Below are 57,671 nucleotides of genomic sequence, written 5' to 3' on the forward strand. Positions count from 1 at the left end.
CTCACGCCTTACGGTGGAGCGCTGCATCGAACCAACAGTACTGGCGGCACCCGTCTGATGGTGGACACAGGCGGTGTGTCTGATGTGCCTGTGCGCGGTTACGGCACGCCGACGCGCAGCAACGTTTTCGGCAAGGCGGTGATTTCCGATATCGGCAGTTACCAGCGTACGGCGGCCAGTGTCGACCTGGAAAGTTTGCCGAGCAACGTCGAAGCCACTCAATCCGTCACGCAACTGACCCTCACCGAAGGGGCCATTGGTTATCGCTCCCTGGACGTGATTGCCGGTGAGAAGGCCATGGCGGTGCTGCGCTTGCCGGATGGCAGTTCACCGCCCTTCGGCGCGGTGGTGAAAAACACAAAACAGCAAGACACCGGGATCGTGAATGACGGCGGGCAGGTTTACCTGAGCGGCATTCAGGCGGGCGAAGCGATGACCGTGAGTTGGGGAGGAAGCGAGCGATGCACCCTCACGCTGCCCGTCGTTTTGCCGGCCGACGCCTTGAGCGATGCCCTGCAACTGGGCTGCCGCCTGGCCGCCACTGATCAATCTGCACCTGAACCAGCCTCGCTGACCGGGAAGCCTACCGACACGGAGAACACATCCTCATGAAGCTGAACATGCGCCTCTCATTTCAGGCCTTAATGCTGCTGGCCCTTGGCTTGAGCCAGAGCGTCAACGCCGCTGTTGGCCTGGACCGTACCCGCGTGATTTTTGATGGCAGCAAAGATGCCACCAGCGTGAACATCACCAATAACAACACCCAATTGCCGTATTTGGCTCAAGGCTGGATCGAGGATGAAGCGGGCAAAAAAATCACTTCGCCCTTGATCGTGCTGCCACCGGTCCAACGCCTGGAGCCTGGGAAACAGAGCCAGCTGAAAGTGCAGGCGCTGCCGGCGGCCAAGTCGTTACCGCAGGACCGCGAGACGGTCTTCTACTTCAATCTGCGGGAAATTCCGCCGCGCAGCGACAAGGCCAACACCCTGCAAATTGCGCTGCAAACCCGGATCAAGTTGTTCTACCGACCGCAAGCCATCACGCCGAGCCAGCAAGACTTGTCGAACCCTTGGCAGCAAAAGCTGACCCTGACCCTCGCCGGCGAGCGTTATCAGGTGAACAACCCGACGCCTTACTACGTGACCCTGGTGGATGCGCGCAGCACCAAAGACGGCAAAACCGTGCCGGGCTTCGAGCCGCTGATGGTCCCGCCCAAAGGTGCATTGACCCTGGGGCCGACGGCCAAGGAACTCGGCACCACCCCTCACCTGGCCTACGTGAATGACTACGGTGGACGCCCGCTGCTGGCTTTCACCTGCACCGGAAGCGCTTGCACCGTGAGCGCGCAAGTATCGCCTGATAAGTAGCCCCTGCTGCTGGAGAACGTCATGAAGTTGCAGATTGTGAAGGGCTTGGGCGGCCTGTTACTGGCCATTGTCGGGCCAGCGCACGCTGAGGATGTCGAGGGCATGAATGGGCGGTTGAACGTTACCGGGGCGATGCATGAAACCCCGTGCAGCCTGGAGATGACCTCGCTGCATCAAACGATCGACCTGGGCGCGGTGTCGGCCAGCCAGTTGCAACGGCCCGGCGATCAGGCAAAACCGGTGGCGTTTCAATTGCGCTTTACCGACTGCCAGCGCACGGCCGGCAGCATCCGCAGTGAGCGTACGGGGAGACTGACTTGGAGTGCCTTTCAACCGGTGTTGTCGGTGGCTTTTTTCGCGCCCGCCGATGATGAGGATTCACGCCTGGTCAAAGTGCAAGGCGTGACCGGGATGGGCCTGCAATTGACCGATGCACTGGGGCGCGATGTACAGCTGGGTTCAAGGGGCGAACCGTTGTTCTTGCCGCTGGGCAGCAACACCCAGACCTGGCTTGTACAGCCCACACGCACCGCCGCCGCGTTGACCAGTGGGGCCTACCGGGCCGTGGTGGATTTCAGGCTCAACTATGAGTAAGGGCAGAACGATGGCTAAGTTAACCCTGCTTTTTGGTGGCGGCCTGCTGTGGGCTGTCAGCCAAGGTGTGCAGGCCAACAACACCAATTTGACTATCCGTGCGGTAATCATCGCGCCGCCGCCGTGCGTCATCAACAGCGGCACGACCCTTGATGTGCCGTTTGGCAATGACCTGCTGACGTCACGGGTCGACGGGGTGAATTACCGCCGTGGCGTGCCCTATACCGTCACCTGTGATTCGCCTTTCAGCAACGCCTTGACCCTGGAACTCAAGGGCACGGGTGCTGCGTTTGATGACCGCGTGCTCGTGACCCGCAAGCCGGACCTTGGCGTAAAGCTGTTCGTGAACGGTGCCGACTGGCCGCTCAATACTGCCGTGAATTTTACCTATCCAAACTTTCCGGTGGTGCAGGCGGTACCCGTCAAACGCGCGGGCAGCACACTGACGGGAGGGGCCTTTGATGCGACCGCCACCCTGGTGGTCGACTATCAATGAAGAGGAATGATCAATGACCTTTTGGCAGCCACGAGCGTTGCTCGCCTTGTGCTCCATCGGCCTGTGCAGCGGTGCGTCGGCCAACCTGACCTTTAGCGGGACGCTGAACGAGCCGCCGCCCTGCACGATTGACGCGGGAAACACGATTGAAGTGGATTTCGGAGATGTCGGGGTCAAGCGCGTCGACGGTGTGAAGTACCGCAGGGGGGTCGCTTACACCATCAGCTGCGGCCCGGCCACGCTGCCGTGGGAACTGAAGCTGAGCGTAAACGGTACACCAACGCCGTATGACGCCTCAGCGGTGCAGACCAATGTGCCTGCGCTGGGCATCCGGGTGTATCAGAACAACGTGCCGTTTCCACTCAATACGCGCTTGGACATATCCCTGCCAACACCGCCGGTATTGGAAGTGGTGCCGGTCAAACAGCCCGGTGCAACGCTGGTCCCCGCGAGGTTCGCAGCAGTGGCCACGTTGTTGGCCGAGTACGAGTAGGAGCTGAGTCTATGCGACATGAAAAGGTTCATAAGGCTTGGTCATGTGCCGGGCTGGCGTTACTGCTGACCTGCGGGCTGATGCCCGAGGCTCAAGCGGCGGACAACCTGAGCTTCAAGGGCAACCTGGTTGAACAAGCCTGCACCCTGCGTCCCGGTGACGAGGCAATCACCTTCGAACTCTGGGACGTGACCAGCAAGCACCTCTACCTCAACACACGTTCACAAGGCAGGGGTTTCAAGCTGCACCTGGAGGACTGCGACACCACGATTAGCAACACGGTCACTATCCAGTTCGGCGGCAGGGAAAACACCGCGCTACCGGGGCTGTTCGCGCTGGATGGTGGCAGTGGCGCCTCGGGTATCGGGGTCGGCTTGGAGACGCCAAGCAACACGCCATTGCCTCTGAATGCCGTCAGCGATGAACAGGTGTTGAGCAATGGCAGCAATGTGATCGAGCTCAAGGCCTACGTGCAGGGCGAGCCGCAGGCCATCAGCGATCAAACCATCGGGCACGGCACCTTTACGGTGACCTCCACGTTTACGTTGGACTATCCGTAAGCGCCTCAGACAAACCTTAACCCTCGCCTGGGCGGCTGTTCACTACGCACGCCAGGGTAGAGGAGCAACGAGAGATCAAAATGAAACGACTTTATGGCGTCATGACGCTGCTCGTCCTGATTTCGTTCACTGCGACCGCAAATGCAGCCAGATGCCGTGTGAATGGTGGGCCGTGGGCCGAGATTGTTGGAGAACTCCCTCTACAAGTTCCTGTGACCGTTACCCTGGCCGCAGACCGTACGCGGATCACGATGGAGGGGGCACGACTTGAATGTGGATTCTCCAGAGACTCGCAGACCCCGACCTCGCGGGTGGATTTCTGGGCGACCGGCAGCGCGACAGGAACGCCCTGGATACCGGGTCCAAAATTCGCCAATCAGGGCGCTGGTTTGCGAATCCTAGGCGGGCACTACAATATTCCTATTGCGCATGGTATTCGGGTCGCCACGCTGCCTGACGACTTGCGTGGTTATCCGGTCGACGTTACGCCCTATATTCTGGTGCGCAACGATCCGGCCAACCCAATCGATATTCGAACCGGGGATATGCTCGGGACGCTACGTCTCGCCGCCACGAACAACTACAACTCAAGTGTCGCGAGCATCTCGGTCAGGTACATTGCCGCCAACAACTTCACCGTCTCCCCCTCGGCGTGCACGATCAACAATAACAACCCGATCGAGATCAACTTCGGCAACGTGCACCAGCGCGGAATCGGCACCGACCCGCTGACAACCACCATTCGCGTCGACCGCAGGCTTACCTACACCTGCCCGGACGGCGGGATTACCACACCGATAACCATCTCCTACAAAGGCACCCCGTCATCGTTCAACACACACCTGTTGACAATGACCAATCCGGACGTAGGCACGGCTCTTGTTCGTGCGGGGTCTGCGGTTCAAGTCAACGGTTCGTTCCTCACCCGTATTACCAACAGTGTTGGCGGCGACGACGTGACGTTTACGCTTGTTCGAAGACCCGGGTCGCTACCTGCCGCCGGGCCCATCAGTGGCAGTGGTGTACTGGTGATGGGCGTGCCCTGACGCTCCCGCTAGGTTGATGCCCCTTCCCATGCGCATGGAGCCAGTGCGATGAGCACCCTTGCCTACGAGCCGATGCTGTCCAACGGTACCGACACGATTGCGCTGAAGGTCATCTTCAATCAACAAGCGCTGGGCCTCAGCCCTCAGCGGGTAGTGGAGGAAGGTGAGGCGAAAAATGGCAAGCGCTGCTGCTGGAAATAGCCGCGTTGAAGCCCGATGACGGTTATGTGCCCGGCCAGTATTTTGGCAATGTACAGATTATTTTCGATGCGTTGCGCCCATGAACGGAGTACAGCGTTTGAGCACCTGGACAGCGAGCAGGCTGATGCAACTCACCGGCGCGACGCTGGTAAGTGGGTTGCTGCTGGGCCTGCCCGGCACCACAACGGCAGCCACCGTGAATATGTCGAGGACATGCTGCAACCCGCTGTCGCCAGCCCCTATGAAGGCAATGTCACAGTAATTTGGGACTCCGAGGTGTAGCCGCCCTACCCGAGTACCGCCAACGGGCAGAGGGGCTAGTTGCCTGGCGGCGCGAGATGGCGGGATCGCCGTTTCATCATCAATGATCAGGTCACACCGCCGAGGTGTGTAGGTGCGCATGGCCGTTTGCGACCCTTTATCCTTGAGGGTGAAGCTCGGGTTTGCCAGCGTGGAGCGAGCAAGCTCGCTCCTTCAATCAACAGCCTTGTGGATCAGACGGGAGGCTTGGACGGGCCCGGAATCGTCAAGTCTATCGGGACGCCAAGTCCCAGTCGGTTGACGCGGTCCGCAACAGTAGGAATAGCCATATTGAAGGTGCCGTCGGACTTCACGTATTTGCTCCAGGAAGAGGGGTGGAGGCCCCGGTCAACGGCAAATTTCCAGGCCGCGGCACTGTTCTGGTTCTCCGGTCGAAGGGCCAACTGATACCAGTCTTGATAATGCTTGTCGGTGACGCGGGTGAAAAATCCGTCGGAGGGTTTTGTCAGTCTGTCCAAACGGGCCTTGCCAAGGTTGTTCAACGTCCCTTTCTTCGCGTCCACGAAAATGGTTATACGCTCTGGACGAATGTTATGTAATTTCGCAAATTCAGCTGCAGCTGCTTTGGTCGGCTGCTTCATGTTTACCCATTTCATGAACAGTTTGTCTGACAGGTGTTTAAACGTCTCAGGATTGAGCCGCGCCTTGCCCCGTTCGGTAATTGTGCCGCCTGACATTACAAACTTGTTCCACGAGTTGTACGTGATATTGCGACTATTGAAAAAAGCGGCTGGGTCCAGCGTGGTGGCCGGGTTGGGCAACGCCGCGTTGGCTTTGACGTGTGCGTCCCATTCTCTAAGTGCTTCGATTACTCTGTTGTCGCTTTTTGGTCCGCCGCCGGGCGCGCGTTGCCATGTGTCCAATTCCCACTGTTTGTTCGGCAGGCGCCGCAACCGGAACGGGGTCAAGCCTCCAGAGGGAGTGAGCACGGGGGCGACCAAGCCATTGCGGTCATAGACGTTGAAAGCGTTCTGAATGCGAAACACCTGCTCTTTGCCCTTTTCACCGACGCCGCGTACCAGATAGGTGGGTGGCGAGCCGGGGACTCGATAAATGCCTGTACCTTCCGCCAGTTCGGCTCCTGGCGGGATGCCATTTTTCACCAGCAGGCGGGAGCTTTCTTGCTGGAAGTCTTTCTGGTATTTCGTCAGGTTCGGTCGCCGTATGTTTCTCGCGGGCCTCAGTAGCATGGGCAGTGGCTTGATACCCAGGCTGGCCGTGCGTGTCACTCCGGCGACCGTGGTGGTGGCCTTTGCAAGTTCAAACAGCATGAGTGCGCGTGGCCCGCGACGTACGACAAGCCCCGCCGCGCTTTGCCCCAGGCTGCGCAAGGCATGGACCGTGGTGCGCCCGACCCGGCCGACGAACCTGGAGGCTGAAGAGGCCAGTTGCCCGCTCCAGGGAAGCCCGCTCAGTACGGTGGTTACCACTTCAACGCCGAACAGCACTTTATTGAGGGTGGACTGGGCGTTCAGCTCTTCGTTAGTCACGCTTTGCTCGTCGGCTTTGTTCAGCAGGTAAAGATAGTTCTGCCGGTATAGCCCGGCCCAGACGTCGCCTTGGTGTGCGGCCAGGCGCGAATTGAGCAAGCGTGTATCGGCCGGTACGCGTGCGCGAAGATAATCCTGCCAAGCGGAGCCCTGCATCAGCCGGATCAGTTCAGCCTCGTTGGCCAGTTCCCTTAGCTCCAAACCGTCGGGCGCATGCGGGGTATACAGTACGCGCATGTCATCGGCAGCGGTGGAGAGAATCAGAACGCCATTTACGGTTTGTCCACCACGGCCTTCGGGGGCGTCGCTGGACGGGTTGAACATCAGCGCATTGGCGATCACTGCGTGTCCGTCGACCCGTGGGCGTGTCGCGGGGTTTGGAGCGGCCTGCACCGCCGCCATCCAAGCGGCTGCTTTCTTTTGCTTGGGGGCACTGTGTGTTTCCCTGAGGTAGATATCAGGATTCAACCGGGCCGAAAGGGCCGCATAGTCAATAACGGATGCCTGGCTCGCGCGCCACGCCTGTCTCAAGGCGCGGGCCTCGGTTGCCGTAGCCTGCGGGGCGAGGTATTTCTCGAGCACGTTTTGCGTGTACTGGTGGCCAACATTCAGGTCCTTGACCCACAGCTCAAGGCGTTGTTTGTCCAAGCTGATGGGACGCCCACGCGTATCGCGCACCCAGTTCCCTTGGGGGGTGGTCAGTGTGGCATCCAGATCGTCGTTTTCGACCCAGGTGAGGCTCTTTTCCCAGGGTTTGGTGTTTTTCAACAGCAGGTTGGTCAGGCTCATCCGCTTGCTCGTGGAACTGGTATGCGCAGTTCCAAAACCTCCTCCATCGGCTACGACCCGTGTTCGGGTGGTCTGGGTGACTATCGTCTTGTCCGGGTCGATGCCCTGTTCGGGATAGTCCTGGCCTTTTTCGGCCAGGAAGGCGCGAATCTTTGTCAGTACCCGTTGCTTTGCATACTCGGCCAATGTTGGAATAAGCGCTTGCCATTGCTTGGTCAGTTCATCCTGTTTGGCCTGGGTGGTGTCGGCCTGGTCTTGCAGAGCCTTCTGGTCCGCCGAGCTCAAGCGCTTTTCCCAGTCTGGCCGCCAGTGTTGCTTCAGCAGTCGGTTGCGCGCCATAAATGGCCCGGCCAAATCCAACAGTTCGGCCAGTTCCACGCGGCCATTTTTTTCATTGTCCGATTCGCCCTCCGTCAGGCCCAGAATGGTCTCGATGTCGGACTGCTGTTTGTCGAGCAGCGCCTGGATGCCGTCAGCCACGAAGTCGTCGGTTATCGGCGCATAAGTGGTACTCAGGTCGTTGCCCCACAGCCCGGTTTTGCCATGCTGAACCGCCAGCGGCAAGCCGCTGATACACAACCTGCCGGCGTCTTCGCCAGCGTTGATGCGGGCTTTCAGCGTGTCATGCAGGACTTGCAGGGACGCACATTCTTCAAACCCCATGTCCGGGGTATACAGCACTACCGCGCCAACCCCGGCCGTGTAAGTACTGAGGTTTTTGTGCCCATGGGGCCAATGGGGAGCGACAGGGCTGGAGCCGTCATCCAGGGTCAGAACGAAGCTGGCGGCCATACGCGCACGCGCGGCGGGGCCAGTGTCGACGGTCAACTGATACACACCGGGGCGGCTGCCATGGCTGAAGCGTGCTTCACGTCGGGCCTGGGTCGGGTAACGCAGGGCACGATCAATCAGCAATTTGGCTTGTGGGCTCAGGGTATTGTCGGCCACGCGCAGGCGTGCCTGTATCTCCAGGACCTGGCGCTGGACATCGATCAGCCGAACCTGTGGGCAGACCAAATCCGGCGCTATCGGCGTACGCCAATAGGTGGTGATCTGCTCGGCCAGTCGTGTTTGTAGGGTGTGAGCCAGTTCCAGCAATGTGCCGGTCTGGGCCAACTGGTCGACTTCGTTGAAAGCGGTCGGGCTGCTGAAGACGCTTTCGGCGAACGTGTCGAGCGTGGCGGTGCTCTCTTCTTGTGCTGTTTGATCCTCGTACGCTTGCTCTGCGGGGTTGTCCCAAAGCAACAAGGTACACACCGCCTCGATCAATGGGCGGGAAGACTCAAAATGACGCAGGCCATCGCTGTCAATGAGGTAGCGGTTGACATACAGGCTGTGCAACTCGGTGTCGGCCGGCAGATCTGGGTAGGTTTCTTTGAGCAGCGACGTCAGCACACCGCCCAGCGAGGGATGTTTGTCCTTTTCCAGTACCTGGTCGAGTTGTTGGTTAAGAGAGTTCCACTGTTGTATCAGGTGCGTTTGTTGCCCAACGTCAGGCAAGGTCAGTGGGACGGGAGAGGCGCGTGTCAGGTCGGGCGATTCGGGCATGCGGGCGATCAGCCCAGGGTTGCCCTTGAGGGGCAGTGCCAGGGTGGTCCGTACGCTGGCTGCCAGGGTTTCGAATGCGGTGTGGGACGCACCGAAGGCCTGTTCGATATCGGCCTCTTGCTGGCGACGTTGGGCGTGCAGGCATGCACTGAATACCGGGCCGGTGATCGAGGGATAGGTGAGTGCCTGCCGACTTCTTAACGCGTCGGTGGCAGCGGAGCGTTCGCTCGCGAGGATGTTGGCGAGCAGCACGGTTCTTTCGTCGCTTCTCACCAGGCGTAGGCGCAAGGTATTTTCCAGGGTGGAGAAATTCATGAAGAACTCAACGCCGAATTGCGGGGTATACAGGACGGTCGGTCGTGTCCCATGCAGGTGCTCGGTGAGTACGAAGCAGCCATTGAGTGGTGCGGCCCATTCAGGCTGGTCGGTCAATTCCAGCGTGAGGCCGAGTATGAGCGGCGGTGTGGCGTTGTTCGTGGTCTCATGGAGCACGCAGTTTTCGATTAGTTGTCGGCCTTCGATCACCACCTCCAGGTGTGACTGGGCCGTGGTGACGGCCGCTTGCGCGTGGGTATCCTCAGGCGTTTTCTTTAGGGTTTGCTCGGCTTGGCTGAGCTGTTGCCGAGCATCCTGCAGTTTCAGGTCCGCCTCCAGCGTAAATACCTCACGCTGCTTTTGACTCACAGCCTCCATGACACTCAGTGCACCCGTACTCGCGTGGGGCGATGACCAGAACTCCCTGAGACTGTTCAAGTACAGCGTCTGGCAGTTGAGTTGCAGATCACTGATCAACTGATTGACTGCTGCGACTTCCAACGGCGCCATCTCATTGCTGCGGCCGGCGCCGTTGGCATTTGCATAGAATCCGACTGCCTGGTTGATGGCGCCGGTTTCCGGCTCCTTGGTCAGCGCGGTCGGCATGTTTTGGGTGGCAATCGTCTCTTGAAGGACCTGGGTCAGATTGCGTGCGCGGGTGATGCGGGGTCTCCGTGCGGTGCTGTCTTGATCTGCCTGCGACGCAGTGTCGTAAACGTACTCGTTGAGATAAACCGTATCCGGGTTCGGTGTACTGGCAGGCACACGTTTTGCCAATGCCTGGCGCAGTTCGGTGGTCATGACCGTCGTCAGGTCTGGCTGTGCGTCCAGCAGGTGCTCGATGGCGGTGATACACACTGACGCACGGCGTATCAGGTCTTCGGTAGAAGGTTGGGGCTGTGAAGGCATAGCGCGGGTTTCCTGTCGCGATAGGGAGAATCGTGCAGGCCGGTGTCAGGGAAGGGGCCGCACGCTGATGCCCAGACTAATGGGCGTCGAGCGAGCGTCAGGTCTAAATAAGCACTACGTGATCCCTTCCTCTTACCGCAGGCACGTGGCGGAACCCCGAGGTTGCAGTAGTGGGTAGAGAATCGGAGCCATCCCTTTGAGCACCTGTACCGGCAACGCCGACGTGAAGGTGAAGTGCTGGGCGGAGGTGCCCGGGACAAAGGCGGTCAGTGTGCCGAAGTGGTGTTCGCCGATGTAGAACACAAAGGTTGCCGTGCGGTTGATGGATTTGGAATTGAGAATGTGCCCGCCGGTACTCATGGCTTGGATGCGGTTATCGCCGGTGCCGGTCTTGCCACCCATGGCCAGCGGTGTGCCGTCCGCCAGCGTGAAGCTGCCGGCCACGCGTTTGGCGGTGCCCGCGTCCACTACTTGCGACAGCGCTCCGCGCAAGGCGCTGGCGACTTCGCTGGAGATCACGCGCTTCCCGCGATTCGGGGCGTTGATCACACGCGTTTCATAGGGGGTGCCCTCGGCAAACTGCAGGCTGTCGATACGCAGTACCGGCAGGCGCACACCATCGTTGAGGATAATCCCCATCAGTTCGGCGAGCGCAGCGGGGCGGTCGCCTGAGCTGCCGATGGCAGTGGCCAGTGACGGTACCAAATGGTCGAACGGGTAACCCACGGCCTTCCAGCGCTCATGGATTTCCAGGAACGCTTCGATCTCCAGCATGGTGCGAATCCGGCTGTCACGGGCGCTCTGATGGCGACTTTTGAACAGCCAGCTGTAGACTTCCTGGCGCTCGAATTCGCTGGCCTTGACCACCTCGCCAAAGGTCGCTTCAGGGTGGCTGAGCAAATAGCCCAGCAGCCACAAGTCCAGCGGATGCACCTTGGCGATATAGCCTTGGTCCGGCAGGTCGTAGGCGCCGGGGCCGTAGCTTTGGTAGAGCGTTTGCAGACGTGCATCGGTGAGTTTTTCGGCGTTCTTCAGGTGTGAACGTACGAAGCGATTGAAACTCTCCTGGCTGGCCTGGGGCAACAGGTAGCGGTGCACCGCCGCCAGGCGAATCGCGGTGGGGTGCAGGCTGTCCATGAACGTGTCGAGGCGCGTCTGGGTGTCCTTGTTGCGGTATTTTTTCCAGAACTTGAGCAGGAACGCGGTGCCTTCGTGGTCGGCGAATTTGGCCAGGTATTCCTGGCGGCGCGGGTCGTTGTCGTCCTTGAGCAGGCGCGCGCTGTTGTCTTCGCCGGAGTAGGTGGTGTAGCGCACCAGGTCGCGCATCAGGCGAATGAACGGCAGGTTGATCGACTCGCGCAGGGCATCGCGCAGGGTCGGGTTGCGGCTGTTATCTTCGTTGCGAAAGTTATGAAAGCGGTGCAGGCCGCCGCCGGTGAAAAAGGCTTCGCCGGGGCTGGCGGAATACGTGCGGTTGAGAGCGGCATCGAGCATCTTCGACAGGTCGCGGTCGCTGTTGCGCAGCAGATAATCCAGCGCCCAGCGCGACAGTGGGTCTTGCTCGGGCACTTCGACTCTTTTCAACTCGGCGGGTATTTTTGCACTGTAGCGCTCATGCAGTTCGTTGATGATTTGCAGGTAAGTGGTCAGCACCCGCAGCTTGGCGGTGGAACCCAGTTCTAGCTTGCTGCCTTCGTTGATATCGAACGGCTGGTCGGTGTTGTCGGTTTGCACCCGCACGCGTGCGCCGTCGGGCGTGAGTTCGAACAGGGTGAAGCTATAACGCACCTGAGGCGTGCTTTGCGGCGTGAGCAGGCGCGGGCCGAGCAGGCCCATTTTTGCGGCGAACGTCGGGTCGGCGAGGTGCTTGAGGTAATCGGTAGTCTGGCGTTGCAGCGCCGATTGCAGGGTGCTGGTGGCCGACAGGTCGAGGCGGTCGAGGTCATACAGCGAGCGGTTGAGCAGGCTGGCCAGGCGGCTGCGGGCGACGTTGATCGCTTTGTCTGTTTCCACCGGTTGGATCGTCGGCTGCTGCTGCCAATCGCGGTAGCCCAGGTGGCTGGCGAGGGCTGCGGAGGATAAACCGGCCGGGAGGATGCCGTTCTGCGCCAGCAGGCGGATATGGCTGTCGGTCAATTGCGCCAGCTCCTCGCGGCCCTTGTTGAGGTAGTGGGAGGGGCGACGCTGGGCGATCATCAACGCCAGCACTTGGCGCAGCGCCAGCCCGCGTTCGGCCAGACGCTTCGGGTCTTGCTCGGTGTCACTCAAGGCGCGGTTGACCTGATTGAAGTCTGCGCCGAACCACACCCGCAACCCCTCGGCCAGGCCGTGTACTTCACCGTGCCCAGGCACCGCCGACAGCGGCACGCTGTTGAGGTAATCACGCAGGATATTTTCCCGGCTGCCCAAGGTATTGGGCCCGGCCTGGTAAGCCCTGACGCTGGCGGAAAGCATCTGGCGGATTTTTTCGCCACCGGACAGCGTCAGGCCATCGGGCGAATGGCGGTACTTTTCGAGCTGCGTGGCCAGGGTACTGCCACCGGCGGTTTGCCCGGGCAAATGCAGCAGTTTGGCCACCTGCGACCAGGCCGCTTTGGCAAAGCGCGGCCAGTCGACCGCCGGATTGGCCATGGGTTGCTTGGGGTCCAGCAGGTCGCGGTCTTCGATAAACAGCAGGCTTTGCACCACCAGCGGCGGGATCGCGGCGAAGTTGGCATAGAGCTGTTGCGGGTAGGTGAAACTGTACAGCGGCGTAGCGCGGCAATCGGTGATGCTCAGGCCGGCCTGGACCTTTTCTGCGTAGGGCACGAACAGCCCCCGCTGCGCGTAATCCATCAACGCCGGTGAGAAGCGCGCCTGTGCCTGGACCAGGTAGTTGCGCTTGAGCAGGCGCGGCAGGAACTCATCCAGGTCGCTGTAGCCCAGGCGCTTGTCGAAGGGGCCATCGCCCGGATAAACCACGGCCTCGCTGGTGCCGGGTGTGACCTCATAGCTCAGCGCCGCCGCCAACGGGCTGAGGTACTCGGCCTGCAGGCGGGAGGTGCGCATTTCCTGGCTGGCGGCCCAGCACAGTGCTGCCAGGGCGATCAACAGTATCAGCCACACCAGCCGCCACCACAGCCTTCGCGAGCGGGGGCTTTGTGGCAACGGCGGTTGATCCGGGCTGTCGGTTGCTAACGCAGCCCTGTTCGAATCGGTTTGCCATAAAGCGCCCATAGTCGATTGATCCATTCACGCAGATTGATCGGACGTATGTGAAAGCTTAGACGCTGCTGGGCGTGGTCAAGGAATTTGTCTTGCGCCTAGCGGATCTGCTGTTTGAGGCTTTGGTCCATTTATGGGGGAACGGGTCTCCAGTCAGCGTGTGGTCTGGAGGAACACTGTCTACCGCCACGTGAACGCAGCCCGTCAGTACGGTGGTTTTTTGCAGGGCGGCAATTTGGCGGATGGCTTGCTGGCACTGATGTACGACAGCTCGAAACCAGCGGGCATGGCCAGGCGCCTGTTCTTCGACACAACATTGTGGCAAGGGTGGTGGCGAGACGTGGCGGCCGTTGCAATGACGCTGCACCCTCGCTGTGCAATACTCGGCGCCCGTTTATCGGCGACGATTCCTACGCTGTCCAGGTAAAGCTCCTCCGAAAAAGCGGCTTTTGCCGAGACTTCTCGCTGAATCTTGCCGTTTATTGAGTGAAAATCCCTGGGTTGAGCTTTTTATACTGCACTCCCGCTGATCTGGCCCCGCCAGAAGGGCTGGCCCATGAGGCGAGCCCGGTGTAAAGGCGTCATGACCGACCCGTCATGACCTCCGGCACCCAGTGGCTCAATCCAATAACAAGACGAGGTTGTACCCTTATGCCAGTTGGCAACCACCTGCCCCATGGCGAGACCGCTCAGGGCGGCCCGCTGAAACGTGAACTGGGCGAACGGCATATTCGCCTGATGGCTCTCGGCGCCTGCATCGGTGTCGGCCTGTTCCTGGGCTCGGCCAAGGCCATTGAAATGGCCGGCCCGGCGATCATGCTTTCCTACATCATTGGCGGCCTGGCGATCCTGGTGATCATGCGCGCCCTTGGCGAAATGGCGGTGCACAACCCCGTCGCCGGCTCGTTCAGCCGTTACGCCCAAGACTATCTCGGCCCGTTGGCGGGCTTTCTGACCGGCTGGAACTATTGGTTCCTGTGGCTGGTGACCTGCGTGGCGGAAATCACCGCCGTGGCCGTGTACATGGGCGTGTGGTTCCCCGACACGCCGCGCTGGATCTGGGCCCTGGCGGCGCTGATCAGCATGGGCAGCATCAACCTGATCGCGGTCAAGGCCTTTGGTGAGTTCGAGTTCTGGTTCGCGCTGATCAAGATCGTCACCATCATTGCGATGGTGATCGGCGGCGTCGGCATTATTGCGTTCGGCTTTGGCAATGATGGCGTGGCGCTGGGTATTTCCAACTTGTGGGCCCATGGCGGCTTTATGCCCAATGGCGTGCAAGGCGTGTTGATGTCTTTGCAAATGGTGATGTTCGCCTACCTGGGTGTAGAGATGATCGGCCTCACTGCCGGTGAAGCGAAGAACCCGCAGAAGACCATTCCGAGTGCCATCGGCTCGGTGTTCTGGCGCATCCTGCTGTTCTACGTGGGCGCATTGTTCGTGATTCTGTCGATCTATCCCTGGAATGAAATCGGCACCCAGGGCAGCCCATTCGTGATGACGTTCGAGCGCCTGGGCATCAAGACCGCCGCCGGTATCATCAACTTTGTGGTGATCACTGCGGCACTGTCGTCCTGCAACGGCGGCATCTTCAGCACCGGGCGCATGCTCTACAGCCTGGCGCAGAACGGCCAGGCACCAGCGACCTTCGCCAAGACGTCGAGCAATGGCGTACCGCGCAAGGCACTGCTGCTGTCGATCTTTGCGTTGCTGCTGGGCGTGTTGCTCAACTACTGGGTGCCGGAGAAAGTCTTCGTATGGGTGACGTCCATCGCCACCTTCGGCGCAATCTGGACCTGGCTGATGATCCTGCTGGCCCAGCTCAAGTTCCGTAAGGGCCTGAGCCCGGCCGAACGGGCAGGGCTCAAGTACCGCATGTGGTTGTTCCCGGTCAGTTCCTACCTGGCGCTGGCATTCCTGGTGCTGGTAGTTGGCCTGATGGCGTACTTCCCGGATACCCGAGTGGCGCTGTATGTGGGGCCTGCGTTCCTGGTGCTGCTGACGGTGTTGTTCTACGTGTTCAAGCTGCAACCCACCAACCTGGCCTCGCCTTCGGCGCGTTCGGCCTGATACTGGGAATGGCCCGTTGCGCGCAACGGGCCATGCTGCCTACTGCGGCTGTGCCGCCAATTTGAGCGACTGATCCAGTCGTTTGTTGAATTCCAGCCACGCAGCCAGCATCACCATCAATGCCGCGCCAGCAACTGCCGTCAGTATTTGCATGGCGAATGCATCGCCTGCCAATGCATTGATCATGTCCGCGAGTGGCGCGAGCACCACGCCAAGGCAAAACACTTCCAGCGAGTAACGGCCCATGCGACAGGTGTGCTGCGCCAACCCGTTTTCGGTCCACGCACGGCTCGGCAGCAACTTGGCCGTCACATAGGCCAACGCGAGGAAGTGCAGCAGGCGCACGGGTGACAGGTCAGTCTTGCTGATGGGGTAGAGCCAGTCGCTGAGCTGCGCGGGCATCCAAGCGTCATGCACCTCTGGCCAGCGCCACGACAGCGTCAGGATCCCCGCAGCCATCACGTACAGGGCCGCCGCCACGAACAGGGGGCGGTGCAGGAGCGGGCGGGTGTCCACAGGACGTGTCTTCCCCGCATGGATAGCCGCCGCGCCGCCCAGCACAAACAAAAATTGCCAGGTGACCGGGTTGAAGTACCACACGCCATCGGCAATGGCCCTTAAGTTCCAGCCCATCCAGGGGGCCAACAGGTAAATCGTTGCTGACCCGACCACTACCATCCAGGTCGTGCGCAGCATCAGTGGCAACACCAGCGGCAAGCCGGCCAGCAGCACGATATACAGCGGCAACGGGTCCATCAGGTTGGGCTTGAAGCGCAGCAGCAACTCATCTGTCAGGGCCTGTTGCGGATGGGTAACGAAGTGCGTCAGTCCCATCTCCTCGACAAGGTCGCGGGTTTCGACATGGCTATTGGCGAAGAACACGATGCCCATCAGCATCGCCAGCAAGAAGATATGCACCACGTACAACACCCAGGTACGACGCAGGATTTTCAGTGAGGCAATCCAGTAGCCGTCGCGTTGCAGGATCTTGCCGTAGGCCAGTACGGCGGCGTAACCGGCGAGGAACACAAACACCTCCGCCGCATCGCTGAATCCGATGTTGCGCAGGGTGATCTGGCCGAGGGGGTTGTGGGGGACGTGATCCCAGAAAATGAAGATCAACGCCAGGCCCCGAAAAAAATCGATGCGTGGGTCGCGTCCGTTCAGCATGGCAGCGGGCTCTTGTACGAAGGGTTTAGTAATGACAGGCGAACGCGGGTGTTGTCGTACGCCGCACGTCGGGCGGGCGCAGGTTGGCGGTATTTGTAAGTAATTGCAAAGGTTGGGTATTACTGAATGTCTCTATACATCCAGGATAACCAAAGTGCCATGGCTGCCTGCAAGTACGCCATGGGCGATACCCGCTTCGACAAGATACATCTGGCCCGCGCCCACTCTGATTTCTGCATCACCAATGCTCAGGCGCAAGCACCCGTTGATCACCAGCAAACCTTCGTTGTAGTCGTGGGTTTCTTCTTCGTAGGCCTGCTCATCCATGCGCAACACCTTGATCCGCGCCGGGCCGACCTGGCCCAGGCGCGTTGATTTCCACGTGGCGGGCAGTTGCCCAGCGATGGCGGCGAAGTCGAGTAGCGGCATGTGAATCTCCTTGTTTCAACAATGCCGTCGGTGGTCCGGTTCAGCGGGGGAAAAATTGTTTAAAACGCATCCATCAACAATACCCTACACGGCTTGGCTTCATACGCATTGATCTGCGGAACCAGGCGGGTGAAGTGTTCGGTCTGGCAGTGGACATCGAGTGCGGCCTGGTCAGGCCATTGCTCGACAAAGATAAAATGCCCCGGGTCTTTTTGGTCAACAAACAGATCGTAGGCGATGCACAGCGGTTCCTGGCGGGTTTTTTCCACCAGTTCTGCGTACCAGGGGCGCACCGTTTCCAGGTGTTCGGGCTTGATGAAATCTTCGGCGATGACTTTCAACACGGTAATGCTCCCTCAGGCGGCAGCCACTTCATGGGGTTCAAAACTATCGGCTCGCGCCATCTGCCACATGCGCGAGTAAAACTCACCGTTCACTTCACCGGTCAGCAACTCACCGGGTTTGAGGAACACATGCAGTTGCGAAAACAGCTTGATCTCGGTTGCCGACATGCGCCGTACCAAGTGTTTGGCCGATAACTGCGATGGATGATCGAGACCGGCGGCGGCGAGCATTTCCGCCAAGGCCTTGAGTGTGTTGCGGTGGAAGTTGAACACGCGCTGGGCTTTGTCCGGCACCACCAGGGCGCGTTGGCGCAGTGGGTCTTGGGTCGCGACGCCGGTCGGGCATTTATTGGTGTGGCAGCTCTGGGATTGAATGCAGCCGATGGCAAACATAAAGCCGCGCGCCGAGTTGGCCCAGTCGGCGCCGATGGCCAGCACGCTGGCGATATCGAATGCGCTGACGATCTTGCCGCTGGCGCCGAGCTTGATCTTGTCGCGCAGGTTCAGGCCCACCAGGGTGTTGTGCACAAACAGCAGGCCTTCGCGCAGTGGCACGCCGATATGGTCGGTAAACTCCACGGGCGCTGCACCGGTGCCGCCTTCCTTGCCGTCGACCACGATAAAGTCCGGGAGGATGCCGGTTTCGAGCATGGCCTTGGCGATGCCCATGAACTCCCATGGGTGACCCAGGCAGAACTTGAAGCCCACCGGTTTGCCGCCGGACAGCTCACGCAGTTGCGCGATGAACTGCATCAGTTCCAGCGGCGTAGAAAACGCGCTGTGGCGTGACGGCGAGATGCAATCTTCGCCCATCATAATGCCGCGTGTATCGGCGATTTCCTGGGTGACCTTGTGCTTGGGCAAAATCCCGCCATGGCCGGGTTTGGCACCCTGGCTCATCTTGATTTCGATCATGCGCACTTGCGGGTTCTGCGCCTGCACGGCGAAACGTTCCGGGTCAAAACGGCCGTCGCTGGTGCGGCAGCCGAAGTAGCCGCTGCCCAATTCCCAGGTCAGGTCGCCGCCGTTTTCGCGGTGGTAGGGGCTGATACTGCCTTCGCCGGTGTCGTGGGCGAAGTTGCCCAGTTTGGCGCCTTGGTTCAACGCGCGAATCGCGTTGGCGCTCAACGAGCCAAAGCTCATCGCCGAGATATTGAACACCGATGCCGAGTACGGCTGCGTGCATTGTGGGCCGCCGACCATCACGCGAAATGCGCTGGGGTCGCTCAACGGCGCCGGGCGCATGGAGTGGCCGATAAATTCGAAGCCCGATTGGTACACGTCGATCAGGGTGCCGAAGGGTTTGTCGGCGGTTTCATTCTTGGCGCGCGAATACACCAGTGAACGCTGGGCCCGGGAGAAGGGCAGGGCGTCGCTGTCGGACTCCAGCAGGTACTGGCGGATTTCCGGGCGGATGGCTTCCACCAGGTAACGGATATTGCCCAGGATCGGGTAGTTGCGGCGCACGGCGTGGGGGCTTTGCAGCAGGTCGAAGATACCGATCAGGCTCAGCACACCCGTAACCACGGTGATCGGCCACAGCCATTCATGTTCGATAAAGGGAAGGCTTGCGAGGGTGAAAATGACGCACACGGCAAAGAAGGCGTAACGGCTTAGTAACGACAGGCTCATACGGTTTTCCTTGGTTCGGACTCATCGGCTAGGCGTTTTGCGCCTGTAGAAAGATCGAGAACAGCTCTGACTGGGATTTGATCCCTAGCTTGCTGTAGATGTGTTTCTTATGGACTTTCACGGTTTCAACAGAGATTTGCAGCTTACGAGCGATTTCCTTGCTGGAGCAACCGCTGAGCATCAAGCGGCCCACATCCAGTTCGCGGGCAGTGAGTTGCGCGCCCCAGTCATCATTCTGGATCGGCTGCGGCGTGCTGACCTGCTTGAGTTCATGGGGCAGGCGTTGGCGCAGCAGGCTCAGTACCCAGGGTTGAATCAGCGACAGCAGGGCAATCTGCTGCGGATTGAAGCGTTGCTTCGAGCCCAGCGACAGGCACAGGGTACGCCCATCCGGCAGATGGCAATTAAATTGGATTTCATCGGCGACCACGTTCAGGCGGAAGTAGCGCTGATAGTACTCGGTGAGTTCGAAGTGCTCGGGCGCGACTTCGGCCAGGCGCAAAAGCCCCGTGCGCGCATGTTCGCGGCTGGCGATGTAGAAGGGGTCGAGCAGGTACAGGCCGTTGAGGTAGTCCTGGAACAGTTGGTCCGGCGTTCCGTCGGCGCCTGGGCATTCGGCAAACACCAACGGGCGGTGTTCGCTGCTGAACAGCAGAGCCACCCAGCTGTCGCACGGCACGTACTGGTCGAGCAATCGGACCAGTTGGGTCCAGAAATTGGGCTGGTCCAGCGCGTCTATCATTTGCCCTACCGCACGGTGCCAGGCGATGTCTTGCAGCGACATGGTCATCGATCTACCCCTATCGGGTTACCCCCGCCGCGTGATTCCCTGGGGGGTTATGGCTGCGCATACTGCGGCACAGATAAAGAACAAGGAATACCCATGAAGGTCGAATTTGCCCAGTTGGCCGGTCGTGATAACGATACAGCTTACAACCTTGAACGCGCCTTGGCGGCAATTGCTGCGTGCGCCGACGATACGCAACTGATCGTATTTCCGGAAACTCACCTGACCGGTTTCCCCACGGCCGAGACCGTCGCCGACATCGCCGAACCGCTGGACGGTCCCACCGTGCAGGCCATTATCGAGGCCGCCTGTGCACGTGATATCGCCGTGGTCATTGGCATTGCCGAACTCGATGGCGGCCAGTTTTACAACACCACTTTGCTGATCACCCCCGACGGTATCGCCCTACGGTACCGCAAGACCCATTTGTGGCCGCTGGAACGAGGCGTCTTTAATCCCGGTGACCGTTACCCCACCTGCATGTGGAACGGTCTGCGCGTAGGCCTGTTGATCTGCTACGACATCGAGTTCCCGGAAACCGCCCGTGCCCTGGCGCAATTGGGCGCTGAGTTGCTGATCGTCACCAACGGCAACATGGACCCGTACGGTCCCACCCACCGCACCGCGATCATGGCCCGTGCCCAGGAAAACCAGGCGTTTGCGCTGATGGTCAACCGGGTGGAAGCGGGCGATGGTGACCTGGTGTTTGCCGGCGGCAGTGCGTTGGTGGACCCGTTCGGCACGCTGCTGTTTGAAGCGGGGCGTGAGGAGGGGCAATTCGCGGTTGAGCTGGATCTCGACCAATTGGCGGCGGCTCGCACGGACTACCGCTACCTGGACGACCAGCGCATGAAATTGCCGGGAGAGGTGATTGAGCGCAGCGATGGCGCGCGCGAGCTGTTAATCCCACAAGCTTAACGCTAGCCCCCGTGGCGAGGGAGCAAGCTCCCTCGCCACCGGTAATAACTCTAAAAAACAGTGTGTGCAACACCGACTTCAGTTCTGCCATAAATCTAATAATTGCGCGGAGAATCACCCATGGCTCGTTTGCAACGCACCCTGTCGTTAGGGGCGGTGGTGCTGTTTGGCATCGCCTATATGACGCCGATCATTGTGCTCGGCACCTTCGGCATCCTGGCTCAATCCACCGCGGGCATGGTCCCCGCCGCTTACCTGGCTGCGCTGGTGGCGATGTTTTTCACCGCCATGAGCTACGGGCGCATGGCTTCGGCGTTTCCGGTGGCCGGTTCCGCCTACAGCTACGTGCGCAAGGCCATCAGCCCCAAGCTCGGTTTTATCGCCGGTTGGGCGGTATTGCTCGACTATCTGTTCTTGCCCATGGCCATCTGGCTGATTGGTGCGGCGTACCTGAACTCAGCCTTCCCGGCGGTGCCGCAATGGGTTTGGGTGCTGGCATTCATCGGGGTTACCAGCGCCATTAACATCGTCGGCCTCAAACTGGCCAACGGCATCAACGCCTTGCTGATGCTGGTGCAATTCCTGGTGCTGATTGCCTTTGTCGCACTGTGCATTCACTACATCGGCGGTGATGCAAGCAAGCCGCTGTGGACTATCGCCCCCTTCTTCAATGGCCAGATGCACATGCCATTGATCATGAGCGGCGCGGCCATCGCCTGCTATTCGTTCCTGGGCTTTGACGCGGTCAGTACACTGACCGAAGAAACCCGCGACCCACGTCGCACCATCCCCCGGGCGATCATGTTGATCACCTTGATTGGCGGGCTGATCTTCGTGGCGGTGTCCTACTTTGTGCAGGTGGCCCATCCGTCGTTCGAGTTCAGCAATGTGGATTCGGCGGCGTATGAAATCGCGCGCAATATCGGTGGCGACTTGTTTGTGTCGATCTTCCTGATTGGCCTGATTGTCGGCCAGTTCGCCTCGGGGCTGTCGGCCCAGGCCAGCGGTTCGCGCCTGTTGTTTGCCATGGGCCGCGACGGTGTGTTGCCCAAGTCGTTCTTCGGCAGCCTGCATGCGCGCTTCGGCACTCCAGTCAACAGCATCCTGTTGTGTGCAGTGGTGGCGCTGCTGGCGTTGAAGCTGGACGTGACCACCTCCACTTCATTCATCAATTTCGGCGCATTCCTGGCGTTTAGCCTGGTCAACCTTTCGGTGATCTTCCACTACTGGATCGGCGCCAAGCAGCGTGGCGTGCGCGAATTGATCCTGTTCCTGGTGTTCCCGTTCATCGGCCTGCTGGCGGACCTGTGGCTGATGGTCAGCCTCGATCACTTGGCGATCTACCTGGGCCTGGTGTGGTTGGCGATCGGCCTGGTTTACCTGAGCGTGCTCACGCGTGGCTTCTCCCGACAGCCACCGGAAATGGACTTCCAGGAAGCCGCATAGAAGCTGCCGGCCTATTCTTATTGCAATCGGTTCTCGTTTGGGTGCACTATTTGTGTTACTGTATAACACATCAAATGCATCCAAACGCCCCGGAGGCCTTATGAAAGCTGGTATCCATCCCGACTACCGCACCGTGCTGTTTCACGACACCGCCGCCGACGTGTTCTTCCTGATCGGCTCTACTGCCGACAGCGACCGCACCCACAAGCACAGTGATGGCAACACCTACCCCTACATCCCGCTGGACGTGTCCAGTGCTTCGCACCCGATCTACACCGGCCAACAGCGCAAGACCCAGGCCGAGGGCCGGATTGCCGGCTTCAACAAGCGTTTCGCTTCGTTTGGTTCGAGCCCCAAAAAAGCCGACGCATGAGCGCGACTCGGCGGCGTGTCCTACGCCGCCGTTTGCCGAATCGGCAACACCACCCGAAACGTTGTCCCTTTGCCCAGCTCGCTGCTGACGGAGATGTCGCCACGGTGTTTCTTAACGATGCCGTAAGAGAGCGAAAGCCCCAACCCCGTTCCTTCGCCCACCGGTTTGGTGGTGAAGAACGGATCGAAGATTTTCTGCAGGGTTTGCGGCGCGATCCCATAGCCGTTGTCTGCCACTTCCAACCACACGTTCTCGCTGTCCACGCCAGTGCTGATGGTAATGGTGCCGCGCTCTGGCCCCATGGCTTGCGCCGCGTTGATCACCAGATTCATCACCACTTGGTTGAGCTGTGAGGCCAGGCACTCGATTTCTGGCAATGCGCCGTAGTGTTTGACTACATCGGCTTTGTACTTGAGTTCGCTGGCGACGATGTTCAATGTCGAATCGATGCCCTGTTGCAGGTTGGCAAATTGCCAGGTCTGCTCGTTGTCCACCCGCGAGAAGTTTTTCAGGTCCTTGACGATCTGCACCACGCGACCAATGCCTTCCTTGGACTCCTTGATCAGGACCGGAATGTCTTCCTGGAGAAAGTCCAGTTCCAGCCCGACGCGCATGGCTTTGAGCTGCTCGCTTTGTTCCGGTGGCGTCACCAAGGCTTCAGCACGTTGATAGGCATCCAGCATCTGTTGCAGCTGGTTGAAGTAGCCGTCCAGGGTGCTGAGGTTGGACGAGATAAACCCCACCGGGTTGTTGATCTCATGGGCCACACCGGCCGCCAGTTGCCCCAGCGACGCAAGTTTCTCCGACTGGACCAATTGGCTTTCCAGGTGCTTGCGTTCGTCAATCTCCATTTGCAGCGCTTGGGTGCGCTGTTCCACCAACTGCTCCAGGTGGGTGGTTTGCAGCGAGGCGCGGCGGGCCATGTCCCATTTGTTGGCCAGGGTGTTGGCCATCTGCTGGACTTCGATGTTGTCGAAGGGTTTTTTCAGTATCAGCAACCGATCATGGGCGTGCAGCCGCTCCAGCAGGTCTTCCCAGGAATAGTCCGAGTACGCGGTACAGATCACCACTTGCAGGTCGGGAGCGACTTTCCACAGTTCTTCTATGGTTTTCGCGCCGTCCCAGCCTTGGGGCATGCGCATGTCGACAAAGGCCAGGGCATACGGCTGTTTGCGCTCCATGGCCGTGACGAGCAACTGCAGGCCTTCTTCTCCGCCATAGGCCGAATGCAGTTCGAACACCGGGGCCCGGGCTTTTGTCGTGTCGCCGAACAGCGCTGACTCCATAGCGTCCAGCGCCTGGTTGGTTTCAACGACAGGCATCAGGATCTTGCGAAAATCATCGTGAATCGACGGTGTGTCGTCGATCAGTAATAGACGCCGGTTAGGAGATTGGTTCATGTGGGGTTTCCGGCAAGGACCATAGGGATAGTCAAGGTAAACATGGCGCCCAGGCCCGGTCCGTCGCTATGGGCGGTCAGTTGGCCATTCATTTCCACCGCTGCGAGGGCGCAACTGTGCAGGCCGAAGCCGTGGCCTTCCTTGCGGGTGGTAAAGCCGTGGGTGAAGATCCGGGTCATGTTTTCCGCCGGTATGCCTTCGCCGTCGTCTTTCACGCTGATTTGCAAGGTTGCGTCATCGCGTGGTTGGACCGTAAGCGTCATTTGCCGCGGCCGGTCGACGAGGTTGGACATCGCGTACTTGGCATTGCTGATCAGGTTGACCATGATCAGCAGCAACCGGTGTTTATCCGCCAGGATTTCCGGCACCTGGGCATAGTGTTTTACCACCGTGACGTTGTGCCGGCTCAGCGCCCCTGCGTTCATGCGCAAGGCATCGTCCATCAGGGCGCTGATGTGCACCGGCTCCTTCAGCGTGGAGGCACCGGCATAGTGTTGTTGGGTAGCGACAATGTCCTTGATGTGGTCGACGCTCTTGCTCAATTGCGCCAGTTCATCAGTCATGCCTTGTTGTTCCAGCGCAATGGCGTCGACCAGTTGATTCAAGTAACCCGGCAACAGCTTGCCCTTTTCATCCTCGGTGAAGAAGGTGCCCAGGTCACCTTGGCGCTCGTTGATCAACTGCACGGCCCGGCCCAGGCCCAGTGCCTTGCTGCTGCGCAGCTTTCGAGTGACCAGATCGGCGGAGATATTCACGCTGTTGAGTACGTTGCCCACATTGTGCAGCACGTTGGTGGCGATCTCCGCCATGCCCGCCTGGCGAGCACTGTCGAGCAGTTCGCTCTGGGCATCCTTGAGTTGTTGGGTGCGGCGTTCCACCCGTTGCTCCAGGGTTTCGTTCGCCGCTTGCAGGGCACGGTTGACCCGGTTGATCTCGGCGAAACTGCGCAGCAGGCGCATCGCCAGGTAAAGCAGCAAACCCACCAGCAGGGTGGAGAAAATCAGCAGGTAGCGATGGTATTGGTGATCGACAAGGTCGGCGGCTTGCTGATCCTGGTTGAGGTGGGTCGTCAAGTCGTCCAGACGCTCGGCGACCGGCACGGCGGCAATCCGGTCGAGCAGGCCGTTGACCACCGGCTGCTCGCGCAGGATCAGCGAAATATGGTTGCTGAGGATCTCGACAGGCCCCTGAAACTCAGGGGGCAGGCGCTCCTTGTTGATCGCCAATTTGCCCAGGCCCACCAGGATATCGGCGGCGCGGTCGTCGCTGGTGACCTGGGCGAACTCCAGGCTGCTGAGCAACAGGTCGTAGGTATCGGTGGCGACATCGTGCAGTTGCAGGCGGCCTTCATCGTCGTAGCGATTGAACTGGGCCTGGATGTCATCTTCGGCGGTCGGCAGAAAGGCCAGGGAGTTGCGCAGCACGGCGTTGTGGGATTTGAACTGGTCCACCAACCGGGCTTTTTCCTGGATCGCGGCTTGGTAAGCTTCCCGATTGGCTTGCCAACCAGGCAGGTCCGCAGGGTCGTGGTAGAAGTCGCGGTTTTCCAGATCGGCCCAGATCCGGGTCATTTCCTGCAACGGTGCCACCAGGGGGTCATAATTGTGGGTGAGGGCGATCCTGGCCTTGAGTACTTCACTGTCCCATTGGGCATTGAGCTGCTGGAGCTGGCGGATCAGGTCCCGTGATTGGGTATAGGTAGCCGTCTGGTCACGGGAAGACTTGAGGTACAGAAACACCAGGGTGGACGCCAGCAGCAGGGTCATCAAGCCCAGCAACACTTGGCCGGCACGGCGGCGGGAAAGGGTCATGACGGTATGCTCATAAAGGCTTGCCCGCCCATTCGCCGCTCAGGGTCTTGAGAAACTGGATGATCAGGTCCTTGTCCTCCTGGGACGGATTGCGCCCCAACTGATACTTGAACATGACGTCGACCGCTTCCTCAAGGGTCTTGGCCGAGGCATCGTGGAAGTACGGCGCGGTCGCGGCGACGTTGCGCAGGCTGGGTACCTTGAACACATGTCGGTCTTCTTCGTCCTGGGTCAGCAGATAGCGGCCCAGGTCCGACTCCACCGTTTTGCCGCGCGCCTTGAAGTAGTCGCCCATCACACCGAACTTCTGGAACATATTGCCGCCGATATTGATGCCTTGGTGGCAGGCGATGCAGCCATAGTCCTTGAAGCGCTGGTAGCCGTATTTTTCCTGGATCGTGAAAATATCGGTGTTGCCAAGCAGGTACTGGTCGAACCGCGAATTGGGCGTCAGCAATGTACGTTCATAAGTGGCCAGGGCGTTTTGTACGTTGGCGGCGGTGACGCCATCGGGGTAGGCCCGCTGGAACGCCGCTTGGTAGGCGGGCAGGGCGGAAAGGTTCTGCACCACGGTTTTCCAGTCGCTGCCCATTTCCACCGGGCTGATGACTACCTGTTGGATCTGTGCCTCCAGCGTATCGACGCGGCCATTCCAGAACTGTTTGAAGTTCAGGCTGGCGTTGAAGACAGACGGGGTGTTGATGTCCACGGGCTTGCCATCGAAGCCAATGGAAAATGGCTTGTTGTCGGCACCTCCCGATTCCAGACGATGGCAGCTGGCGCAGGACAGTGTGTTATTGACCGACAGACGCGGCTCGTTGAACAGCTGGCGCCCCAGCTCAACCTTGGCCGGGTCCAACATCGGAACTGCGGGGAGAGGTTTCAGTGCTTCGTCCAACGGCGCGGCCATCAAAGGCATGCCCAAGCCCAGGCACAACATGAACACGACGCCGAAACGGCAGGTCAATACTTCATTCAAGCGAGCACTCCTTGCAAGCATAAGGCTACTGGTCGGGCATCAGAGTGGCGCTACCCGCTTGCAGCAACCGGGCGAAATCCTTCGACGGCACGGCCTTGCTGAACAGATAGCCCTGGCCCTCTTCGCACAGCTGGGTTTGCAGGAATTTCAGTTGTTCGACGGTTTCCACGCCTTCGGCGATGATATTCAGGTCCAGGCTCTTGCCCATGCCGATGATAGCGCTGATCAGTTGTTCGTCCTGGCTATTGACCTTCAGGCCGTGAACGAATGACTGGTCGATTTTCAGCACATCGATGGGAAAACGGCGCAGATAACTCAGGCTGGAGTAACCCGTACCGAAATCATCCAGGGCCAGCCGCACGCCCATCGCCTTGATTCTGTTAAGGATATCGACAGTCTCGTCGACATTCTGCATCAGCACGCTTTCGGTGATCTCCAGTTCCAACTGTGTCGGCGGCAGACCGGTTTGCTTGAGGAGGGTGGCAAGATTGTCGACAAAATCCCGCTGGCGAAAGTCGATGGCCGAGATGTTCACCGATATGCACAGCGGCGCCAGCCCCATGGCGCGCCAGGCTTGCGCCTGTTCACAGGCCTGGCGCAGTACCCATTGGGTCAGGCGCACAATCAAGCCACTGTCTTCGGCGACCGGGATGAAGTCGGCCGGGCTGACCCAGCCCGAGCGCGGCTGGAACCAGCGAATCAGGGCTTCCGCACCGACGATTCGCCCGGATTTCAAGTCCAGCTTCGGCTGGTAGTGCAGTACAAACTCCTCGCGCTCGAGGGCCTGGCGTATCGCGCTTTCCAGGTTTTGTCGATGCTGGGCGCGGTGGTTCATGTCATCGGTGTAAAAACTGAAACGGTCGGAACCCCGCTCTTTACTGGTGTGCATGGCGGTTTCGGCGTGTTTGATCAACTCCACCGCCGTGCCACTGTCATTGGGGTAAATACTGATGCCCAGGCTGGCGGTGATGCTCAGGTCATGCCCTGCGACATGGCGGGTAGCGCTGACGGCATTAAGTATTTTTTGAGCAACGTGCTGGGATTGTTGGGGATGCTGCACATCCTGCAGCAGGATCACGAATTCGTCGGAACCGTAGCGAAATACCGAGTCCGATTCACGCACTGCCTCCACCAGGCTTTGGCTGACCTGCTGGAGCACCTCGTCGCCCACCGGATAGCCCAAGGCATTGTTGATACGCTTGAAACGGTCCAGCCCGATGAATACCACCGCCAACTGGGTGTCATGCCGTCGGCCCAGGGCAATTGCCTGGGTCAGCCGGTCGCCGAGCAGCGTGCTGTTGGGCAGTTCTGTCAACGCGTCATACTGGAGCAGGTGCGAGACCTTGAGCAGCTCCTGCACGCGCTCTTCGATGGTTCGTTCCAGGCCAATCACTTTGAGCGCGATGTCCTGGGCGAGCTGCCATTTCCAGGTCAGGGCGCTGGCCATCTGGCGAATTTCCAGGTGATCGAAGGGCTTTTTCAGGATCAGCAGTTGGTCGTTGTATTTGAGCCGCGCTTCGATGGCCTCGAAGGAGTAATCGGAGTAAGCCGTGCACAGCGCGATCTGCAGGCGGGGATCGACCTCCCACAACTGTTCGATGGTTTGCAGGCCGTCCCAGCCAGGTGGCATGCGCATGTCGATGAAGGCCAGGGCATACGGTGCCTGGTCGGCCAGCGCCTTGTTCACTAGGGCCAAGGCTTCCTGGCCCTGGTAGGCGGAGTCCAGCTCGTAGGCCTGGCGCGCTTTGGCGGTGGTGCCGAACAGGGTTTCTTCCAGGCTCTCCAGCGACGGTTTGCCATTGGGATCGGCGCAGAGGATCTTGCGAAAGTCCTGGTGGATCGAGGCCGTGTCATCGACGATCAGAATGCGCCGGTTGGCCCGTGCCGAGTCCGCACTCATGGGGTGCTCCGTACCGATAAAAGGTCCGACGGCATAACGACTCCTTCCCTGATTCCACTGCTGAGGCGGATACAGCCTAATGTGACAGCATAGTCGAGCGGCCTTGATATCGGGGGCCAGTTGGCGTCAAATCGACCCCGCGCGTTGAGCAAGGGAAGACAGCTTGGCACAGAGGTTGAATTTAGCTCGATTTGGTTTAATTTGAAGGCGCAGCAGGCATGGATGAACATACCGCGACAAGACCCACCGTTTTGCTGGTCGACGATGAAGAGTCGATCCTCAACAGCCTGCGCCGCTTGCTGCGCGGCCAGCCCTTTGATGTGGTGCTGGCCGGTAGTGGCGCCCAGGCGCTGGAAATCATGGCGGCGCAGCCCGTCGACCTGATCATGAGCGATGCGCGCATGCCGGGTATGGACGGGGCGCAGTTACTGGCCGAAGTCCATCGCCTGTACCCCACCACCAGCCGCATCCTGCTGACCGGTTATGCCGACTTGCCGACGATCATCAAGGCGATCAACGAAGGGCAGATCCACCGCTACATCGGCAAGCCCTGGAATGACGACGAACTCAAGTTGATCCTGCAGCAGGCCCTTGAGCACCAACGGCTTGAACGCCTGACCCGGGTGCAGAACGATCAGCTCAAGGTATTGAATGCCACTCTGGAAAAACGCGTGGTGGCGCGCACCTCCGAGTTGCAGCAAACCGCCGACATGCTCGACCTGGCCTACGAAGAACTCAAACGCAGCTACGTGACAGGCACTGAAGTCTTCTCGTTGCTGGCCAACCTGCGCCTGCCCAAGAACAAGCAGACCAACCGCCAATTGATCGAGTTGGTCCGCGTCTATTGCGCTGCCCAGTCCATGGACGAAGCCGCTACGCGCGACCTGACCATGGCGGCCGCGCTCTACAACATCGGCAAGCTCAGTTGGAGCGACAGCCTGTTGGTTGCCGCCGCCGATAAGTTGCACAGCAGTGACCGTGAACAATACCGAGGCTATCCGAGCCAGAGCGAATCCCTGCTGATGACCCTGGAACCGATGAAGGACGCGGCGCGGATCATCCGTCATCACCAGGAACGCTGGGATGGCAGCGGTTTTCCCGATCACCTCAAGGGCGATGCGATACCCTTCGGTTCGCGACTGCTGAAGTTGGCGGTGGACTTTATCGAACTGCAAAAAGGCCTGATCCTTGAGCGGCAGATGAACAGCGACGAGGCTTTGCTGTACATCCGAAAGTACGCCGGGCGCCTCTATGATCCAGAGCTGGTCGAAGACTTTGTCCAGGCCTGCGCCGCGTTTCTCAGTGATGTGACGCTGGGTGATCCCTCGGTCAAGGCCCTGACCACCCGTGAACTGGAAGCCGGCATGGTCCTGGCGCGCAATCTCAACGCCGATAACGGCATGCTGCTGCTCAACGCCGGCAAAGTGCTGAACCTGCCGTTGGTGGACAAGCTGATTGCGTTCGAGTCGATGGAGGGCGCGAAATACACCATATTCATCAAACTACCCGAAGAGACAGCGAACCTTTCATGAGCATTTCCACTATTCGCATCGCCGCCGCCCTCCTGATCGGCAGCGACGGCCAGACCCTGCTGGTGCGCAAGCGCGGCACCCAGGCCTTCATGCAACCTGGCGGCAAGATCGATGCCGGCGAGCAGCCTGCCGAGGCCTTGGCCCGTGAGCTGCACGAAGAACTGAACCTGCGTATCGAGCCAAGCGCCGCCGTCTATCTCGGCAAGTTTTCCGCGCCTGCGGTCAACGAGCCGGGTTTTACCGTGGAAGCCGAGCTGTTCCAGGTGCAGATCGATGTAGCGGTCACGCCTGCCGCCGAGATTGAAGAAGTGCGCTGGATCGACCCTGCCGGTGACGGCGGCCTGCAACTGGCCCCGCTGACACGCGATCTGATCCTGCCGTTTTACCGCGCCTCGCTGACGGCATGATCATCCGCACGCTGGCGGCCGGCGACGCCGAAGCGTATCGGGCGTTGATGCTGGAGGCCTATGGCGCCTATCCCCAGGCCTTTACCTCCAGCGTGGCGGAGCGTGCGGCGATGCCACTGGGTTGGTGGGAAAAACGCTTGAGCAGCCCGTTGGATTGCTTGCTCGGTGCGTTTGACGGGGATGAGTTGGCCGGCATTGTCGGCCTTGCCTTCGAGCCACGAGAAAAAGCGCGGCACAAGGTGACCCTGTTCGGCATGTACGTGAATGCGGACCACCAACAAAAAGGCTTGGGCCGTCAGTTGGTGGAAGCGGCACTCGACGAAGCGCGCACACAGCCGCGCCTCAAAGTGATCCAGCTGACGGTCACCGCCGGCAATGAAGCCGCGTTTGCCCTGTACCAGCGCTGCGGCTTCATCCAGTACGGCCTGGAGCCGCTGGCGGTGCGAGTCGGTGTGGATTACTTCGATAAGATCCACATGTGGCGCGAGGTTGCGGTTTAGCGCACCGCGCTGACCCCATCCAAGGTGGAAAACGACGTGTCCTTGGCCGTCAGCAGGAAGTCACGCATGTAGGGCGCATCCAGCATGTCCGCACGGATTCCCGCATATAGCGTGGCAAACAAACCTTTTTCACCCAGGCGCTTGGCCTTCACGTAGCCACGCGAGCTGTACTCATGCAGCGCCCAATGGGGCATGCCGCACACGCCACGGCCGCTGGCCACCAGTTGCATCATCATCACCGAAAGCTCGGACGTGCGCACCTGAGCCGGTTCCACATCGGCGGGTTCGAGAAAGCGGGTGAAAATGTCCAGGCGGTCGCGTTCCACCGGGTAGGTGATCAGGGTTTCGGTCAGCAAGTCATCCGGCACGATGTACGCCTTGTTCGCCAGCGCATGCTGGTTGGCGACCGCGAGCATGGCTTCGTAGGTGAACAGCGGTACATAGGTGATGCCTGGCAGTTCCAGCGGGTCAGAGGTCACCACCAGGTCCAGGTCGCCACGGGCTAGCGCTGGTAGCGGGGCGAAGGCGAAACCGGAGGCCAGGTCCAGTTCGACTTCCGGCCAGGCATCGCGGAACTGGTCGATGGTCGGCATCAGCCACTGGAAGCAGCTATGGCATTCGATCGCCATGTGCAAACGCCCGGCAGTGCCGCCGGCCAACCTTGCAATGTCGCGCTCGGCGCCGCGCAGCAGCGGCAGGGTGGCGTCGGCCAGTTGCAACAGGCGCAGGCCGGCACTGGTGAAGCGCAGCGGCTTGGTCTTGCGCACGAACAACGGCATGCCCAAGCGCTCTTCCAGCTCTTTGAACTGGTGCGACAGGGCCGACTGCGTCAAATGCAGGCGCTCGGCGGCTTCGACCAGGCTGTCGGCTTCGCGCAGGGCGTGCAGGGTCTTGAGGTGACGGATCTCGAGCACGGGCTCTCCATGAATACAATTTGTGACGGATTCGAATGGCGTGAGTTTGTCTCATGTTGGCATGCCTGTCGATAAGGAGGTCGACAATGACCGCTGAGCACTCTTCATCAAACTGTCATGCAACTGTGGCAGCGCGCTTGAACAAACTTCATCAGACTCGCGCTCTACTGGGGTTCTGCGTTTCGGTGTTTTTCATGCGCGTGTTGTTTTTACTGGCCGCTCTGTTGTTCGGCCTGCCGTCCTTTGCGGCTTCTCGATGTGACGTCAATGTCCCGACCCAAACGGTCGACCTGGCTCAGGTAAGCATTGCCTACCAGAGCATCGGCCGTGCGTCTGATCCTGCGTTGCTGCTGGTGATGGGCCTGGGCGGGCAATTGATCCACTGGCCGGATGAAGTGGTGGTCGCCCTGTGCCAACAGGGTTTCCGGGTGATCCGTTACGACAACCGTGACGTCGGCCTGTCCACCTGGCGCCAGGCGCCTGCCAACGCCAACCTGACTTTTGAAGTGCTGCGCTACAAGCTCGGCCTGCCGGTGGCGGCGCCCTACACGCTGACCGACATGGCCGACGACGCCATCGGCTTGATGGACGCGTTGCAGATCCAGCAATTTCACGTGCTGGGCGCGAGCATGGGCGGCATGATCGCCCAGCACCTGGCGGCGATGGCGCCGCAGCGGGTCGAGAGCCTTACGCTGATCATGACCAGCTCCGGTGCCGAAGGCTTGCCGGCGCCGAATGCGGCGTTGGTACAACTGCTGTCACGGCGCAGCGCACCGAACCGTGAAGTGGCCCTGGAGCAGCAAGCCGATTTGCTGGCGGCCCTGGGCAGCCCGAATGTGACGGATGATCGCCAGGCGCTGTTGCACCAGGCGGCGCTGTCCTACGACCGCGCCTTCAACCCGGACGGCGTGAAGCGCCAGATCATGGCGATCCTCGCCGAACCCAGCCGTGTGCCCTTGCTCAACCAACTGCGCGTGCCAACTCTGGTGGTGCACGGCACCGCCGACCCGCTGTTGCCGGTCATGCACGGCGTACACTTGGCGGCGCATATCCAGGGCAGCCAGTTGAAACTGATCCCCGGCATGGCCCATCGTTTCCAGGAAGCGTTCAAGGCGCCGCTGTTGACGGCCGTGCTGCCGTACCTGCAAGCCCATCGTGAAGACACGGCGCACTGGGCGCAGATTGACCCGGGCGAGCCTTCGAAGGTGTTGTGACATTGGTGTATCGTGCAACCTTTGTGGCCCATTTGCGCCTGCGAGGTTGCCTGTCATGAGTACTCCCCTGAAAATCGATTTCGTCAGCGACGTGTCCTGCCCCTGGTGCATCATCGGCCTGCGCGGCCTGACCGAAGCCCTCGACCAGCTTGGCGCCGAGGTGCAGGCCGAGATCCATTTTCAACCGTTCGAACTGAACCCGAACATGCCTGCCATCGGTCAGAACATCGTCGAGCACATCACCGAGAAATACGGCTCCACCGCTGAAGAATCCCAGGCCAACCGTGCGCGCATCCGCGACATGGGCGCCGAGCTGGGCTTTGCCTTTCGCACCGATGGCCAGAGCCGCATCTACAACACCTTCGACGCACACCGCCTGCTGCATTGGGCCGGTCTGGAAGGCTTGCAGTACAACCTCAAGGAAGCGCTGTTCAAGGCTTACTTCACCGATGGGCAGGACCCGTCCGACCATGCCACCCTGGCGATCATCGCCGAAAGCGTCGGCCTGGATATCCAGCGTGCGGCGGAGATTCTCGCCTCCGATGAATACGCCGCTGAAGTACGCGAGCAAGAGCAGCTGTGGATCTCCCGTGGCGTGACCTCGGTGCCGACCATCGTGTTCAACGATCAGTACGCCGTCAGCGGCGGTCAGCCGGCGGAAGCCTTTGTAGGGGCGATCCGCCAGATCATCAACGAAGCGAAAAACTAAAGCCGATCACGCTCCCACATTGGTCAGTCACCGTCTTCAAGAGTTGTGCTGGCCCGTCCCTTGCATTGACCCCCTAAAGCCTTAGGGGACACTGCCTTGAACATTCTTGACCTCGACCACAGCCTCACCGGCCAGGCACCGATTGCCCGGCGTCTGGCCAGCGGCCGTGCCACGCGTATCGACCTGCTGGACCTGGGCCCCAAGCTGCGCCTGTGGTCCACCGAAAAAACCTGGAAACGCTTCGCCGAACGCCTGGCCCAACGGCCCCGGCCCACCGATGCGCGGCCGGAAATCCTGTTTGTCGGCTCCGGCGACTATCATCACCTCACCCCGGCCTTTCTCGCCGATCTGAAAGAGCCCATCAGCCTGATCCACTTCGACAACCACCCCGACTGGGTACGCTTTGCGCCCAAGCGCCACTGTGGTTCGTGGGTCAACCGCGCGCTAAAGATACCGGCGATCAAGCGCATCGTCACCCTCGGCCCGTGCAGCGACGACCTGCACAACCCGCAACTGCGCGGCGGTAACCTCGGCGCTCTCAAGCGCGGGCACTTGCAGTTGTTTCCCTGGCAGCATCCGCCGTCGAAAGTCTGGGGCCGGGTAGGGGATGGCGCCGGTCACCAGCAGCAGGAAAACCACCTGTATTGGCGCAACCTGGCCGAGCTGGACTGGGCGGCCTTCCTGGAGCAGATGATCACCAGCCTGCCCACCGAAGCGATCTGGATCACTATCGACAAAGACGTGCTCGCCAGCGAAGACGCGGCCACCAACTGGGACCAGGGCGGCATGCGCCTAACCCATCTGCTGCAAGCCTTGCGAGCCTTGGCAGCGCGTAAACGCATCATCGGCATCGACGTGTGCGGCGAGTTCGCCACGCCAGCCTTCAGCAACGCGTTCAAGCGTTGGGAGGCTAAATCCGACCAGCCGCCGCCCGAGCGCTGGAGCGCCGAAGATCTGCAGCGCAACGCCGCCACCAATGAAGCCCTGATAGATCTGTTTGAGGAGCTGTTCCCGTGACGTTGACCGTGGTGTTGCTGGTGGCGTTTTCCATCGTGCTCGATGTGATCGGCCAGTTGTGTTTCAAGATCGGCCTCGACCGTTTGCCTGAACTGGACGGCGGTTTTCGCCTGAATGCGTTCTGGGGCCAGGTGTTCAATGCGCCGTTGTTGTGGGCCGGGATCGGCGCCTATGCCGTCGAGTTCTTCGTGTGGCTCGAAGCATTGTCCCGTGCGCCGTTGAGCCTACTGTTTCCGGCTGCCGCGCTGGCCTATTGCGGCGTGGTGCTGGCGGGCAAGGTGGTGCTGGGCGAAACCGTCAGCCGCCGCCGTTGGTTGGGCACGCTGGTGATTACTTTAGGCGTGATGTTGGTAGCGATTGCGGGGAGTCAGGCATGAGTACGCAGATTATGAATAACGGATGGTTGCACGGGCGCCTCGGCACGGTGATGCTGTGGGCCTTGTTGATCTGTACCGAAAGCGCCGGCCAACTGTTTACCAAAGTGGCCGGGGATCAACTGGGGCAGATGGATTTGAGCTGGCAGTGGCTGGCGGACGTGGCGCGTAACCCTGGGATTCTGGCGGCTATCGCCAGCTACATCGGCGCGTTTTTCGTGTGGATGCTGATCCTGCGGCGCAGTAGCCTGTCCCTGGCGTTTCCGCTGAGTTCACTGGTGTTTGTGGTGGTGTTGCTGGGGTCGTGGCTGGGGCTGGGGGAACATATCAGCCCGCTGCACTGGGTGGGGGTGGCGGTGATTATCGCCGGCATCGCCCTGCTGGCCGAAGGCGAAGAAAACTGATCACGTTGGCCTGGTTTGATTTTTGTGGTGAGCGAGCTTGCCTCGCGCAGGGCAAGCCTGCTCACCACAGGGGTTAGTGGCGAGTCAGGGTTTTCTGTGCGCCACCAGAAAGCCCAACCCGTGTGACACTGGAAGCTGCCTCACCCCTGCCGCACGCTGTTGCTCGGCAATTTCCCGATGAAACGCCTTTACCTTGGTCCAGTGCATCTTGGGCCGGTAGTGGTGCTCGGCGTGGTAGCCGTTGTTCATCCAGATCAGGTTGTACAGCACGCTGTAGGAGCTCACCCCCCAGGCAATCGGCAGGTCCGGGTTGCCGCCGAAATGTTCGTAGTAGCCGTTGAGCGATGACAGGCACTGGCCCAGGTACCAGAACGGCAACAGCCACAGCACCGCCTGCCAGTTGTAGAAGGCCAGGGCGATATAGAACGCCACCGTCATGCCGATCTCGACCTTGACCCAGCGCGCATCCGCCGGGCGCTTGCGCTTCATCTCGTCGTAGAACGGCTTGGGATCGTCGCGGAAAAAACTCAGGAAAGTGTAAGCCCACGGGTTTTCCGGCTGGCCATAGTGGCCGCGCTGGTAGATCGACAGCGGGTCGATGGTTTTACCGTCCGGGCCCGGCAGGTCCGCGTTGCCACGGTGATGGCGGTTATGGATGTCGCGGTAGAGCGTCTGGGAAAAGCCGATGGTCACTGACAGCAGCAAATCGAACGCCCGGTTCATCGCACGATGGCTGAAGTAGGCGTTGTGGATCTGGTTGTGGGAGATGCTGTTGATGCTCCACGACAGGCTGATCGCATAGACCAGCGCCAGGGGCACGAGCGCCCACCAGCTCAGGCTGTGGAACGCGGTGACCAGCCAGATGACAAAGGCGAAATGCGCCAGGCCCAGGGCAATGGGGATCAGGTCCCACAGCGAATGATGCAACAGGCGGTAAGCGGGGCGAGCCATGAAGAGTGTCCTGGAAAAATGGATTCCAGAGCCTCATTGCAAACCCCAGACCAACCTAATCGAACTTGTAGCTGATGGCTGTTTGCACCTGGCCCTGGTTCACTTCGCCGGTCTGCCGGACGATGCTGCTGTCGGCCGCCGAGCCCACCAGGTGAACCCAACTGGCGCTGGTCAGCAATGACCATTTAGCCGCCAGGGGAAACTCGAAACTCTGGGTCAGCGTCAGGTTCTGGAAGCCGCCGCTGGCGTTGTAGGGGCGAAAGCCCGTGGCAGCGGCCTCGTTGTCGTCTACGCCGAAAAACGTGTTGGTCTGGCGCGCATCTGCGAAATGCGCGACCAGGCCGCTGCTGCCGATGATCCCGCCACCCAGGGGATAGCCCAGTTCGCCGCCGACTTTGCCCAGGATACCGCTCTGTGAATGCCCACCGCCCACGGCTTGACCCAGTTGCGCGTAGACCCGCCAGAAATCAGCCGGGGCGTATTGGATGAAACCACCGACTTCCGCCATGTCCGACACATTGCGCAGGCCCTGGAGATCGCCATTGGACGTGCGCCCCGACAGGTAATTGATATAGGGGCCGGCGGTCAGGCCTTGGGTGCTGAGCGCGCTCCAGGTCAAGCCGTCATCGGTGCTCAGGCTGACATCGCCCCAGTCCAGGTCGAAATAGGGAACGGGCCGCGTTTCGTAGCGGCTGCCGGTAGGGTCATGAGGTTGGTAGCTGACGCCCGCGCCCACTTCACCGGTGATGCCCTCGGCCACGGCAGCGTTTGAATAGCTCCACAGGCCAAGCAAACCGGCGAATGCAGCGCATGTGATCCTCAACATGGTCACAGTTCCTTGATTGAATATGCGCGCATGAACGCGCAAAGCATCCTTTCCACGCAAGCACTCATCTTGTTTGTAGCAAGCTACAAAAATTGTAGCTCCTGCGACACAAATCGCCGGCCATGCCAGGCAAAGGCCCAGCCCCGCTGGGCGGTGGCCAGTTGGCACACTCCCTGCTCTACACCTTGTTGCAAGCGCACACAGCGCGCTCCTCCAAGGTAAACAACGATGATCCAGTGGCATATCGTGTGTGACTTCGACGGGACCATTACCCCCACCGATGTCATCGACAACGTCCTCCAACGCTTCGCCGGCCCCGAGTGGGAAACCATCGAACAGGAATGGCTGGATGGGCATATCGGTTCACGCGAATGCCTGAGCCGCCAACTGGCGCTGATCAAGGCGACTCCCTCCGAATTGCTGGCGTATTTCGACAGCGTCGAGATCGACCCGGACTTCCCGGACTTCGTCGATCACGTAATCGGCCTGGGCGCTTCCATCGAAGTGGTCAGCGACGGCATCGAGCAGGGCATCGCGCGGATCCTTTCACGCAACTACGTGACCTTGCTGCCGATCCTCGCCAACCGCCTGCGCCAGGTCGACCAGAACAGCTGGCGCATCGATTTTCCGTACTCCAGTGATGCCTGCCGTGCCGCCTCCGGCAACTGCAAGTGCAAGTCCACGCCGCGCAACAAGCGCGTGCTGGTGATCGGCGACGGCAAGTCCGACATGTGCGTGGCTTCCACCGCTGACTTCGTGTTCGCCAAAGGCAGCCTCGCCAAGTACTGCGAAGCCAACAACATTCCTCACGCACGCTTCGACACCTTTGCCGAACTGCCTGCGCTGCTGGCCCGACTGCCGCAAGGCATCGCCGCCAACGCCACCTCCTTTACTGCTACTGACAACCAGGAACTCTTCCACCATGTCTGATATCCGTATCGCTACCGCCGAAGACCAGATTCTTCTGGATAAAGAAGCCAAATACTGCTCCTACGGCGACACCGTCCACTACATCGAGCCGCCGCGCATTTTCAGCCGTTGCGAAGGCTCCTACGTGTGGGACACCGAAGACCAGGCCTACCTCGACCTGCAGATGTGGTACTCGGCGGTCAACTTCGGCTACGCCAACCCGCGCCTGAACAATGCACTGAAACAGCAGATCGACACGCTGCCGCAAATCGCCAGCCAGTACCTGCACAAAGGCAAGATCGAGCTGTCCGAAATGATCGCGGTCGACGCCAAGAAGAAATTCGGCCTCGACGGTCGCGTGCACTTCAACGTCGGCGGTTCGCAGTCCATCGAAGACTCCCTGAAGGTCGTGCGTAACGCCACCAATGGCAAGAGCCTGATGTTCGCTTTCGAAGGCGGCTACCACGGGCGTACCCTCGGCGCTTCGTCGATCACCTCCAGTTACCGCTACCGTCGCCGCTACGGCCACTTCGGCGAGCGCGCGCAGTTCATCCCGTTCCCGTATCACTTCCGTGGCCCTAAAGGCATGACCAAGGAAGAGTACGGCAGCCACTGCGTGCAGCAATTCGCCCGCCTGTTCGAGACCGAGTACAACGGCGTGTGGGACCCGAAAGTCGGTTCCAGCGAATACGCCGCGTTCTACGTCGAGCCGATCCAGGGCACCGGCGGCTATGTGATCCCGCCGATGAACTTCTACCGTGAGTTGAAGCACGTACTGGATCAGCACGGCATCCTGATGGTCTCCGACGAAATCCAGATGGGTTTCTACCGAACCGGCAAACTGTGGTCGATCGAACACTTCGACGTGCAACCGGACGTGATCGTCTTTGGCAAGGCGCTGACCAACGGCCTCAACCCACTGGGCGGCATCTGGGCCCGTGAAGAGTTGATCAACCCGAAGATCTTCCCGCCAGGCTCGACTCACTCCACCTTCGCCTCCAACCCGTTGGGCACGGCGGTGGGCCTGGAAATGTTCAAGATGACCAACGAAGTCGACTACGGCGCGATGGTCATGGCCAAGGGCAAGTTCTTCCTCGAAGGCCTGCAAGACCTGCAGAAACGTTTCCCGATCATCGGCGACGTCGACGGCCTGGGGCTGGCCCTGCGCTGCGAAATCTGCGGCCCGGATGGTTTCACGCCGGACAAGGCGACCCTGGACTACATGGTTGAAGAAGGCATGAAGGGCGACATGGTGGTGGACGGCCAGAAACTCGGGCTGATCCTCGACGTGGGTGGTTACTACAAGAACGTGATCACCCTGGCACCGTCCCTGGAAATCAGCTACCCGGAAATCGAACTGGGCCTGAAGCTGCTTGAGCAACTGCTGGTGCGAGCGACCAACCGGTGAAAACAGCAGAGATCGACCTCGGTGAAGGTACTGCCGGTTTCGTTCTCGGTGATGGTCCGGTCGGGATCCTGTTGATCCACGGCCTGACCGGCACCCCGACGGAATTGCGCCAGGTTGCCAAGGGCCTGGCGAAGGTGGGCAATTGCACGGTGTACGTGCCCACCCTGGCCGGGCACTGCGGTGATAACAGCGACCTGCAGGCCACTGGCTGGCGTGACTGGTACGAAGGCGTGCGCAAGACCTTCGTCGGTGTGAAACAGCGCCACGAACAGGTGTTCGTCGGTGGCTTGTCCATGGGCGCGGTGATGTCGATGTACCTGGCGTCGGAGCATCCGGACCAGGTCGCCGGGTTATTGATGTACTCCACCACGCTCAAGTACGACGGTTGGAGCATCAACAAAATGGCGTTCATCACGCCGCTGCTGATCCGCATTCCTTTTGGCGTGCGCCTGTTTCGGTTTACCGAAAAACCACCTTACGGCATCAAGAACGAACGCCTGCGCGCCATCGTTGAACGACAGATGAAAGAAGGTGAGAGCAGCGAAGCGGGCTTGTTGACGATGGAAGGCGTGACCGTACGCGAATTGCACTGGATGAACGCCGAGGTCAAAAAACGCATGCCGTCGATCAAGGTGCCGGCGCTGGTGTTGCACTCCATTGAGGACGACATCACCAGCCGTTGGAACGCTGACTATGTGGAACGCCACCTCGGTGGCCCGGTGACCAAGATCCTGCTGGATAACTGCTACCACATGATCACCGTCGATTTGCAATACCGCCGGGTGATCGAGTTGAGTGCAGCGTTCATCAACGAGCGAGCTCTATGTAGTGAGCGGGCTTGTCGGGTCGCCGCATCGCCCGCGCTGGGTGGCGAAGCCGCCCTAAAAACTGCAATTGCGGTTTAACTGGAAAAACTCAGCTCCGGAAATGGGGCGGCTTCGCCCCCCAGCGCGGGCGGTGCGACGATTCGACAAGCCCGCTCACTATAGAAATAAGGGACCGATGTGATTACCGCCCAAGCGTTCCCGACCATCCGGGCCCTCCAGCGCAGTGCCTGGAACGACTGTTTCCCGGGAGCCCTGGAGGACTGGGACTATTACGTCGCCGTGGAAAACGCCGCCATCAATGATTTCCAGTGGCGTTACCTGGCGGTTTACGAAGATGGAACGCTGGTGGCTGTGGCCGCGGCGTTCATCACCCATTATCGCCTCGACACCACGGTGTCGGGCGCCGGCAAGCGCTTGACCGAGCGTGTGGAGCGACTGTGGCCGGGGCTTTTGCAACTGGGGCTGTATGCCCTCGGCTCGCCGGTGGCCGAACGCTGCGACGTCGGCTTTGCCAGCGGCGTGGCGGATGTGCGCCGCCCGCTGCTGCTCAAGCATCTGTTGGAAGCTGCGCGCCAGGATGCCGATGACTTTGGTATCGGCTTGGTGGCGGTCAAGGATGCGCCGAGCAAAGATCCGCATTGGCTCGAGAGTTGCCGCGCAGCGGGCTTCCAGAGCATGCCGAGCTTGCCCACGGGCGTGTTGCCGCTGCCCTACGGCTCGGTGGACGCCTACCTGGGCTCCCTGGGAAAATCCACGCGTAAGGACCTGCGCCGCAAACTGCGCGCGCCCGGGCCACGGGTGGAGTGGCGGCGCACTATCGACGACGTGCTGCCCGAGGTCATGCGCCTGTACGAAGCCACGCTCACGCGTGCCGAGCTGCAGTTCGAGCGGCTGCCCGCCGGCTACTTCACCGGAGTGCTGGAACGGCTTGATGAGCGGGCGGTCTGTGTTCTTTACTGGGTGGACGAGCAACTGGTGGCGTTCAACCTGATCCTGGTGGACGAACACCGGCTGGTGGACAAGTTTTTCGGGCATGACGTGGCGTTCACCCGCGACTACAACCTGTACTTCCGTAGCTGGCTGACCAATGTGGACTACTGTATTCAACACAATATTGCCGTGTATGAGTGCGGCCAGGCCGGGTATGCCAGTAAGCTGCGCCTGGGCTGCGAGTTCCAGGGCAACAGCGTGTTTTTCCGCCACCGCAACCGGCTGGTCAACGGCCTGCTCAAGCTTGTAAAACTGTTTATTCGACCGGATCGTTCCGACCCTGCCATGGCTGCTGCGATAAGCGAAACCTGATGATCACCAAGACCCGCCAGAAAGCCCGCCCCTTTGCCATTTCGCGCTGGAGCGTCCAGCGCAAGCTGGTGCTGGCGTTCTGGTTGGTCAGCGTGATTCCCACCATGATCGCCGCCGAACTGGCGGCAACCACGCTTTCGCAGATCTTCGACAGCAACGTGCGCATCTGGCTGCAGGAGTCGACCAAGATCGTCAAGGACGAGATTGGCGACATCCTTCACGACAACGCGCGCATGGCCAAGTTGTTCCTGCGCTACACCAGCCCGCCCTCCAGCCGGCAGGCGGCCAAGCACGACCGGCTGACTGCCGACATTGCAGATGCCACGGACATCGACGTGGTCGCACTGATCCGCGTCAGCGACCACAAGCTGGTGTTCAGCACCGCCTCCGACGACATCGTCAAACAGATCAGCCTGACCAGCAACGCGGTGTTGCAGACCGTGCAGGTGGCCGGGGTGAGCACCGGGATCGTGGTGTCCACCTTCGAGACCACCCAGGACGGCGTCGATTACCTGCTGCTGGTGGCCACGTACCTGGACAGCAGTTTCCTCACCAGCGTGGCCGATGTACATTCCCTCGACCTGCGCCTGTACCTGGCCAACCCCGATGGGTTCTCCGAAATATTCTCCACCCAGCGCTTCGAGGATCACCCCTCGCGCATCCCCAAGAACGTCGAAACTGCGATGCGCAGCACCAAGCAGCCCAGCGAGCAGTTCACTAATAACTACAGTGGGTTGTACTGGCCGATCTTCAACGACGCCGGCGACTTGCAGGGCGTGATTTTCAGCGGCCTGCTGCGCCACACCAGCCTGGTGGGGCTGGTGAACCAGAGCAATCTGTTCGTGCTGATCTTCCTGCTCAGCTCGGCATTGTCGCTGGCGGCGGGGGTGTTAGTGTCGCGGCGCCTGACCAAGCCGCTGCGAGACCTTTCCCAAGGCGTGAGCGCGGTGATCTCCGGCGATTACGCGCACCGCGTGGTGGTCAGTGGCGGCGACGAGTTGGCGCAGTTGAGCAGCACCTTCAACCATATGACCGAGCGCCTGGGCGAGTTGCATTACCTCGAAGCCCAGCTGCGCCGGCGTGATCGCCTGCATGCCCTAGGTGAAGTCGCCATGGGCCTGGCCCACGAGATCCGCAACCCGCTGGGCATCATCAAGACGGCCACACAGTTGCTGCACCGCCGCGCCGACCTGGCGGACACCGACAAGCGCCACCTGGAATACGTGATCAGTGAAGTCAGCCGCATCAACGACCTGATCACCGAGTTCCTCGACTTCGCCAAGCCCAACCCGCCGCTGCGCGTATTGCAGCCTGCGCGCCCGTTGGTGGAGGAAATCCTCGGTTTCTGCGCCCCGGAACTGGCCACCCATAACATCGACGCGCACATCGATGACCAGGCGCCGGGGGCGACGATCTACGCGGACGCCAAGCAGCTCAAGCAAGCGTGCCTCAACCTGATTCTCAACGCCATCGACGCGATGCCTGAAGGCGGGCGCCTGACCCTGGGTATTCGCACGGAAGGCGAGAACACGCTGATCAGCATCGCCGACACCGGCCAGGGTATTCCGGCGGACATGATCGAGCGTATCTTCACGCCATTCGTCACCACCAAGGCGTCGGGCACCGGCTTGGGCCTGGCCAAAGTCTATTCGATCATGGAAAGTCACGACGGCAGCATCGAATGTGCCAGTGAGAAAGATGCCGGCGCCACCTTCAGCCTGTACATTCCGGCGAGTGGCGAAGACGACGAGGACAGTCATGACGCATAACATTCTGGTAGTCGACGACGAACCCAAGCTCTGCGACCTGCTGGCGTCGGCCCTGGGCCAGAACGATGTGCAGGTGTTTATCGCCGGCAACGGCCTGCACGCGCTCAAGGTGCTGGAGCAGGAAGACATCGACCTGGTGATCAGCGACTGGCGCATGCCTGGCATGGACGGGCCGGCGCTGCTGGCCGAGATCAAGGTGCGCTACCCCCATGTGCCGGTGATCGTGATGACCGCCTACAGCACGGTGAAAAACGCCGTGCAGTCGATGCGCAACGGCGCCTACGACTACATCGCCAAGCCGTTTGATATCGACGAGCTGGACATCACGGTGGCCAAGGCCCTGCAATTTCGCGACATCATGCGCGACAACGCGCGCATGCGTGCCGAGCTGGACGAACACGCCCAGTTCGACAGCCTGGTGGGCGACAGCCCGGCGTTTCGCAAAGTTCTGCAAGCGGTGGACTCGGTGCGCGACAGCAGCGCTACTATCCTGCTGACCGGCGAGAGCGGCACCGGCAAGGAAATGGTCGCCCGTGCCATCCACAAGCATGGCAGCCGCGCCGACAAACCCTTCGTGGCGGTCAATTGTGCGGCGATCCCGGAAGGGTTGCTGGAAAGCGAAATGTTCGGCCATCGCAAAGGCGCGTTTACCGGCGCCGTGGCGGACCGGGTAGGGCGCTTCCAGCAGGCGGACAAGGGCACGCTGTTTCTCGATGAAGTAGGTGATATGCCGCTGGCGTTGCAGGCCAAGATCCTGCGGGCGTTGCAGGAACGGGTGATCGAACCGGTGGGCGATCCCCGTGAACGCAAAGTGGACGTGCGGGTGATCGCCGCCACCAACAAGAACCTGCTGGATGCAGTCGCCAACAAGGAATTTCGCGAAGACCTGTACTACCGCCTCAACGTGTTCCCGATTCCCCTGCCGGCCTTGCGCGAACGGGTGGAAGACATCGCACCATTGGCCCGTCACTTCGCCCAGACACTCAGCGCCACGGCCGGCAAGCGTATCACTGGCTTCAGCCCTGAGGCGTTGCAGGCAATGGCGGCGTATCACTGGCCGGGCAACATCCGGGAACTGCAGAACTGCGTAGAACGCGCGACCATCGTGGCGGCGTCGCCGGTGATCGAGGACATCGACTTGCCGGGTTACCTGTTTGCGTCCAAGCCGAGTGAAGGCGATGTCACGGCGATCCTCAGCGACGGGCCGGGTATTCCCCAGGACCTTGATGCGGCGCTGGCGGAGGTGGAGAAGGCCTACATACTCGCGGCGTTGCAGGAGAGCAACGGCGTGCAGGCTGCGGCGGCAGCGAAGATCGGGATATCGGAGCGCAGTTTCTGGTATCGCCTGAAGAAGCTGGGCATTCAGGTCGACAAGATCGTCCGCTGATACCCTGAGGTTCAAATGTGGGAGCGTGTTGGGTCAGGCGTGAACGCGGACCCAGATGCTGACCAATATCGTCGCGGCCATCAACCACGCCACCGCCGCCACGGCCAGTGACGCTTCCAGCCGCATCCGATCCACCATCACATACAAGGTCGCCAGGTACACAAAGTACGGAATGATCGACCACATTCCGAACAGGATCGTGGTCTTCAAGTCGTCCACCGAACGGCCCTTACCGACGATGTAGTGGGCGATCAAGGCAAAGGTCGGAAACAGCGGCACCAGGCCTGCGATGTAGTAGTTCTTGGTCTTGGCCAGCGCCGCCAGAATCAACACCACGGCCGCGCCCAGGGCGGCCTTCAATACCAGATCCATCAGTGGCTCAACCCGTATTTTTTGACTTTGTCGAACAGCGTGGTCTTGGCCATCCCCAGTTCCTGGCTGGCCTGGGTCAGGTTGCCGCCGCTGCGTTGCAAGGCATCGTTGAGCAGGTTGCGCTCGAAGGCTTCTACCGCCTCGGTAAAGGCCAGGCCCTGGCTGCCGCTGCTGGAGCCGCTTTTCTTGAAGGCCGGCAGGCCCAAGGCGAAGCGTTCGGCGACATTGCGTAGTTCACGCACGTTGCCCGGCCAGTCGTGGCTCATGAGGCTCGACAGGGTCTGGTTGTCCAGCTCCGGCACACTGCGGTCAAAACGCAGCGACGACTGCTGCAGGAAGTGTTCGAACAGTTGCAGGATGTCTTCGCGGCGCTCGCGCAACGGTGGCAGTTCCAGCGTCACTACGTTGAGGCGATAGTACAGGTCGCTGCGGAACTGATTGGCACGGCTCAGTTCATCAAGGTCGGACTTGGTGGCGGCGATCACCCGGCAATCCACGGCCACGCTCTGGTTCGAACCCAGGCGCTCCAGAGTGCGCTCCTGCAGCACCCGCAACAGTTTGATCTGCAGGTTGATCGGCATGCTTTCCACTTCATCGAGGAACAACGTGCCTTCGTGGGCGTGTTCGATCTTGCCGATGCGACGCTTGCCGGCACCGGTAAAGGCGTTGGCTTCGTGGCCGAAAATCTCGCTTTCGAACAGGTTCTCCGGCAGGCCGCCGCAGTTCAGGGCGACGAACTGGTGGGCGTGGCGCCGGCTGAAATCATGCAGGCAGCGCGCAACCAGTTCTTTGCCGGTGCCGGTCTCGCCTTCGATCAGCACGTTGGCCGAGGTGTCGGCGACATTGGCGATCAGCTCGCGCAGGTTTTGCATGGCCGGTGAACGGCCGATGATGCGGCCTTCCAGCGAATCGCGCTCGGCCAATTGGCGGCGCAGCGACCAGACCTCCCGCGCCAGTCCGCGCTGTTCCAGGGCGCGACGCGCCACGTCGACCAGGCGTTCGGGGGAGAAGGGTTTTTCCATGAAGTCATAGGCGCCGTTGCGCATGGCGCCGACAGCCATGGAGATATCGCCATGCCCGGTGATCAGCACCACCGGCAGGCTTTTATCCAGGGCCTTGAGGCGGGTGAGCAACTCCAGGCCGTCAATGCCTGGCAAGCGGATGTCGCTGATCACGATGCCGGCGAAGTTCTCGCTGATGCGCTTCAACGCCTCTTCGGCGCTGCCCACGCCGACGCTGGGAATGTCTTCCAGGGCCAGCGCCTGCTGGCAGCCGAGCAGCACATGAGGATCGTCTTCGACGATCAGCACCGTGAGTTCGTCTTTAATGGCTTTAGCGTCTGTATTCATGTCGACTCAGCTTTTTGAGCGCCCGCCAACGGCAGGCACAAGACAAAGGCCGTTCCACCACTGGCCGGGTGCTCCACGGCAAGGTTGCCGCCGGTGGCCGCCGCGAGGCTGGCGGACAGCGTCAGGCCCAGGCCCAGGCCTTGCTCGCCGGGCTTGGTGGTGAAGAACGGTTCAAACAAATGCTTGCGCGCCTCGGCGTCTATACCGTGGCCATTATCGCGCACGTGCAGGCGATATTTGCCCTCGCTGCTGCTGCCTTCCAGCCAGAGCTCGGGCGCGGGCTGGGCCTGCATGGCGTCGAGGGCATTGCCGATCAGGTTGACCAGGATCTGCTCCAGGCGCGTCTGGTCGATTTGCAATTGGGCGTGGGAAAAGTCGCGGTGCAGGGTCAGTGGCAGGCTGTCCAGGCGTGCGCCGAGAACCTGGAACGCCGCGTCGACCGCTTTGGCCAGGCTGGCTTCGCCCTGGTCGTCGCCGCGCCGGGCGAAGGAACGCAGGCTGGCGGTGATGCGGCCCATGCGGTCGATCAGTTCGTTGATGGTCTTGAGGTTGGCGCTGGCGGTGTCCAGGGCGCCGCGCTCAAGGAAGCGCACGGTATTGCCGGACAAGGTGCGCAGCGCTGCCAGCGGCTGGTTCAATTCGTGGGCAATGCTGGTGGACATCTGGCCGATAGCGGCCAGTTTGCCGGCCTGAACCAGCTCATCCTGGGCGCGACGCAGCGTCTCTTCGGCCTGGCGTCGTTCGCGAATCTGGCCCTTGAGCCGTTCGTTGCTGGCGCGCAGGTCGGCGGTGCGTTCGGCAATTCGCCGTTCCAACTGGCTGTTGGCTTCCTGCAAGGCTTCACGGGCGGCGAGGCGGGTGGCGATGACCTTGCGCCGCTCATTCCAGGCGATCAGCAAAAATGCGACCAAGCCAAACGCAACGGCCACCAGAATGCCCTGGTTTATCGCAGCACGGCGCAGGTCGTTGAGCGGCGTGAGCAGGGTAAAATTCCACGGCGTGTCATTCAGCGGGCGGGTTTGCGCCAGGTAGCTGACTTCGTGCTCGTCGTTGACCACTTCACTGTTGGCCGGGAAGGTTAGTTTCTCGGTGCCTTCGTTGAGGCGCTCACGGGCCAGGGGTTCCAGCTCGTTCAACGTCGCCCAGTAATATTGCAGGCTGTGGGCCAGGCGTTCCTTGGTGTCATCGCTCAGCGGGCGCACGGCCTTGAGGCGGCGGGCCGGGTCGCTGGAAAGGATGATGATGCCGTTCTCGTCGCTCACAAAGGCTTCGAGGCGCGCGCGCTGCCAGCGCTCTTCGAGGGCTTCGAGGCGCACCTTGACCACGGCGACGCCGATGATCTTGCCGTGCTCTTCCAAGCCGTGCGCCAGATAGTAGCCGGGTTCGCCATTGGTGCTGCCGATGCCGTAGAAACGGCCAGGCTGGCCACGTACGGCGTTCTGGAAATAGGCGCGGAAGGACAGGTCTTCACCCTGGTAACTGTCGGCATCGCGCCAGTTACTGGTGGCCAGCACGCGGCCAGTGGTGTCCATCACGTAGATGGCCCGACTGCGACTGCGTCGGTTCAGGCCTTCGAGGTAATCGTTGACGGTCTTGCGGGTTTCCTGGTTCGGGTCGGCCAGCAGCGTGGAGACGCTGGACTCCAGTTCCAGCAGGCTGGGCAGGTAGGTGTATTTGCTCAGTTCGCTTTCGACGGTGCGGGCATGCAACTCCAGCTGGCGTTCGCCGGTGTCGCTGAGGGTGCGGATGCCATAGTACTCACTGATCCAGAAGCCGATATAACCCAGGCCGATCATCAGGGCGATGATCAACGGCGGCAGGAACAGTTGGCGGATCAGACGTGGTTTCACGGCAAGTGATGGCGGTGCGGCGCGAAATTGGTTGGGGTCGCATTTCATCACAGATGCCTTGGGTCAACCAGAGCTGCCAGCCTGTGCGGGCCAATGTGGGAGGGGGCAAGCCCCCTGCCACATTGGCCCGGTTTCCACAGTCGGCGCTATGTAGTGCTTAGTGCTGCAGGATTTTCTCAAGGAAGTGCTGCGCGCGTTCGGAGCGGGCGCTGATGTCGCCGAAGAATTCTTCTTTCGGGCAGTCTTCGATGATCTTGCCGGCGTCCATGAAGATCACGCGGTCGGCCACTTTGCGGGCGAAGCCCATTTCGTGGGTCACGCACATCATGGTCATGCCTTCGTGGGCCAGTTGCACCATCACGTCGAGTACTTCGTTGACCATTTCCGGGTCGAGGGCCGAGGTTGGTTCGTCGAACAGCATGACGATCGGGTCCATGGCCAGGGCGCGGGCAATCGCCACGCGTTGTTGCTGACCGCCGGAGAGTTGGCCAGGGTGCTTGTGGGCATGTGCCGACAGGCCGACGCGGTCGAGCAGTTGCAGGCCTTTCTTGGTGGCTTCTTCCTTGCTGCGGCCGAGCACCTTGATCTGCGCGATGGTCAGGTTCTCGGTGATGGTCAGGTGAGGGAACAGTTCGAAGTGCTGGAACACCATGCCCACGCGCGAACGCAGTTTCGGCAGGTTGGTCTTCGGGTCGGCGATGGAGGTGCCGTCGACCACGATGTCGCCCTTCTGGAACGGCTCCAGCGCGTTGACGCACTTGATCAGGGTGGATTTGCCCGAACCGGACGGCCCGCACACCACGATCACTTCGCCTTTTTTAACCTCAGTGCTGCAATCGGTCAGCACCTGGAAGTCGCCATACCACTTGTTGATGTTCTTGATAGAGATCATACGGCAAACCTTTTTTGCAGACGCTTGACCAGCAGCGAGGCGGAAAAGCTGATGATGAAGTAGACGACACCGGCAAAGATCAGGAACTCGTTGGAGCGGCCGATGATGTCGCCGTTGGAGCGGGCGGAGTTGAGGAAGTCCACCAGGCCCACGGTGTAGACCAGCGAGGTGTCCTGGAACAGGATGATCGACTGTTGCAGCAGCAACGGGGTCATCTTGCGGAACGCCTGGGGCAGGATGATCAGGCGCATGGTCTGGCCATAGGTCATGCCCATTGCCTGTGCCGCCGCCATCTGGCCTTTGGGGATCGACTGCACGCCGGCCCGTACGATTTCACAGAAGTACGCGGCTTCGAACATCATGAAGGCCACGACGCACGAGGTGAACGCACCGATCGGCGTGTCTTCGCCGGTGATCCAGCGCAACACGAACGGTACCGCCAGGTAGAACCAGGTGATCACCAGCAACAGCGGGATCGAGCGGAAGTAGTTCACATAAGCGCCGGCAACGCGCGACAGCAGTTTGCTGGACGACAGGCGCATCAGCGCCAGGACCGTACCCAGCGCAATGCCGCCGACCACGCCCATGACCATCAACTGCAAGGTCATGACCATGCCGTTCCACAGGCCTGGGATAGCGGGGATGATGCCGCTGAAATCGAAGTCCATTATTTACCCCCCACGGAGATCAGGCCGGGCACTGCGACTTTCTTCTCGACCAGGCGCATGAGCAGCATCAGGCTCATGTTCAGGGTGAAGTAGATCAGCGTGGCCAGGGTGAAGGCTTCAAACAGGTTGGCCGAGAATTCGGCGGTCTGTTTGGTTTGCGCCAGCAGTTCCATCAGGCCGATCAAGGACGCCACGGAGGAGTTCTTGAAGACGTTGAGGAATTCCGAGGTGAGCGGCGGAATGATGATCCGGTAGGCCTGTGGCAGCAGCACGTTCCAGTAGATCTGTGGCAGCTTGAAGCCCATGGCGCGCGCAGCGGATTCCTGGCCGCGTGGCAGCGCCTGGATGCCGGTACGCACTTGCTCACACACACGGGCGGCGGTGAACAGGCCCAGGCACACGACAACGCTCAGGTAGGCCGAGGTGGTCGGGTTGAGGTCTTGTTTGTACCAGTCCTGCAGGTTCTGCGGCAGCATGTCGGGTACCAGGAAGTACCAGATGAACAGCTGAACCAGCAGCGGCACGTTACGAAACAGTTCCACGTAGCAGGTCGCGATGCCCGATACGATGCGGTTTGGCACGGTGCGCATGACGCCCAGAATGGACCCCAGCAGCAAGGCGATAATCCATGCCACGACAGCGATGGCGATGGTCCAGCCCAAGCCGGCGATGTACCAGTCGAGATAAGTCTCGCTGCCCACGCCAGTGGACTTGAAGAACACGCCCCAGTCCCAGTTGTAATTCATTAGGGTCTCCCCTCGAAGTCGATCGATGTACAAGCACCCGCTTGGGGAAGATCCTTTCCCGCCTGACGGAGAACGCCAGGCACACGCGATCGGCTCGAAAACCGCCAGGTCGAGTGTTCCAAAATAAAGCCAGCAGGTAGTAACAGACGCCTGAGGGAGGGTGGCTCCCTCAGGAGATAAGCTTAGTCAGGTATCAGATTTTTACGTCAGGCGCTGGCTTGTCGCTTGGGTTGGCGATCAGCTCCTTCACCTTGTCGCTCATCGGGAAGTTCAGGTTCAGGCCTTTTGGTGGGATCGGGCTCTCGAACCACTTGCTGTAGATCTTGTTGATTTCGCCGGATTTGTACAGGGCAACGATGGCGTCATCGACCGCTTTCTTGAAGGCTGGGTCGTCTTTACGCACCATGCACGCGTAGGCTTCGAAGGATTGCGGAGTACCGGTGATGACCCAGTCGTCCGGCTTCTTGGCCTTGGCTTCTTCACCGGCCAGCAGGGCGTCGTCCATCATGAAGGCAACGGCACGGCCGCTTTCCAGCATCTGGAAGGATTCGCCGTGGTCTTTGGCGGAGATGACGTTCATGCCCATCTGCTTGTCGGCGTTCATCGCTTTGATGATGCGCTCGGACGTGGTGCCAGCGGTGGTCACGACGTTCTTGCCTTTCAGGTCAGCGAAGTCGGCGTAGCTCGGCTTGCCATCCTTGTCTTTCTTGACCAGCAGACGGGTACCGATTTCGAAGATGTTGACGGTGAAATCAACTTGCTGGGCGCGTTCGGCGTTGTTGGTGGTGGAACCGCACTCGAGGTCCGCAGTGCCGTTCTGGATCAGCGGAATACGGGTTTGCGAAGTCACCAGGTTGTACTTGGCCTTCAGATCGGGCTTGTTCAGGTCTTTTTTCAGCTGTTCGACGACGGCCAACTGAATGTCGTGGGAGTAGCCCACGGGTTTGCCCGAACCATCCGCGATGTAGGAAAAGGGAATGGAGCTGTCGCGGTGAGCGAGAGTGATGGTGCCGGATTCGTTGATCTTCTTCAGCGTGCCGGTGAGTTCGGCGGCGAAAACTGGAGTGCTGATCAGAGCAGCAGCGATAGCTGCGCCCAGAATATGGGGAACGATGCGCATCAATACTTCCTCGACATTTGTTTTTTTTATGAAGCCGGCTAAACGGCTCTCTTGTACAGCGAATGCCCATGACGGCTCCTGAGGCGTCCCAGGCAATCGTCCAAGAGTGTAGAGCATGAGTCGTGCCAGGCTCGATATAAAAGGTTAACTACTTGTTTTGTAAGAAAATTAACTTTATATGACGACGTTCTTTCAAGCCTTGGATCCGGCAAACCGAATTGATGGCACTGCGGCGTTCGGAAAACCGAATGCGAAAAAAAGCCCCTGGGCCGTTCGGCGCAGGGGCTTTTGTAGTACTGGTCCGTCAGGCTGCTTCGATCTTGCTGCGGTTCTGCTCAACGGTGGACAGGTATCGCTGCACGTTGGCCTGTTCTTCCGGAGTAGTGAACAGACCCAGCTTGGTGCGACGCCACAGCACGTCCTGAGGCTGGGTTGCCCATTCCTCGGTGCACAGGTAATCAACCTCGCGGGTGTACAGGCCGCCACCCAAGTGGTCGCCCAGGTCGGCCAGCGATTGCACGCCTTCGAGCAGGCGCCAGGTGCGGCTGCCGTAGGTGGTGGACCAACGGCGCGCGATCTCACTCGGTACCCAGTCGAACTTGCTGCGGATGGCGTCAGCCAAGGCTTCTGGCGTGGTCATGTCTTCGCCGCCGGGCAGGCTGGCGGTAGCAGTCCAGCTTGGGCGCATCTGGGTGAAGTAGGGGGCCAGTTGCGCCATCGCCGATTCAGCCAGCTTGCGATACGTGGTCAGCTTGCCGCCGAACACCGACAGGATCGGCGCCTCGCCCGTGCCGCCGGACAATGCCAGGGTGTAGTCGCGGGTGATGGCCGACGGGTTGTCCGATTCGTCATTGCACAGCGGACGCACGCCGGAGTAGGTGTGGACGATGTCGTCGCGGCTCAGTTGCTTCTTGAAGTGAGCGTTGACCACTTTCAGCATGTAGTCCGTTTCACCTTCGGTGATCGCAACTGCAGCCGGATCACCGGTGTATTCACGGTCGGTGGTGCCGATGATGGTCAGGTGGTTCAGGTACGGGATGGTGAAGACGATGCGCTGGTCTTCGTTCTGCAGGATGTGCGCGTGAGCGCCTTCGTACAGTTTCGGCACGATCAGGTGGCTGCCCTGGATCAGGCGGATGCCGTAAGGCGAATCCAGCTTCAGGTCGTCCTTGATGAACTTGGCGACCCATGGGCCGGCGGCGTTCACCAGTGCGCGAGCACGGATCGAGAACAGGCTGCCATCGGCGCGTTCCATGTTCATTTCCCACATGCCGTTGCTGCGGTGGGCGCTGATGCACCGGGTTTGCGTGTGGATGTGCGCGCCTTTTTCGCGGGCGGCCATGGCGTTCAGCACGACGAGACGGGCGTCATCCACCCAGCAGTCGGAATATTCGAAGCCTTTGGTGATTTCGCTTTTCAGCGGGCTGTCGGGGCCGAACTTGAGGCTTTTCGAACCGGCGAGCTTTTCGCGCTTGCCCAGGTTGTCATACAGGAACAGGCCGGCGCGGATCATCCACGCCGGGCGCAGGTGCGGGCGGTGCGGCAACACGAAGCGCATCTGCTTGACGATATGCGGGGCCTTGGCCAGCAATACTTCACGCTCGGCCAGGGCTTCGCGCACCAGGCGGAATTCGTAATGTTCGAGGTAACGCAGCCCGCCGTGGATCAGCTTACTGCTGGCGGATGACGTGTGGCTGGCCAGGTCATCCTTTTCGCAAAGGAATACCGACAAACCGCGCCCGGCTGCGTCTGCTGCAATGCCGACGCCATTGATCCCGCCACCGATAACGGCAACGTCATAGACTTCGGCAAGCGGTGGGGCAGGCAAGGTAGAAGGGTTCATCGGCTGGCCTCGCGATCTTTTCGTATTGGAATTCGAACATTAATGTTCATTTGCGAAAATGGTAGCTGATAAACGCGCGCACAGCCACCTGACTTCGATTGAAAAAACTCATCGAAGCGGCGGGAAAGGAAAATTTGTGAACATAAAACGGTAGGAGCCGGCTTGCCGGCGATGGCGTCCATGAGGTCGCTATCGCCGGCAAGGTGGGGGTATTACACGACTTCCAACCGAACCTTATGCTGGCTCAACAGCTGCACCAGCGCCGGCACTGGCTGCTGGTCGGTCACCAGGCAGTCCACCAAACTGATCGGGCCCAGGCGAATCATGGCGTTGCGCCCGAATTTGCTGGAGTCCGCCGCCAGGATCACCTGGCGTGCATTGGCGATAATCGCCTGGGATACGCGTACTTCCTGGTAATCAAAGTCCAGCAGACTGCCGTCTTCATCGATACCGCTGATACCCACCAACGCAAAGTCGACCTTGAACTGGTTGATGAAGTCGACACTCGCCTGGCCCACTACACCGCCGTCACGGCGCACATTGCCACCGGTGAGCAGCACGTCAAAGTCGTCCTTGGCACTGAGCATGGTGGCGACGTTGAGGTTGTTGGTGATGATTTTCAGGTGATTGTGGTTGAGCAGCGCGCGAGCGATGGATTCGGTGGTGGTGCCGATATTGATGAACAGCGAGGCGTGATCGGGGATTTGCGCAGCGATGGCTTCGCCGATGCGCTGTTTCTCGTCGCGCATCTGGTCGGCGCGCATGGCGTAGGCGGTGTTCTCGACACTGGAGTCATAGGCCGCGCCGCCGTGGTAGCGGCGCAGCAGATTGGCGTCCGCCAGTTGGTTGATGTCGCGGCGGATGGTTTGCGGGGTGACAACGAATAGCTGCGCCATTTCCTCGATACTGACATAGCCGCGTTCGCGGACCAGTTCGAGGATTTGTTGTTGGCGGGGAGGCAGATTCATGGGGCGTCCTTTGGGCTGCCATACAAAAGTGGCCCATGATGACGCAGGAATCCGCTCCCTGCCAGTTACAACCGGACGTTGGCTTATTCAGCGCCTTCGTGGGGCTCCCAGTCACGGGTGCGGCTGACTGCTTTTTGCCAGCCGGCGTAGAGCTTCTCTTTGGCCGCTTCGTCCAGTTGTGGTTCGAATTCGCGCTCGATCACCGCCTTGCCGCGCAACTCGTCCAGGCTGCCCCAGAAGCCGCACGCCAGGCCAGCCAGGTAGGCCGCGCCGAGTGCAGTGGTTTCGCGCATTTGCGGGCGCTCGACCTGGGTGCCGAGGATGTCGGCCTGGAATTGCATCAGGAAGTTGTTGGCCACGGCGCCGCCGTCCACACGCAGGGCCTTGAGGCGTTCGCCGGAGTCCTGTTGCATGGCGTCGAGCACGTCACGGGTCTGGTAGGCAATCGACTCCAGGGCTGCACGAATAATGTGATCCACGCGTACGCCACGGGTCAGGCCGAACAATGCGCCACGGGCGTACGGGTCCCAGTACGGGGCGCCCAGGCCGGTGAAGGCCGGCACCAGATACACGCCGTTGCTGTCCTTGACCTTGCCGGCGAAGTATTCGGTGTCGGTGGCATCGGCGATGATCTTCAGCTCGTCACGCAGCCACTGCACAGTGGAACCGCCGTTGAACACTGCGCCTTCCAGGGCGTAAGCCACTTCGCCGCGCGGGCCGCAGGCGATGGTGGTAAGCATGCCGTGCTTGGATTTCACCGCCTTGTCGCCGGTGTTCATCAGCAGGAAGCAACCGGTGCCGTAGGTGTTCTTGGCTTGGCCGGCTTCGACGCACATTTGGCCGAACAGTGCCGCTTGCTGGTCACCGGCGATACCGCCGATGGCGATGCCGCTCTTGGTGCGGCCGTAGATTTCCGAGGAGGATTTGACTTCCGGCAGCATTTCGCGCGGTACGTCGAGGATCTCCAGCATCTTCGCGTCCCACTCCAGGGTGTGGATGTTGAAGAGCATGGTGCGCGAGGCGTTGGTGTAGTCGGTGACGTGGGTCTTGCCGCCAGTAAATTTCCAGATCAGCCAGCTGTCGATGGTGCCGAACAGCAGTTCGCCGTTGCGCGCACGCTCGCGGCTGCCTTCGACGTTGTCGAGGATCCACTTGAGCTTGGTGCCGGAGAAGTACGGGTCGGTGACCAGGCCAGTGGTCTCATTGATGTATTGCTCGTGGCCATCGCGCTTGAGCTGCTGGCAGATCTCGGTGCTACGGCGGCACTGCCAGACGATCGCGTTGTAGATCGGGCGACCGGTGACTTTGTCCCACACCACGGTGGTTTCACGCTGGTTGGTGATGCCGATGGCAGCAACCTGGTCATGGTGCAGGCCGGCCTGTGCCAGCGCTTCGACCATCACCGCACTCTGGGTGGCGAAGATTTCCATCGGGTCATGCTCGACCCAACCGGCTTGTGGGTAATGCTGAGTGAATTCACGCTGGGCGGTGCAGACCACGTTGGCGTCACGATCGAAGATGATCGCGCGGGAACTGGTGGTGCCCTGATCAAGGGCAATGATGTAGTTCTTATTCTGAATGTCGGTCATGTCGATTGCCTTGGACGGAAAATAAGGAAGTAAGGAATCAGCCGGGTCCGCAAAGAGGCAGTGGGGACCCGGCCGGCGGTATCAGGAAATACGCGTCTTGCCGTTGACAGCCGTGTCAGGTGTTTCTTCAGCTATAGCAGGTGCGGCGCTCGGCAGGTGGCGGGCGATCAGCCCGCGATAGGCCGCAGCACCGAGGCATGCACCCACAATCGGCGCGAAAATCGGCACCAGGAAGTAAGGAATATCACGGCCACCAGTGAAGGCCATTTCACCCCAGCCTGCGAAAAAGGTCATCAGCTTGGGCCCGAAATCCCGTGCCGGGTTCATCGCAAAGCCGGTCAACGGGCCCATGGCGCTGCCAATCACCGCGATCAGCAGGCCGATCAGCAGCGGGGCCAGCGGGCCGCGTGGCAAGCCGTTGTTGTCATCGGTGAGGGCCATGATCACGCCCATCAGGATTGCTGTAATGACCATTTCCACCAGGAACGCCTGAGCGGTGCTCAACAGCGCATGGGGGTAGGTGGAGAACACCGACGCCAATTCCAGGCTGGCCTGGGAACCGCGCACCATGTGGTGGGTTTGTTCGTAATCGAAAAACAGGTTGCTGTAGAGCGTGTACACCAGGGCCGCCGAGCAAAAGGCGCCGGCGATCTGGGCGAGGATATAGAAGGGCAGTTTGCGCTTGTCGAAGTCAGCGAAAATACACAGCGCGATGCTGACGGCCGGGTTGAGGTGGGCCCCGGATATCCCGGCGCTCAGGTAGATCGCCATGCTGACGCCGACCCCCCAGATGATACTGATCTCCCACAAGCCAAAGCTGGCACCCGCGACCTTGAGCGCAGCGACACATCCTGTACCGAAGAAGATCAGAAGCGCAGTCCCCAGGAATTCGGCCATGCATTGGCTCGAAAGTGAAGGCTGTTGAAGAGCAGTTGTCATGGAAAACCTCAGTTGTTGTTCTTGTCTGGCGCACAACCTCAACGGATTGTTGCGCGATTTTCACCGTGGCAAGGATCCCCATCCCGGTCGCGGCTTACTGCTTCAATACTGCGGGTCTATTCCTACAGTATTCGGAAACGAAAAAATATAGACAAGAATGACGGCTGTCAAAGGTCGAAAGTGAACTGTCAGTCACTTTCAAACTATTGGTCTGGTGAATGATCACGCTTCTCACAATGCGCGCGCACCTTAAGAGTGGGCGGGCTAGAGCGTTTTGTGTGGGCTTGGCCTAG

Annotated in this window: 50 protein-coding genes and 1 pseudogene (1 of these 51 cut by a window edge); 26 read left to right on the forward strand and 25 right to left on the reverse strand. The window is 60.4% G+C overall.

The window, feature by feature from the left end; all coding sequences use genetic code 11:
• The 8 genes and pseudogenes from U367_RS01000000130285 to U367_RS1000000131935 form a co-directional block, all read left to right on the forward strand.
• Positions 1-612, forward strand: a pseudogene (locus U367_RS01000000130285) (outer membrane usher protein) (it extends 1,979 nt beyond the left edge of the window).
• Entirely contained in the window at positions 609-1,367 is a 759-nt protein-coding gene (locus U367_RS0124840) for a fimbria/pilus periplasmic chaperone (RefSeq protein WP_028619013.1), read from the forward strand. Before U367_RS01000000130285 ends, U367_RS0124840 begins: the two are co-directional and overlap by 4 nt.
• A 21-nt stretch (positions 1,368-1,388) precedes the next feature.
• Complete coding sequence (locus tag U367_RS0124845; RefSeq protein ID WP_028619014.1) at positions 1,389-1,961, forward strand: fimbrial protein; 573 nt, start codon at positions 1,389-1,391, stop codon at positions 1,959-1,961.
• 10 nt (positions 1,962-1,971) lie between these two features.
• Entirely contained in the window at positions 1,972-2,457 is a 486-nt protein-coding gene (locus tag U367_RS0124850; protein WP_028619015.1) for a fimbrial protein, read from the forward strand.
• Positions 2,458-2,470: 13 nt separating this feature from the next.
• Positions 2,471-2,950 (forward strand): fimbrial protein, encoded by a 480-nt coding sequence (locus tag U367_RS0124855; protein WP_028619016.1) that lies wholly within the window; start codon positions 2,471-2,473, stop codon positions 2,948-2,950.
• An 11-nt stretch (positions 2,951-2,961) separates the two neighbouring features.
• The gene (locus U367_RS0124860) at positions 2,962-3,510 is read left to right on the forward strand and encodes a fimbrial protein (protein WP_028619017.1); all 549 of its coding nucleotides are present in this window, start codon (positions 2,962-2,964) and stop codon (positions 3,508-3,510) included.
• Positions 3,511-3,590: 80 nt separating this feature from the next.
• Complete coding sequence (locus tag U367_RS0124865) at positions 3,591-4,556, forward strand: fimbrial protein (protein ID WP_028619018.1); 966 nt, start codon at positions 3,591-3,593, stop codon at positions 4,554-4,556.
• 48 nt (positions 4,557-4,604) lie between these two features.
• Complete coding sequence (locus U367_RS1000000131935; RefSeq protein ID WP_154670148.1) at positions 4,605-4,757, forward strand: hypothetical protein; 153 nt, start codon at positions 4,605-4,607, stop codon at positions 4,755-4,757.
• Positions 4,758-5,251: 494 nt separating this feature from the next.
• Here U367_RS1000000131935 and U367_RS0124880 read toward each other — a convergent pair whose 3' ends face one another.
• The gene (locus tag U367_RS0124880; RefSeq protein WP_152537933.1) at positions 5,252-10,021 is read right to left on the reverse strand and encodes a hypothetical protein; all 4,770 of its coding nucleotides are present in this window, start codon (positions 10,019-10,021) and stop codon (positions 5,252-5,254) included.
• Between the two features lie 240 nt (positions 10,022-10,261).
• Positions 10,262-13,345: a transglycosylase domain-containing protein gene (locus tag U367_RS0124885; RefSeq protein ID WP_028619021.1), complete on the reverse strand. Its 3,084-nt coding sequence runs from the start codon at positions 13,343-13,345 to the stop codon at positions 10,262-10,264.
• 639 nt (positions 13,346-13,984) lie between these two features.
• Here U367_RS0124885 and U367_RS0124895 point away from each other — a divergent pair.
• The gene (locus tag U367_RS0124895; protein WP_028619023.1) at positions 13,985-15,403 is read left to right on the forward strand and encodes an amino acid permease; all 1,419 of its coding nucleotides are present in this window, start codon (positions 13,985-13,987) and stop codon (positions 15,401-15,403) included.
• A 39-nt stretch (positions 15,404-15,442) separates the two neighbouring features.
• Here the strand turns inward: U367_RS0124895 and U367_RS0124900 are convergent, their stop codons facing one another.
• From U367_RS0124900 to U367_RS0124920, 5 genes are all read right to left on the reverse strand, one after another.
• Complete coding sequence (locus U367_RS0124900) at positions 15,443-16,573, reverse strand: OpgC family protein (protein WP_028619024.1); 1,131 nt, start codon at positions 16,571-16,573, stop codon at positions 15,443-15,445.
• A gap of 132 nt (positions 16,574-16,705) precedes the next feature.
• A complete protein-coding gene (locus U367_RS0124905) occupies positions 16,706-17,002 on the reverse strand; it encodes a cupin domain-containing protein (RefSeq protein ID WP_028619025.1) in 297 nt (98 codons plus the stop codon).
• 59 nt (positions 17,003-17,061) lie between these two features.
• Positions 17,062-17,346 carry a putative quinol monooxygenase gene (locus U367_RS0124910; RefSeq protein WP_028619026.1) on the reverse strand — a complete coding sequence of 95 codons (285 nt, stop codon included), beginning with the start codon at positions 17,344-17,346 and terminating at the stop codon, positions 17,062-17,064.
• A gap of 12 nt (positions 17,347-17,358) precedes the next feature.
• Complete coding sequence (locus U367_RS0124915) at positions 17,359-18,978, reverse strand: FMN-binding glutamate synthase family protein (RefSeq protein WP_028619027.1); 1,620 nt, start codon at positions 18,976-18,978, stop codon at positions 17,359-17,361.
• Between the two features lie 28 nt (positions 18,979-19,006).
• Entirely contained in the window at positions 19,007-19,768 is a 762-nt protein-coding gene (locus U367_RS0124920; RefSeq protein ID WP_028619028.1) for a helix-turn-helix transcriptional regulator, read from the reverse strand.
• Between the two features lie 93 nt (positions 19,769-19,861).
• Between U367_RS0124920 and U367_RS0124925 the strand changes: the two genes are divergently transcribed.
• From U367_RS0124925 to U367_RS0124935, 3 genes are all read left to right on the forward strand, one after another.
• Positions 19,862-20,683, forward strand: a complete 822-nt coding sequence (locus tag U367_RS0124925; RefSeq protein ID WP_028619029.1) for a carbon-nitrogen hydrolase family protein — start codon at positions 19,862-19,864, stop codon at positions 20,681-20,683.
• A gap of 120 nt (positions 20,684-20,803) precedes the next feature.
• Complete coding sequence (locus U367_RS0124930) at positions 20,804-22,129, forward strand: APC family permease (protein ID WP_028619030.1); 1,326 nt, start codon at positions 20,804-20,806, stop codon at positions 22,127-22,129.
• 100 nt (positions 22,130-22,229) lie between these two features.
• Entirely contained in the window at positions 22,230-22,502 is a 273-nt protein-coding gene (locus U367_RS0124935) for a type B 50S ribosomal protein L31 (protein ID WP_016970719.1), read from the forward strand.
• Between the two features lie 20 nt (positions 22,503-22,522).
• On the opposite strand, the gene U367_RS0124940 is transcribed toward U367_RS0124935, so the two are convergent.
• The 4 genes from U367_RS0124940 to U367_RS0124955 all read right to left on the reverse strand — a co-directional run bounded on the left by U367_RS0124940 (position 22,523) and on the right by U367_RS0124955 (position 28,592).
• Positions 22,523-23,902 (reverse strand): ATP-binding protein, encoded by a 1,380-nt coding sequence (locus U367_RS0124940; protein WP_028619031.1) that lies wholly within the window; start codon positions 23,900-23,902, stop codon positions 22,523-22,525.
• Positions 23,899-25,713 (reverse strand): DAHL domain-containing protein, encoded by a 1,815-nt coding sequence (locus tag U367_RS0124945; protein WP_028619032.1) that lies wholly within the window; start codon positions 25,711-25,713, stop codon positions 23,899-23,901. Before U367_RS0124945 ends, U367_RS0124940 begins: the two co-directional genes overlap by 4 nt.
• 10 nt (positions 25,714-25,723) lie before the next feature.
• Positions 25,724-26,653 carry a cytochrome-c peroxidase gene (locus U367_RS0124950; RefSeq protein ID WP_372514799.1) on the reverse strand — a complete coding sequence of 310 codons (930 nt, stop codon included), beginning with the start codon at positions 26,651-26,653 and terminating at the stop codon, positions 25,724-25,726.
• Positions 26,654-26,717: 64 nt separating this feature from the next.
• Positions 26,718-28,592, reverse strand: a complete 1,875-nt coding sequence (locus U367_RS0124955; RefSeq protein ID WP_028619034.1) for a putative bifunctional diguanylate cyclase/phosphodiesterase — start codon at positions 28,590-28,592, stop codon at positions 26,718-26,720.
• Positions 28,593-28,810: 218 nt separating this feature from the next.
• On the opposite strand from U367_RS0124955, the gene U367_RS0124960 reads away from it, so the two are divergent.
• From U367_RS0124960 to U367_RS0124970, 3 genes are read left to right on the forward strand one after another with little or no spacing between them, the layout of a single operon-like run.
• Positions 28,811-30,124: an HD domain-containing phosphohydrolase gene (locus U367_RS0124960; RefSeq protein WP_028619035.1), complete on the forward strand. Its 1,314-nt coding sequence runs from the start codon at positions 28,811-28,813 to the stop codon at positions 30,122-30,124.
• Positions 30,121-30,531, forward strand: coding sequence for an NUDIX hydrolase (locus tag U367_RS0124965; protein WP_028619036.1), 411 nt, complete (start codon positions 30,121-30,123; stop codon positions 30,529-30,531). The genes U367_RS0124960 and U367_RS0124965 overlap by 4 nt, the downstream gene beginning before the upstream one ends.
• Positions 30,528-31,031 (forward strand): GNAT family N-acetyltransferase, encoded by a 504-nt coding sequence (locus tag U367_RS0124970; RefSeq protein ID WP_028619037.1) that lies wholly within the window; start codon positions 30,528-30,530, stop codon positions 31,029-31,031. The genes U367_RS0124965 and U367_RS0124970 overlap by 4 nt, the downstream gene beginning before the upstream one ends.
• On the opposite strand, the gene metR is transcribed toward U367_RS0124970, so the two are convergent.
• Positions 31,028-31,945, reverse strand: coding sequence for a transcriptional regulator MetR (metR, locus tag U367_RS0124975; protein ID WP_028619038.1), 918 nt, complete (start codon positions 31,943-31,945; stop codon positions 31,028-31,030). The genes U367_RS0124970 and metR overlap by 4 nt on opposite strands.
• Positions 31,946-32,139: 194 nt before the next feature.
• Here metR and U367_RS0124980 point away from each other — a divergent pair, with 194 nt between their 5' ends.
• The 5 genes from U367_RS0124980 (at position 32,140) to U367_RS0125000 (ending at position 35,663) form a co-directional block, all read left to right on the forward strand.
• Entirely contained in the window at positions 32,140-33,159 is a 1,020-nt protein-coding gene (locus U367_RS0124980; RefSeq protein ID WP_028619039.1) for an alpha/beta fold hydrolase, read from the forward strand.
• 55 nt (positions 33,160-33,214) lie between these two features.
• Complete coding sequence (locus tag U367_RS0124985) at positions 33,215-33,868, forward strand: DsbA family oxidoreductase (protein WP_028619040.1); 654 nt, start codon at positions 33,215-33,217, stop codon at positions 33,866-33,868.
• A 96-nt stretch (positions 33,869-33,964) separates the two neighbouring features.
• Positions 33,965-34,885: an arginase family protein gene (locus U367_RS0124990; RefSeq protein ID WP_028619041.1), complete on the forward strand. Its 921-nt coding sequence runs from the start codon at positions 33,965-33,967 to the stop codon at positions 34,883-34,885.
• The gene (locus tag U367_RS0124995; RefSeq protein WP_016977488.1) at positions 34,882-35,262 is read left to right on the forward strand and encodes a DMT family transporter; all 381 of its coding nucleotides are present in this window, start codon (positions 34,882-34,884) and stop codon (positions 35,260-35,262) included. The genes U367_RS0124990 and U367_RS0124995 overlap by 4 nt, the downstream gene beginning before the upstream one ends.
• Complete coding sequence (locus tag U367_RS0125000; protein WP_028619042.1) at positions 35,259-35,663, forward strand: EamA family transporter; 405 nt, start codon at positions 35,259-35,261, stop codon at positions 35,661-35,663. Before U367_RS0124995 ends, U367_RS0125000 begins: the two co-directional genes overlap by 4 nt.
• Positions 35,664-35,747: 84 nt before the next feature.
• On the opposite strand, the gene U367_RS0125005 is transcribed toward U367_RS0125000, so the two are convergent.
• On the reverse strand, positions 35,748-36,614 hold the full coding sequence (locus U367_RS0125005) for a fatty acid desaturase (protein WP_028619043.1): 867 nt from the start codon (positions 36,612-36,614) through the stop codon (positions 35,748-35,750).
• 55 nt (positions 36,615-36,669) lie between these two features.
• Positions 36,670-37,440, reverse strand: coding sequence for a MipA/OmpV family protein (locus tag U367_RS0125010; RefSeq protein ID WP_028619044.1), 771 nt, complete (start codon positions 37,438-37,440; stop codon positions 36,670-36,672).
• Between the two features lie 228 nt (positions 37,441-37,668).
• On the opposite strand from U367_RS0125010, the gene U367_RS0125015 reads away from it, so the two are divergent.
• From U367_RS0125015 to U367_RS0125040, 6 genes are all read left to right on the forward strand, one after another.
• The gene (locus U367_RS0125015) at positions 37,669-38,370 is read left to right on the forward strand and encodes an MtnX-like HAD-IB family phosphatase (protein ID WP_028619045.1); all 702 of its coding nucleotides are present in this window, start codon (positions 37,669-37,671) and stop codon (positions 38,368-38,370) included.
• A complete protein-coding gene (locus U367_RS0125020) occupies positions 38,363-39,757 on the forward strand; it encodes an aspartate aminotransferase family protein (RefSeq protein WP_016977483.1) in 1,395 nt (464 codons plus the stop codon). Before U367_RS0125015 ends, U367_RS0125020 begins: the two co-directional genes overlap by 8 nt.
• A complete protein-coding gene (locus tag U367_RS0125025) occupies positions 39,754-40,662 on the forward strand; it encodes an alpha/beta hydrolase (RefSeq protein WP_028619046.1) in 909 nt (302 codons plus the stop codon). Before U367_RS0125020 ends, U367_RS0125025 begins: the two co-directional genes overlap by 4 nt.
• A 99-nt stretch (positions 40,663-40,761) precedes the next feature.
• On the forward strand, positions 40,762-41,886 hold the full coding sequence (locus U367_RS0125030; RefSeq protein WP_028619047.1) for a GNAT family N-acetyltransferase: 1,125 nt from the start codon (positions 40,762-40,764) through the stop codon (positions 41,884-41,886).
• The gene (locus U367_RS0125035; protein ID WP_028619048.1) at positions 41,886-43,655 is read left to right on the forward strand and encodes a sensor histidine kinase; all 1,770 of its coding nucleotides are present in this window, start codon (positions 41,886-41,888) and stop codon (positions 43,653-43,655) included. Before U367_RS0125030 ends, U367_RS0125035 begins: the two co-directional genes overlap by 1 nt.
• Positions 43,645-45,042 (forward strand): sigma-54-dependent transcriptional regulator, encoded by a 1,398-nt coding sequence (locus U367_RS0125040; RefSeq protein ID WP_028619049.1) that lies wholly within the window; start codon positions 43,645-43,647, stop codon positions 45,040-45,042. The genes U367_RS0125035 and U367_RS0125040 overlap by 11 nt, the downstream gene beginning before the upstream one ends.
• A gap of 33 nt (positions 45,043-45,075) precedes the next feature.
• Here the strand turns inward: U367_RS0125040 and U367_RS0125045 are convergent, their stop codons facing one another.
• The 11 genes from U367_RS0125045 to U367_RS0125095 form a co-directional block, all read right to left on the reverse strand.
• The gene (locus tag U367_RS0125045; protein WP_028619050.1) at positions 45,076-45,414 is read right to left on the reverse strand and encodes a GlpM family protein; all 339 of its coding nucleotides are present in this window, start codon (positions 45,412-45,414) and stop codon (positions 45,076-45,078) included.
• The gene (gene aauR, locus U367_RS0125050) at positions 45,414-46,763 is read right to left on the reverse strand and encodes a two-component response regulator AauR (RefSeq protein ID WP_032864516.1); all 1,350 of its coding nucleotides are present in this window, start codon (positions 46,761-46,763) and stop codon (positions 45,414-45,416) included. Before aauR ends, U367_RS0125045 begins: the two co-directional genes overlap by 1 nt.
• A complete protein-coding gene (gene aauS / locus U367_RS0125055) occupies positions 46,760-48,661 on the reverse strand; it encodes a two-component sensor histidine kinase AauS (protein WP_028619052.1) in 1,902 nt (633 codons plus the stop codon). Before aauS ends, aauR begins: the two co-directional genes overlap by 4 nt.
• A gap of 109 nt (positions 48,662-48,770) precedes the next feature.
• Positions 48,771-49,505, reverse strand: coding sequence for an amino acid ABC transporter ATP-binding protein (locus tag U367_RS0125060; protein ID WP_003188952.1), 735 nt, complete (start codon positions 49,503-49,505; stop codon positions 48,771-48,773).
• The gene (locus tag U367_RS0125065; RefSeq protein ID WP_010212763.1) at positions 49,502-50,173 is read right to left on the reverse strand and encodes an amino acid ABC transporter permease; all 672 of its coding nucleotides are present in this window, start codon (positions 50,171-50,173) and stop codon (positions 49,502-49,504) included. Before U367_RS0125065 ends, U367_RS0125060 begins: the two co-directional genes overlap by 4 nt.
• A complete protein-coding gene (locus U367_RS0125070) occupies positions 50,173-50,919 on the reverse strand; it encodes an amino acid ABC transporter permease (protein WP_010212762.1) in 747 nt (248 codons plus the stop codon). Before U367_RS0125070 ends, U367_RS0125065 begins: the two co-directional genes overlap by 1 nt.
• 193 nt (positions 50,920-51,112) lie before the next feature.
• Complete coding sequence (locus U367_RS0125075; RefSeq protein WP_028619053.1) at positions 51,113-52,039, reverse strand: glutamate/aspartate ABC transporter substrate-binding protein; 927 nt, start codon at positions 52,037-52,039, stop codon at positions 51,113-51,115.
• Between the two features lie 304 nt (positions 52,040-52,343).
• On the reverse strand, positions 52,344-53,882 hold the full coding sequence (gene glpD, locus U367_RS0125080) for a glycerol-3-phosphate dehydrogenase (protein WP_028619054.1): 1,539 nt from the start codon (positions 53,880-53,882) through the stop codon (positions 52,344-52,346).
• Between the two features lie 212 nt (positions 53,883-54,094).
• On the reverse strand, positions 54,095-54,850 hold the full coding sequence (locus U367_RS0125085) for a DeoR/GlpR family transcriptional regulator (RefSeq protein WP_025856881.1): 756 nt from the start codon (positions 54,848-54,850) through the stop codon (positions 54,095-54,097).
• 83 nt (positions 54,851-54,933) lie between these two features.
• Positions 54,934-56,439 (reverse strand): glycerol kinase GlpK, encoded by a 1,506-nt coding sequence (gene glpK, locus U367_RS0125090; RefSeq protein ID WP_028619055.1) that lies wholly within the window; start codon positions 56,437-56,439, stop codon positions 54,934-54,936.
• Between the two features lie 81 nt (positions 56,440-56,520).
• On the reverse strand, positions 56,521-57,378 hold the full coding sequence (locus U367_RS0125095) for an MIP/aquaporin family protein (protein WP_028619056.1): 858 nt from the start codon (positions 57,376-57,378) through the stop codon (positions 56,521-56,523).
• Between the last annotated feature and the right edge of the window lie 293 nt (positions 57,379-57,671).

This window comes from Pseudomonas canadensis, assembly GCF_000503215.1.
Classification (GTDB): domain Bacteria; phylum Pseudomonadota; class Gammaproteobacteria; order Pseudomonadales; family Pseudomonadaceae; genus Aquipseudomonas; species Aquipseudomonas canadensis.

Coding starts and splice junctions, on each gene's coding strand:
- U367_RS0124855 (WP_028619016.1), top strand. CDS start 2,471: ATGACCTTTTGGCAGCCACGAGCGTTGCTCGCCTTGTGCTCCATCGGC.
- U367_RS0125035 (WP_028619048.1), top strand. CDS start 41,886: ATGATCACCAAGACCCGCCAGAAAGCCCGCCCCTTTGCCATTTCGCGC.
- U367_RS1000000131935 (WP_154670148.1), top strand. CDS start 4,605: ATGAGCACCCTTGCCTACGAGCCGATGCTGTCCAACGGTACCGACACG.
- U367_RS0125060 (WP_003188952.1), bottom strand. CDS start 49,505: ATGATCTCTATCAAGAACATCAACAAGTGGTATGGCGACTTCCAGGTG.
- U367_RS0124950 (WP_372514799.1), bottom strand. CDS start 26,653: ATGTTGTGCCTGGGCTTGGGCATGCCTTTGATGGCCGCGCCGTTGGAC.
- U367_RS0125085 (WP_025856881.1), bottom strand. CDS start 54,850: ATGAATCTGCCTCCCCGCCAACAACAAATCCTCGAACTGGTCCGCGAA.
- U367_RS0124860 (WP_028619017.1), top strand. CDS start 2,962: ATGCGACATGAAAAGGTTCATAAGGCTTGGTCATGTGCCGGGCTGGCG.
- U367_RS0124880 (WP_152537933.1), bottom strand. CDS start 10,021: ATGACCACCGAACTGCGCCAGGCATTGGCAAAACGTGTGCCTGCCAGT.
- U367_RS0125020 (WP_016977483.1), top strand. CDS start 38,363: ATGTCTGATATCCGTATCGCTACCGCCGAAGACCAGATTCTTCTGGAT.
- U367_RS0124940 (WP_028619031.1), bottom strand. CDS start 23,902: ATGAACCAATCTCCTAACCGGCGTCTATTACTGATCGACGACACACCG.
- U367_RS0124900 (WP_028619024.1), bottom strand. CDS start 16,573: ATGCTGAACGGACGCGACCCACGCATCGATTTTTTTCGGGGCCTGGCG.
- aauS (WP_028619052.1), bottom strand. CDS start 48,661: ATGAAATGCGACCCCAACCAATTTCGCGCCGCACCGCCATCACTTGCC.
- U367_RS0124930 (WP_028619030.1), top strand. CDS start 20,804: ATGGCTCGTTTGCAACGCACCCTGTCGTTAGGGGCGGTGGTGCTGTTT.
- U367_RS0125065 (WP_010212763.1), bottom strand. CDS start 50,173: ATGGACTTCGATTTCAGCGGCATCATCCCCGCTATCCCAGGCCTGTGG.
- U367_RS0124965 (WP_028619036.1), top strand. CDS start 30,121: ATGAGCATTTCCACTATTCGCATCGCCGCCGCCCTCCTGATCGGCAGC.
- U367_RS0124985 (WP_028619040.1), top strand. CDS start 33,215: ATGAGTACTCCCCTGAAAATCGATTTCGTCAGCGACGTGTCCTGCCCC.
- U367_RS0124850 (WP_028619015.1), top strand. CDS start 1,972: ATGGCTAAGTTAACCCTGCTTTTTGGTGGCGGCCTGCTGTGGGCTGTC.
- glpD (WP_028619054.1), bottom strand. CDS start 53,882: ATGAACCCTTCTACCTTGCCTGCCCCACCGCTTGCCGAAGTCTATGAC.
- U367_RS0125015 (WP_028619045.1), top strand. CDS start 37,669: ATGATCCAGTGGCATATCGTGTGTGACTTCGACGGGACCATTACCCCC.
- U367_RS0125070 (WP_010212762.1), bottom strand. CDS start 50,919: ATGAATTACAACTGGGACTGGGGCGTGTTCTTCAAGTCCACTGGCGTG.
- glpK (WP_028619055.1), bottom strand. CDS start 56,439: ATGACCGACATTCAGAATAAGAACTACATCATTGCCCTTGATCAGGGC.
- U367_RS0124945 (WP_028619032.1), bottom strand. CDS start 25,713: ATGACCCTTTCCCGCCGCCGTGCCGGCCAAGTGTTGCTGGGCTTGATG.
- U367_RS0124885 (WP_028619021.1), bottom strand. CDS start 13,345: ATGGGCGCTTTATGGCAAACCGATTCGAACAGGGCTGCGTTAGCAACC.
- U367_RS0124970 (WP_028619037.1), top strand. CDS start 30,528: ATGATCATCCGCACGCTGGCGGCCGGCGACGCCGAAGCGTATCGGGCG.
- U367_RS0125005 (WP_028619043.1), bottom strand. CDS start 36,614: ATGGCTCGCCCCGCTTACCGCCTGTTGCATCATTCGCTGTGGGACCTG.
- U367_RS0124920 (WP_028619028.1), bottom strand. CDS start 19,768: ATGACCATGTCGCTGCAAGACATCGCCTGGCACCGTGCGGTAGGGCAA.
- U367_RS0124960 (WP_028619035.1), top strand. CDS start 28,811: ATGGATGAACATACCGCGACAAGACCCACCGTTTTGCTGGTCGACGAT.
- U367_RS0125045 (WP_028619050.1), bottom strand. CDS start 45,414: ATGGATCTGGTATTGAAGGCCGCCCTGGGCGCGGCCGTGGTGTTGATT.
- aauR (WP_032864516.1), bottom strand. CDS start 46,763: ATGAATACAGACGCTAAAGCCATTAAAGACGAACTCACGGTGCTGATC.
- U367_RS0124840 (WP_028619013.1), top strand. CDS start 609: ATGAAGCTGAACATGCGCCTCTCATTTCAGGCCTTAATGCTGCTGGCC.
- U367_RS0125010 (WP_028619044.1), bottom strand. CDS start 37,440: ATGTTGAGGATCACATGCGCTGCATTCGCCGGTTTGCTTGGCCTGTGG.
- U367_RS0124915 (WP_028619027.1), bottom strand. CDS start 18,978: ATGAGCCTGTCGTTACTAAGCCGTTACGCCTTCTTTGCCGTGTGCGTC.
- U367_RS0124955 (WP_028619034.1), bottom strand. CDS start 28,592: ATGAGTGCGGACTCGGCACGGGCCAACCGGCGCATTCTGATCGTCGAT.
- U367_RS0125095 (WP_028619056.1), bottom strand. CDS start 57,378: ATGACAACTGCTCTTCAACAGCCTTCACTTTCGAGCCAATGCATGGCC.
- U367_RS0124845 (WP_028619014.1), top strand. CDS start 1,389: ATGAAGTTGCAGATTGTGAAGGGCTTGGGCGGCCTGTTACTGGCCATT.
- U367_RS0125075 (WP_028619053.1), bottom strand. CDS start 52,039: ATGCGCATCGTTCCCCATATTCTGGGCGCAGCTATCGCTGCTGCTCTG.
- U367_RS0124935 (WP_016970719.1), top strand. CDS start 22,230: ATGAAAGCTGGTATCCATCCCGACTACCGCACCGTGCTGTTTCACGAC.
- U367_RS0124980 (WP_028619039.1), top strand. CDS start 32,140: ATGCGCGTGTTGTTTTTACTGGCCGCTCTGTTGTTCGGCCTGCCGTCC.
- U367_RS0124895 (WP_028619023.1), top strand. CDS start 13,985: ATGCCAGTTGGCAACCACCTGCCCCATGGCGAGACCGCTCAGGGCGGC.
- U367_RS0124905 (WP_028619025.1), bottom strand. CDS start 17,002: ATGCCGCTACTCGACTTCGCCGCCATCGCTGGGCAACTGCCCGCCACG.
- U367_RS0125000 (WP_028619042.1), top strand. CDS start 35,259: ATGAGTACGCAGATTATGAATAACGGATGGTTGCACGGGCGCCTCGGC.
- U367_RS0124865 (WP_028619018.1), top strand. CDS start 3,591: ATGAAACGACTTTATGGCGTCATGACGCTGCTCGTCCTGATTTCGTTC.
- U367_RS0124925 (WP_028619029.1), top strand. CDS start 19,862: ATGAAGGTCGAATTTGCCCAGTTGGCCGGTCGTGATAACGATACAGCT.
- U367_RS0125040 (WP_028619049.1), top strand. CDS start 43,645: ATGACGCATAACATTCTGGTAGTCGACGACGAACCCAAGCTCTGCGAC.